Genomic DNA, 57671 nt, shown 5'->3' on the forward strand with positions numbered 1-57671 from the left:
GTTCGCCACCGAGCCCTCAGGCCCGAACCAAGTCTGGCAGCTGGACTTCAGCGAGTTCGAGACCACCACCGGAGGGACCTGGCGGCTGGCCGGGTGCCGGGACTACTGGTCCAAGTACGAGTACCCCTTCCACGTTTCGCCCACCGGGAACCAGCACGACGCGATCGACGCGATCGAGTTGGCCCTGGCCGACTACGAGGCCATGTTCGGTCACCCGCTGGTCGAGGCCTGCCCGGTCGATCCCGAGACCGGTGAGCTGTTGCCCGTGGTGACCATCGTGACGGACAACGGCGGGCCGTTCCGGTCCTTCCGCTTCGAGTCCTTCATCGCCGCCCACCCCGAGCTACACCACGTGCGCACCCGAGTGAAGACCCCGGGGCAGAACGGGTCCCGTGAACGCGGCTTCGGCACGCTGAAGTACGAACGGCTCTACCTGGACGAGATTGACGACGCGATCGTGCTCGCCGAGCGGGCCGAGGACTACCGGATCGAGTACAACGAGCTCCGGCCCCACGAGGCCATCTCATGGAACCGGCCCAAGGAGGTGCACCTGGGCCTGGCCGACCCCACCACCCCGACATTCAAAACCAAGGAAATCCTGCCAACTACTTGACGCGGGACAGCGTCGTCCGCGGCATCTGACGGTGGATGAGGAGGCGGTGTGGACGGATTCGTGGCGGGTGCGTTGGCAAGACGTGGAGTCAGTGTGGTTGAACCCGACGCATGGCCAGGCTCCGGACAAGAAGACGCAGGTCGGTTTCATGGTTGAGGACCACGCCTGGACGGATGAACTGCGGCGGGGGAATCGGTGGGACTCGGGGTATCCGTTCGGTCTCGGGGGTCTGTTGCCGAGGGACAACTTGGTCTTGACGCAGTTCGCCACGGATCCGCCGATCCAGTCGTTGTTCGGGCTGTTCGAACAGTTGCGCATGCAGGCCCGTGGTGAGAAGCCGGACGACGCGACCGCCCATGGGTGACGTGACAGGGTTCGAAGGCGTCTCGCCCACTTCCCATGCCGCGGCCTCTGCGGCCGCCGACGCCCGTCACATCTGCACCGATGAGCTCGCCGGCCGGGTCAGAGCGAGACGAGCAGCAGCGTCGCCGCGAACACCAGGCCGGAGGCGATGAGCACGATCGTGGTGTAGCCGAGGATGTCGCGCATCTTCAGCCCGGCGATCGCCAGCAGCGGGATGGCCCAGAACGGCTGGATCATGTTGGTCCACTGATCGCCGTAGGAGACGGCCATGATGGTGACGGCCGGGTCCACGCCCAGCTCGGCGCCGGCGGAGAGCATGATCGGGCCCTGCACGGCGAACTGGCCTCCACCGGAGGGGACGAAGAAGTTCACCAGGCCGGCAGCGAGGAACGCGAACAGGCCGAAGGTCACTGGATTGGAGACGGAGACCAGGGCGTCGGACAGCACGGTGATCAGCCCGGTGGCGGTCATCATGCCGAGGATGCCGGCGTACAGGGGGAACTGCAGCAGGATCTCGCCCACGTTCGAGGCGGCCTTCGCCGTCAGTGCGATCAGCTCGTGGGCCGAGCGGGTCAGCAGCAGGATCAGGGCGAGGAAGGACCAGTTCACGATGTCCAGGGTCAGGGTCCCGCCGAGCACGAAGTGGCGGACCAGGTACACGGTCAGGGCCAGGCCCACCAGCAGGGTGGGGACGCGGGAGGCGTCCAGGCGGTCGGCCGGCGTCTCCAGAGGGGCCGCCTCCACCTCCTGTTTCTCAGCCTTCTGCGCGGGAAGCTCGATGATCCTCGTCTCGCCGCGCGGGGCGATGAGGTAGAGGGTCAGGCCGACCACCAGGACCGTCGCGGCCGCGGCGAGCATGTTCCAGGTGGAGAACACGGTCTCGGTGATGGGGACGGTCTGCCCGCCGAGAGACTCGGTGAGGAAGGAGCCCTCGGTGGCCGCGGTGAGCGGGCCGGAGGCCGAGTAGCCCATGTGCCAGACCACGAACCCGGCGAAGCCGGAGGCCACGAGCATCGGGAAGTGCAGCTGCACGCCGCGGTCGCGGCCGCGGGCGGCGACCTCGCGGGCCATCAGCGCGCCGACCACCAGGCCGAGGCCCCAGGTGATCAGCGCGGCCGCGGCGGCCACCACGAACACGAACAGGTAGGACTGCAGCGGGGTGCGTGGGATGCCTGCGAGCCAGGACAGCAGGCGGCGGACCGGCCCGGTGTTGGCCAGGATGTGGCCGAGCAGCAGCACGAGGGCCATCTGCGTCATGAACTCGAGCAGTCCGGCCAGGCCCCCGCCCCAGCCGTCCAGGACCTCGAGGGGCCCGGCCGGGGTGAGTGTCAGGCAGAGGATCGCGACCAGGAAGGTGAGCACGATCGTGAACATCAGGGAGGAGGGGATGAACCGCTCCACCACGGTGTTGACCGGGCGCATGGCTCGGGAGAAGACGTTCCCCTCGGCGGGGGTCTGCGCGTCGGAGCGCGCGGGGGCGGACGTGGGCATAGAGGGCTCCCTCCGGTGCGGGCGGGCAGGGGCTTCCATCGAACCCCCTCGAGTGACTCAGGTCACTCTAATGGAGGGATCCCCGCTGCGACGGCCGCCCCCGAGGGCGGCGAGGCGGGTTGATGAACAGTGTTCAATGATCCTGCTACAGTGCTGGGCATCACATCGCCGTGACCGACGACCCCGAGGTGCCCCATGACTCCTGCCGTTCCGCAGACCCTCGCAGCCCAGCAGACCGCCGCCGGCCTCCTCGACCCGGAGACCCTCGTGGACCGCATCGAGGCGGGCCACGTGCTCACCGCTGAAGAGGCCGTCGCCGTGCTGGACGCCCCGGACGCGGAGACGTTCCGCATCGTCGCGGCAGCCTCGCGCCTGCGCGAGAAGCACTTCGGCCGCACGGTCAAGGTCAACTATTTGGTCAGCCTCAAGACCGGTCTCTGCCCGGAGAACTGCACCTACTGCTCCCAGCGGCTCGGCACCGAGGCCGAGATCCTGCGCTACACGTGGCTCAAGCCGGAGGAGGCCGTCCGCCAGGCGGGCCTGGGCATCGCCGGCGGCGCCTCGCGCGTGTGCATGGTGGCCTCCGGCACCGGTCCCACGGACCGCGACGTCGACCGCGTGGCCGGCATGGTCGGCGACCTCAAGGCCCAGCACCCGGACGTCGAGGTGTGCGCGTGCCTCGGCTTCCTCAAGGACGGCCAGGCCGAGAAGCTCAGGGACGCCGGCGTCGACGCCTACAACCACAACCTCAACACGGCCGAGTCCCACTACGAGTCCATCTGCACCTCGCACACCTACGAGCAGCGCGTGGACACCGTGCAGCGTGCCGGCGCCGCCGGCCTGTCCTCCTGCAGCGGCCTGATCGCGGGCATGGGGGAGACGCACGAGCAGCTCGTCGAGGCCGTCCTCGCGCTCCGCGACCTGGACTCCGACTCCATCCCCGTCAACTTCCTCATGCCCTTCGACGGCACCCCGTTGCAGGGCCACCAGCAGCTCACGCCCCTCGAGTGCCTCCGGATCCTCGCCATGGTCCGCATGGCGTGCCCGGACAAGGAGCTGCGCATCGCCGGCGGCCGCGAGATGCACCTGCGCTCCCTGCAGCCGGTCGGCCTGCAGGTGGCCAACTCGATCTTCCTCGGCGACTACCTCACCTCTGAGGGCCAGGACGCCGAGGCAGATCTGCAGATGATCGCCGACGCCGGCTTCACGGTGCTCGGCGCCGAGGAGCGTGCACAGCAGGCCGCGACCGACGACGGCGGCCCGGCCGGCGGCTGCTGCGGCGGCACGGACGACGCCGGCCCGTGCGGCTCCGGTGCGGCCGTCGCCTCGGCGGCCAGGGCCGCGGAGGACGCTCGACCCGACACGGGCTCCGAGGGCGCCGTGAAGCCCGAGCTGCGCCGTCGGGGCGCGGGCACGGCCGAGCCCGCCAACGCCTGAACGCACCGTGACCGCTCCCGCTGAAGCCGGCCTCCTCGACCGCGACGCCGCCCACCTCTGGCACCCCTACGGGGCCGCCGGCGCCCACCAGCTCTACGCCGTGCACGGCGCCCGGGGCGTCCGCCTCGACCTCGAGGGGCCGGGCGGGGAGCGTCACCGCGCCATCGACGCGATGGCGTCCTGGTGGTCCGTGGTGCACGGGCACGGGCACCCTGTGCTCGTCGAGGCACTGACCCGGCAGGCCGCGGCCTTCCCGCACGTCATGTTCGGCGGGCTCACGCACGCGCCCGCCGTCGACCTGGCGGAACGGCTCGTCGCGCACACCCCCGCCGCGCTCGAGCACGTGTTCCTCGCCGACTCCGGCTCGGTCTCGGTGGAGGTCGCGCTCAAGCTCGCCCTCCAGTACCAGGCGACGCGCGGCCGTCCCAGCCGCCGCCGATTCCTCACGGTCCGCGGCGGCTACCACGGGGACACCGCCGCGCCCATGGGCGTGTGCGATCCCGTGGACGGCATGCACGCGGCCTTCACCTCGCTCGTGGCTCGGCATCTGTTCCTGCCCCGTCCGCCGGCGGCACGCTGGATGCCCGAGGGCGTCGCCGCGGCACCCACGGCGCCCGACGCCGTTCCGGCCGGCCACTGGGAGGCCGACGACGCCGCCTTCGCCGCGTGGGAGGACGAGGCCCGCGCCTTCACCGCCGCGCACGCGGACGAGATCGCCGGCGTGATCCTCGAACCCGTGCTCCAGGGGGCGGGGGGCATGCGCGTCTACGACCCGCGCTGCCTCGCCGTGCTGCGCGAGCTGTGCGACGAGCACGGGCTCCTGCTCATCGCCGATGAGATCGCCACCGGCTTCGGCCGCACCGGCCGCTGGCTCGCGTGCGAATGGGCCGGCGTCGTTCCGGACGTGCTGTGCCTCGGCAAGGCGCTCACCGGCGGCACCATGACGGGCGCGGCCATGCTGTGCACCGCCGAAGTGGCCGAGACGGTCTCCCGACGGGAACGGGGCATGCCCGGGGCGCTCCTCCATGGGCCCACGTTCATGGGCAACCCGCTGATGTGCGCGGTCGCCTCCGCATCCCTCGACCTGCTCACCGACCCGCGTGACGGCTGGGCCGCCCAGGTGCCCCGCGTCGAGGCCGGACTGCGCGCCGGGCTGTCGCCGGCCGCCGATCTTTCCGCCGTCACCGACGTGCGGGTCCTGGGCGCGGTCGGCGTCGTGGAGCTGGACCGGACCGTGGACGTCGAGCCCGTCACTCGGGCCGCCGTCGCCCGCGGTGCGTGGGTACGCCCCTTCCGGCGGCTGGTGTACGTGATGCCGCCCTACGTGAGCACCGACGACGACGTCGCCACGATCTGCGCGGCCGTCACCGGGGCCATCGGGGAGGTCTGCGCATGAGCACCGCCGAGGCCGTCGCGGCCACGAGCACGCCCGCCGACCCGTGGTCCTCGTGGCTGCGCTCCCGGGCCGACGTCCGCGCGCGCCGCGGCCTGGAGCGCCGCGCCGACCCGCCGGAGCCGGGCACGCCGTCGTCGGACGTCGTGGACCTGGCCGCCAACGATTACCTGGGCCTGGCCGCCCACCCGGACGTGCGGGCCGCCGCCGCGCGCGTCTCCACCGAGGGGCCGGTCGGGGCGCGGGCCTCCCGCGTGGTGACGGGGACACATCCGGCGCACGCCGACCTCGAGTCCGCCGCCGCCGCGCTGGCCGGCGCGGATGCCGCCCTCGCCTTCTCCTCCGGCTACACCGCGAACCTCGGCGTCCTCGGTGCCCTGGCCGGGCCGGGCACCGCCTTCCTCCTGGACGAGCACGCCCACGCGAGCCTGCGCGACGGCGCCGCCCTCGCCGCCACCGCCCGCTCAGGGGCCTTCACCTCCTTGCCGGGCGCGTCGGTCACCACGGTGGAGCACAACAGCGTGCCCGCCTTCCGGGCCGCCCTCGACCGGCTGCGCGCCGAAGGGCGGGCGCGACGGATCGTGCTGGTGGTCGAGTCCCTGTACTCCGTGCTCGGGGACGAGGCCGACCTGCCCGCGTTGGCCGCCCTGGCCGCCGAACACGGCGCCCTGCTCGTGGTGGACGAGGCCCACTCGCTCGGCGTGGTGCCCGGCGGCAGCCGCGCGGGCGCCCTGGGACTGTGGGCGGGGCAGGCGCCCGTCGTGGTCACTGCCACCTGCTCGAAGGCCCTCGGCGGCCAGGGCGGTCTGGCCCTGTTCGGCGGACCCGACGCGCCGTCCTGGCGCGACCACGTGCTGAACACCGCCCGGACCTTCGTCTTCGACACGGCCCTGGCCCCCGTGCTCGCCGCCTCCGCGGCGGCCGCCTGCCGGATCGCCGCCACGGGAGAGCCCGCGGCGCGGCTCGCGCGGGTCCGGGAGACGGCTGTGGACGTCCTCACCCGCCGGCCCGATCTGGCCGGGCACGTGGAGGTCGGGGCGGGGGCCGTCCACTCGATCCGCATGCCCGGACCGGCGCAGGCCGTCGCCGCGGCCGCGGAACTGCGCGCGCACGGTGTCCTTGTGGGATGCTTCCGCCCGCCCAGCGTGCCCGACGGCGTCGCCCGCCTCCGCGTGAGCGTGACCGCCGCCGTCCCCGAGCCCCGGCTGCGGGCGGCGCTGGAGGCGGTGGCGAGCGTGGCCGCCCGGGCGTGGGGTGCGTCCACGGGCTGTCCGTTCTCCCACGGTGACCCGCGGCCGGAGGCCGTGCGCGGCGACCACCTGCGGATCTCCGATCCCGCCGACCTGCGGCGCGTGCTCACCGACCCCGGGACGTTCGCCTCGGACAACGCCCTCACGGCGGTCGTCCCGCTGAGCGGCCCGGCCCGCCGCATCCTCGCCGCTGCCCGCTTCCGGCTGCCGCCCGTGCTCGCCTCCGCCGGCGGGGAGGAGCACCGGGCGGTGCGTCGCGTCGTGGCACCGTTCTTCTCCCCGGCGAAGGTGCGCGAAGCCCGCGGCCGGATCCTCGCGACCACCCGGACGGCCCTCACGGCCGCCCTCGCAGACACCGGCCGCGCAGGCGGGGCCGTGGACCTGGCGACCACCGTGGCGGCAGCGGTCCCGGCGCGCGTGATGTCCGCCCTGACCGGCGTGCCCAACCCGCCCGAGGCGCAGCTGCACCGCTGGAGCGCCGACTCCCTCGAACTGTTCTGGGGCTGGCCGGACGAGGACCGCCAGCTGCGGCTCGCCCGCTCCGCCGCCGACTTCCACCGGTGGCTGCGCGGGGCCGTCGTCGAGGCGCGCGGGGACGACGCACAGCCCGGCAACCTGTTCGCGGCGCTGCACGAGGCCGGCGTCGACGACGAGCGGATCGTCTCCCTCGGCTACTTCCTGGTGATCGCAGGGCAGGAGACCACCCGGCTGCTCATCTCCACCGCGCTCACCCGCGCCCTGGCCGACCCCGCCCGCTGGGCCGCGCTCGGCGCCGGGGCGGACGGGGGCGCCGGAGCCGATGCAGCGGAGGCGGCCGCGGCCGAGCTCGTGGCCGAGTGCCTCCGGGCGAGCTCCTCGGTGCCCACCTGGCGGCGCCTCGCCACGGCGGACGTCCGCGTCGGCGAGCACGAGATCCGCGCCGGGGACGAGCTCCTGCTGCACCTCAGCGGCGAACAGCACGATGACGCCCGGCTCGCCTTCGGCTTCGGCCTTCATCGCTGCCTCGGGGCCGGGCTCGCGGAGCTCGAGACCGCCCTCGTGGTCCGCGAGGTCGCCCGCCTGCTGCCGGGCGCCCGGCTCACCGGGCCTCCGGCGACGTGGCTGCGCCTGCTCTCCTTCCAGGCACCGCAGCACGTGCTCGTGACGCCCGGACCGTGGCACGGCGGCGAGGTCACCCGAATCGAGCAGAGTGGAGTGGACGCATGCGCATCGAGGTCGTGACCGGCACGGACACGGACGTCGGCAAGACGTGGGGCACCGCCGCGCTCGCGGCCCGTGCCCTGGCGGCTGGGCTCCGCGTGCACGTGGACAAGCCGGTGCAGACGGGCGTCGCTTCGGGAGAGGCGGGTGACGCCGAGGCCGTCCGAGACCTGGTGGCCGCGGCCGCCGCATCCGGCGCGCTCGACGCCGCCGCTCCGGCCCGCCTGACCGTGTCCGAGGGGGCGCGGGTCGGCCCCGCGATGGCCCCCGTGGACGCCGTCGCCCACGCGGGGGAGGGGACGCCCCCTCTGCCGTCTCTGGGTGAGCAGCTGGGCCGTTGGCGGCGCCTCGCCGCGGGCGTCGACCACCTGCTCATCGAGGGCGCCGGTGGGATCACCGTGGCGTGGACCGAGGCCGACGAGGGGCCTGTGGACGCCGTGCGCGCGCTGCGGGCGGCCGGGCTCGAGGCGGGGTTGACGGTCGTGGCGCGCCCCGGGCTGGGCACGCAGAATCACGCGCGCCTCACGGTGGAGCACGCCGCCGTCCGTGGCGTGGCGCCGGAGCGGATCCTCGTCAGCGGCGTGGCCGCGGACCCAGACCCCGTCGAGCGGGTCAACCTCGTGTTCCTGGCCCGCCTGGCCGGCGCCCACGGGGCGGTGCTGGAGACGGTGCCGCGGGGCACCCCGCCGCGCGTCGTGCCGGAACGCTGACGGCCATCAGGGCGAGGCCGCACACGAGGCCGACGTCCATCGCGGTGCTCTTGCCGAGCAGGTCCATGAGCACCGGGGTCGTGGCGCCGGAGTCCGGGTGGTCGCCACCGTCGGGGAAGATGATCGCGGCCCGCGCCCACGGCAGCATGGCCCAGGGGCGCCACGTGCCCACGCTAGGGCCCTTCCGGGTGCGGCGGGATGGCGAAGCCGGCGGCCACGAGGAACACGAACAGGTAGGACTGGATCGGCATGCGCGGGATGCCTGCGAGCCAGGACAGCAGGCAGAGGATCGCGACCAGGAAGGTCAGGACGATCGTGAACATCAGGGAGGAGGGGATGAACCTCTCCACCACGGTGTTGACCGGGCGCATGGCTCGGGAGAAGACGTTCCCCTCGGCGGGGGCTTCCATCGAACCCCCCTCGAGTGACTCAGGTCACTCGCATGGAGGGATCCCCGCTGCGGCGGAGGCAGGTGGCGATCGCCGCGATGCCGCAGGCGGCGCTGCCGAGCAGCAGCGGCGGGCTGAGCCAGAGGGCGAGCACCTCGTCCGAGGTGCCCAGTGCGTCGGCCAGGAGGCTGGTGGCGAAGAAAAAACCGTCCCCGCCGGGGGCGTCCGTGTAGTCCGGGTGGACGAGGATCGCGAGCACGCCGAGCACCCAGCATGCCGTCAGCAGAAGCCGCAGCCGCCTGCCGAGGACGACGCCCGGCGTGGGCTCGTGCTCCGGGTTCGCCCGCGGGAGCCTCCAGAGCGCGGCCGCCACGGCCGCGCCGCAGAGGGCATGCGGCAGGCCGAGGACCGCCAGGTAGAGCCCGCTGATCCAGCCGAAGCCCACGAAGACCGCGCGCAGCAGCACCACCGCCAGCGGCAGCAGGACGAAGGCGACGGTGATCGGCAGCAGCAGGTTCGTGCGGTCGTGGCCCACGGAGGGCTGGCCGTGAGCGCCGCCGGCGGTGCTCACCGGCGCTCTTCCGGTCGGTCGTGGGGGAAGGCCGCGGTGGCGCGGGCCGGCACCGCGGCGGGCATCGGGGCGGCGTCGGCTGCGGGTGCCCGCAGACGCCGTACCAGGCAGAGGAGGACCGCCGCGGCGCCGCACAGCAGGGAGACGGCGGCCAGGGTCAGGCCGACGGCCATCGTGATCTCGGCGGCGAGGTCGTATCCCCAGAGCTGCTCGGCGACGGGCAGGGCGACTGCGGACTCCGGGGCGTCGCCGGCGTCCGGGAGGATCGCCGGTCCGGCGACGCCGGCGGCCCAGCAGACGCAGAGAAGGACGGTCAGTGGGGCACCGAGCCGGATGCCGGAGCGACGCTCGTGCACCGTGTTCACGCGGGGGAGCATCAGTAGGGACAGCCCGACGGCCAGCCCGCCGAACGCCTGCAGGGCCACGCCGAGCATGATGTAGAGGAGCATCATCCACCCGGCCAGACCGTTCATCGCGCGCAGCGTCACCACGATCACCGGGATCGCCAGGAAGGCCAGGGTCACGGCCCAGACGACCGGCACCCGCCACAGGCCGACGGACGGACCCCGCAGAGGCGGAGCGGGGTAGGCCCGTTCCCGCGCGTACGGATCGTGGGCGGCGGGATCGTCGGAGCGGGGGTCGTGGACGGCGGCCCCCGGGGCACGCCGGCCCTGGAAGTGCGGGTCATCGGGGTCCGGGTGCGCCCCCGTCTGCGGCAGGCTCATGGTGTCCAGCATAGAGAGCGGGCCGGGTCCGTCATACCCCGAAGTGTGTCATGCGTCACGCTGGTAGACTCCCCGTGCAAGGGCTCCCTGCACATTGCACGGAGCATTTTCCATGTTCGGGCCCGTGATGCGGCAGCGTCCGGGCCCTGTAGGAGAGATGACATGCCAGCGATCGCTATCGTCGGCGCCCAGTGGGGCGACGAGGGCAAGGGCAAGGCCACCGACCTGCTGGGGGGCCGCGTGGACTACGTGGTCAAGCCCAACGGCGGCAACAACGCCGGTCACACCGTGGTGGTGAACGGCGAGAAGTTCGAGCTGAAGCTGTTGCCGGCCGGCATCCTGTCCCCGAACGCCGTCCCGGTGATCGGCAACGGCGTGGTCATCAACCTCGAGGCGCTGTTCCAGGAGATCGACGGCCTCGAGGCCCGCGGCCACTCCTGCGCGAACCTGAAGATCTCGGCCAACGCCCACCTGGTGGCCCCGTACCACCAGACCATGGACAAGGTCACCGAGCGCTTCCTCGGCAAGCGCGCCATCGGCACCACGGGCCGGGGCATCGGCCCCACCTACATGGACAAGGTCGCCCGCCTCGGCATCCGCGTGCAGGACGTCTTCGACGAGTCGATCCTGCGGCAGAAGATCGAGGGCGCCCTGCGGCAGAAGAACGAGCTGCTGGTGAAGCTCTACAACCGCCGTGCCGTCACGGTGGACGAGATCGTGGAGTACTTCCTGTCCTACGCGGACCGCCTGAAGCCGATGGTCGTGGACTCCGTGAACCTGCTCAACGACGCCCTGGACGAGGGCAAGGTCGTGCTGATGGAGGGCGGCCAGGCCACCTACCTGGACGTGGACCACGGCACCTATCCGTTCGTGACCTCCTCCAACCCGACCGCCGGCGGGGCGTCCGTGGGCGCGGGCATCGGTCCGACCCGCTTCTCCCGGACCATCGGCATCGTGAAGGCCTACACCACCCGCGTGGGCTCCGGGCCGTTCCCCACCGAGCTCTTCGACGAGATGGGCGAGCAGCTGCGCACCACCGGCGGCGAGTTCGGCGTGAACACCGGCCGCCCGCGCCGCACCGGCTGGTATGACGCCGTCATGGCGCACTACGCCGCCCGCATCAACGGCTTCACCGACTACTTCCTCACCAAGCTGGACGTGCTCACCGGCATCGAGAAGATCCCGGTGTGCGTGGCCTACGACGTGGACGGCGTCCGCCACGACCGCATGCCCATGACCCAGACCGAGTTCCACCACGCAAAGCCGATCTTCGAGTACTTCGACGGCTGGACCGAGGACATCTCCGGCGCCCGCACGCTGGAGGACCTGCCGGAGAACGCGCAGAAGTACGTGCAGGCCCTGGAGGAGATGTCCGGCTGCCGGATCTCCGCGATCGGCGTCGGCCCGGGCCGCGACCAGGTGGTCCAGGTCCACGACCTGATCGAGGACTGACGAGCCTGCCGTGGGCAGGGCGCCTCCGCCGACCGGGCGGGGGCGCCTTGCTGTTGCACGCTCCTGCGCTGCAGGCGCCGGCGCTCCTTCCCGACGACGGTCCCTCGCCTCCGCCTGGGTCCCTCGGCTCCGCCGGGGGCACTTGCCCCGCGGCCTGCCGACGCGGTCGCCGCCGGTCCGGGGGCATGCTGTGCCCGGGGCCGCCACCGTGGGGGCGCGGCCGTGTCCGCACTGTGGAACGGGCCTTGGTGTGCTGTGCGCCACAAGGGTTAGCCTCGATTAACCGAACCGGTCGGCCGCATTCCCTCCGGGCGTCCTGCGCCCGGGGGCGTGTGCGAGCCGCCCGAGCCCTCGCTACGTAAGGAGCTCCATGGCCGAGGCCTACATCATCGACGCCGTCCGCACCCCGGTGGGCAAGCGCGGCAAGGGGTTCGCCCAGGTCCACCCGCTGGACCTCGCCGCCGTCCCGCTGCGCACTCTCCTGGAGCGCCACGGGGACAGGATCGGCGACTCCGCGAACGTGGACGAGGTGATCCTCGGCTGCATCGACCAGATCGGCCCGCAGGCCATGGACATCGCCCGCAACGCCTGGCTCGCCGCCGGCGGTTCCGAGGACGTGCCCGGATCCACCATCGAACGCCAGTGCGGCTCCGGCCAGCAGGCCGTGCACTACGCGGCCCAGGCCGTCATGTCCGGCACCTCGGACCTGGTGATCGCCGGCGGTGTGCAGTCCATGTCCGCCGTCCCGCTGGCCACGTCCAACGTGATCGCCAAGGACCTCGGCTTCCCGGACCCGTACACCGGCTCCGGGGCCTGGGCGGCCCGCTACGGGGACGAACAGATCTCCCAGTTCCGCGGCGCGGAGATGATGGTGGAGAAGTGGAACATCACCCGTGAGCAGGCCGAGGACCTGGCCGTCCAGTCCCACGAGCGCGCGCTCGCCGCCCAGGCGGCCGGCCGCTTCGACCGCGAGATCGTCCCCTGCTTCGGCGTCACCGCGGACGAGGGCCCGCGCACCCCGGACCGGGAGAAGATGGCCTCCCTGCAGCCCATCTCCGAGGGTGGGATCCTCACCGCGGCCAGCGCCTCCCAGATGTCCGACGGCGCCGCCGCCCTGCTCATCGCCTCCGAGGCCGCCGTGGAGAAGTACGGGCTCACCCCGCGCGCCCGCATCCACCACCTCTCCGCCCGCGGCACCGACCCGGTGATGATGCTCTCCGCCCCCATCCCGGCCACCGCCTACGCCCTGGACAAGGCGGGCATGACCATCGAGGACATGGACGTCGTCGAGATCAACGAGGCCTTCGCCTCCGTGGTCCTCGCCTGGCTCGCCGAGACCGGCGCCGACCCGGCCAAGGTCAACCCCAACGGCGGCGCCATGGCCCTCGGCCACCCCATCGGCGCCACCGGCGCCCGCCTGATGACCTCCCTGCTGCACGAGCTCGAGCGCACCGGCGGCCGCTACGGCCTGCAGACCATGTGCGAGGGCGGCGGCCAGGCCAACGTCACCATCATCGAAAACCTCAACGCCGGCACCCCGGCCGCCTGACACCTGCCCGACGACGGAAGGACGCCTCCATGACCATCGCCCACGATGTCACCTCGTTGGTGCCGGCCTCCGCGTACCAGTTCGGCCTGACCCACCTGCTGGACCGCAGCGCGGCCGCCTACCGCCGCAACACCGCCACCCGCTTCGGCGAGCGGTCCCTCACCTACGCCGAGCTCGCCGCCGCCGTGGACCGCACCGCCCGGGGCCTGCAGCGCCTCGGTCTGAAGCCCGGCGACCGCGTCGGCGCGTTCAGCATGAACTCGGACCTCTACCTGATCCTGTTCCTGGCCGCCGCCCGCGCCGGGCTCATCCACGTGCCCGTGAACTCGGGCCTGAAGGGCGGCGAGCTCGCCCACATCCTCAACGACTCCGGCGCCACCGTCCTCGTCGTGGACAAGGCCCTGGCATCCCTGGTGGACGAGGTGCGGGCGAGCGGCAAGGTGGAGTCCCTGGCCGTCGTCGTGCCCTTCCAGAAGGGGGAGCAGGCGGAGGAGAACGCCGCCGGCATCACCAGCCTGGAGGAGCTCGCGCTCGACGAGACCCCGGCCGGTGCCGCCGAGGGGGCCGAGCCGTTCCCGCAGGTGCACTCCGAGGACCCGGTGCAGCTGCTCTACACCTCCGGCACCACCTCCGCCCCGAAGGGCGCCGTGATGACCCATCGCGCGCTGGTGGCGGAGTACGACTCCACCCTGATCGCGCTTGACTTCACCGAGGAGGACCGCCCGCTGATCGCGATGCCGCTGTACCACTCGGCGGCCATGCACGTCTTCGCCATGCCGTACCTGTCCCTCGGCGCGACGCTGCGGATCATCGAGAAGCCGGACATCGGTCAGATGCTGCAGTTGGTGCAGGACGAGCACATCGGCTCCCTGTTCCTCGCTTCCACCGTGTGGGTGCCGCTGGCCAACCGCGAGGACCTCGGCGACTACGACCTGACCTCCCTCACCAAGGCCCAGTACGGCGCCTCGATCATGCCGGTCACCGTGCTGCAGCGCCTGCGCGAAGCGTTCCCCAAGCTCGGCTTCTACAACTGCTTCGGCCAGTCCGAGATGGCCCCGCTGTGCACCGTGCTGCGCCCCGAGGAGCACCACGCCCGCCCGGCCTCCTGCGGCCGCCCCGCCCAGCACGTGCAGGTCCGCGTGGTCGACCCCACCGGGGAGCCCGTGCAGGTCGGCGAGCCCGGCGAGATCCAGTACCGTTCGCCGCAGCTCTTCTCCGGCTACTGGAACAACCCGGAGGCCACCGAGGCCGCGTTCATGGACGGCTGGTTCCGCTCCGGCGACCAGGTCACCCAGGACGAGGCCGGCTACATCCAGGTGGTGGATCGCATCAAGGACGTCATCAACACCGGCGGCGTCCTCGTGGCCCCGCGCGAGGTGGAGGACTGCGTCTACGAGGTGGACGGCGTGGCCGAGGTCGCCGTGATCGGTGTCCCGGACGAGCGCTGGATCGAGGCCATCACCGCCGTGGTGGTGCTCAAGGACGGCGCCCAGGTCACCGAAGAGCAGGTGATCGCCCACGTCAAGGAGAACCTCGCCGGCTTCAAGGTGCCCAAGTCCGTGGAGTTCGTGGACGAGCTGCCGCGCAACCAGTCCGGAAAGCTGCTCAAGCGCGTGCTGCGCAAGGAGAGGAGCGAGGCGTGAGCCTGACCCCGGAACTCGACATCGACGTCCGCACCCCGCTGGACACCGACTTCCTCGGCGCCTTCGCCGACGCCACGGAGGCCGACCGCGCCGCTGCCGCGAAGGCCCGTGAGACCGTCACGCCCATGCTGGACGAACTCGCCGAGGCCTGGCACAACGCCGAGTACCCGGTGCACCTGGTGCAGCAGGTGGCCGCGGCCGGCCTCATCACCGACGGCGTGGCCGTGGCGGGCATGGACACCCTGTCCCCGCTGGCGGCCGGCCTGGTGACCATGGAGCTGTCCCGCCTGGACGGCTCGCTCGCCGCGGCCTGCGCCGTGCAGGGTGGCCTGGCCCTGCGCTCCGTGGTGGAGCTCGGCTCCGAGGAGCAGAAGGCGGCGTACGCCCAGAGGCTGGCCCGCGGGGAGCTCCTCGGTGCCTTCGCCCTGACCGAGCCGGAGCACGGCTCCGACTCCGTGGCGCTGGAGACCACCGCCCGGAAGGTCGCCGGCGGCTGGGTGATCGACGGCCAGAAGAAGTGGATCGGCAACGGCGCCGCCGGCGGGATCACCCTCGTCTGGGCCCGGGACGAGGAGGGTCAGGTCCGCGGGTTCATCGTCCCGCAGGAGACCGAGGGATACTCGGCCGAGCCGATCGTGCGCAAGGGCGTGCTGCGTGCCCTCCACCAGTCCCTCATCACCCTGGACTCGGTGAAGGTCGGCGATGAGGCCCTGCTGCCGGGCGCGAACTCCTTCGCGGACACCGCCCGTGTCCTCGAGGCCACCCGCGTGAACATCGGCTGGTCCGCCCTCGGGCACGCCACCGCCCTGTTCGAGGGCGCCCTGCAGTACACGCAGGCCCGCGTGCAGTTCGGCAAGCCGCTGGCCGCCCAGCAGACCGTGCAGGAGCGGCTGTCCCAGATGCTCGAGGCCATCACCTCCATGCAGCTGCAGGCCGCCGCCGTGGCCCGGCTCCAGGCGGCCGGGCAGCTGCGCGGTGAGCACGCCTCGATGCTGAAGTACCACAACACCCGCGCCGCACGCCGGGTCGCCGGCATCGCCCGGGACCTCATGGGCGGCAACGGCCTGCTGCTGGAGCACGGCATGATCCAGCACTTCGCGGACCTCGAGGCGCTGCACACCTACGAGGGCACCGAGACGGTGCAGTCCCTCATCATGGGCCGTCGCCTCACCGGCCACTCCGCCTACGGCTGGGCGAGCGCCAAGGCCTGATCCGACGGTGGGGCGGACGTTACGCTGGCCACATGAGGATCAGCGTCGGACAGTTCCGCCCCACCGGAGTCATCGAGGAGAACCTCGAGGTGCTCCGCCGGCTCACCGCCCAGGCCGCCGAGGAGGGCGCCGGGCTCGTCGTGTTCCCCGAGGAGTCGATGCTCACGCAGCGCCATCTCGTCACGGACACCTTCGAGGAGGCCGTGGACACCGAATGGGGCGAGTTCGTCGCCGCGCTCAGGGACATGGCGCGCGAGCACGGGATCGCGATCATCGCCGGCGGATACGAGCCCTCCGGGACCCCGCGCCCCTACAACACCCTCGTGGCGGTGGACGGCTCCGGTGCCGAGCTCGGCACCTACCGGAAGCTCCACCTCTACGACGCGTTCAAGCACAAGGAGTCGGACACCATCACCCCGGGCGACCGGGACCTGCTGTCCGTCCGCATCGGTGAGCTGACCTTCGGCCTGCTCACCTGCTACGACCTGCGTTTCCCGGAGCTGTCCCGCAAGCTCGCCGTGGACGGCGCGGACGTGCTCGTGGTCCCGGCCGCCTGGTTCAAGGGCGACCACAAGGTGGACCACTGGCAGACCCTGCTCAAGGCCCGGGCCGTGGAGAACACCGTCTGGGTGGTCGCCGCGGACACCTGCTCGGACTCGACGATCGGGCACTCGGCGATCGTGGACCCGCTGGCCCTGCCGGTGGCGGCGCTGGAGGACGAGCGCGAGGCCCTCGTGACCGCCGAGGTCACCCGTGACCGCATCGAGGACGTCCGCTCCTTCCTGCCGGTCCTTCAGAACCGGCGCACCGACGTCCTCTGACCTGCGGGCGACCGGCGGCATCACGGGCCGGACGCCATGATTCCCGGCCCGGCACCCGGTGGCACTAAACTGGGGCACAGAACTCTGGGCGCCTGCGGGCGCCCGGCGCGCAGAGGGCCCCGGAGGCGGGGCGGATGGGAGACCAGCAATGAACACGAACACCACCGTCGCCACCCGTGGCGGCGCACGCCCGGTGCCGGCCGAGCCGATCGTCCCGCCGAGCCTGCCGGTCAACGCCTGGGGTATCACCAACCGCATCGTGATCGTCGCGGCGATCGTGCTGATGGTCGCCGAGTTCGTCCAGCTCTTCACCACCCGGCCCGACGGCCTCGTGGTGCTCGGCGAGGGCGGTGTGGGCTTCGTGCCGCTCATGCTCTCCCTGTTCTTCGCCCTGATCGGCGGTTCCCTCGCCGGCGTCGTCGCCTCGTGGGTCGTCAACGTCATGGGCGGCTACGGCCGCAACGCCGGCCGCTACGCGATCGGCGGCCTGGTCGGCGGCATCGTCTCGGTGCTGCTGCTGATCATGATCTTCTCGAACACCGCCGCCGAGAACTCCGGCTGGGTCCTGCTGATCGGCATGCCGGTCGCCGGCCTGATCGGCGGCCTCTGGGCAGGCATCAGCTCCGCCCGTCGCCACTGAGCGATAAGCGGGTCGTCACTCGCCCCTGCGCGCCGCCTCACTCGCACCGCGCGCTCGCACCGCACGACGGCGCCGTTCCCCCGACGGAAGGGAGCGGCGCCGTCGTCGTCTGTGGGGCCTGACTCGACGGGCATGACGAAGGGCCCCGGTCCGGCTTTCGCCGGTCCGGGGCCCTTCGCTGTCATCACTCGCACCTTCGATGAGGTGCTTTCAGCATAGGGATCCTTCGTGGAGGTACCAGGGGAGAACTCTGGGAATTGTCTGAAACCGGGTCACCGTGCGGTGACGGCCCGCTGTGCGCCGTCCTCGCCACGCGCCTGGGTTCCGGCCCTGTGCGCCGCGTGTCCCGACGACGGCACCGACGTCCGGACTGGGCGGCGCCTCCTCGAGGGCCCGCCTCACCGCCCGGAGAGGGCGTCCGCGATCTGCGCGGTCGCCTCGACGAGGGCCTGCCGGCAGCTCTCGGCGAGCTCGTCGGTGCACCGGTAGGTCGGCACGAGCGTGGACAGTGCGCCCACGGGGGAGCCCTGGACCGTGATCGGAGCGGACAGGGCGGTGACGTCCCGTTCCACGGTGTCCTTGATCATCGCGACGGAGTCGGCCTCGACCTCGCCGCGGAGCACGGCGCCCACGGCGGTGCCGTCGAGGGGGACGGTGCGGCCGACCCAGTTGGTGTGGCGCACGGAGTGGGTGCCCTCCACGATCGCGATGTAGACGGCGGTGTCGGCTGGGCCTGCGATCGCCAGGTACACGGACTCGCCGGTCTTCTCGGCGAGCGCCCGCATGGGCTCGCCGGAGAGCTCCACGAGCGGCTCGCGGGTGAAGGCGCGTGCACCGAGGCGGATCAGCTGTGCGCCGGGGCGGTAGCGGCCGTCGTCGTCACGGGTGACGAGGCCGGCGCCCTCAAGGCTGCGCAGCAGACGCAGGGCCGTGGAGGGGGCGAGGTCGGTCTGCCGCGCCGCGTCGGACAGGGTCAGAGCAGAGCGCTCGGTCACGGCGGCCAGCAGGTCCAGGGCGCGGTCCACGGTGCGCGTCGAGGCGGAGGGCATGGAGAAAGCCTATACAAGGGGTTGCGCGCGCCACACCGGGAGGGTTTCAATGGATGGAAGGCATGCGCCATCAGATGAAAAGGCGAGGCTGACGCGCCCACCCGACCGGCCGCCGTCGGGAAGGACACCGGACCCCTTGAAGGAGAGGACCCCATGACCCAGGGATTCACCCAGCACGACCCGTCCCGCGAGATCCGCGCTCCGCGCGGCACGGAGATCTCCGCCAAGTCCTGGCAGACCGAGGCCCCGCTGCGGATGCTCATGAACAACCTGGACCCCGAGGTCGCCGAGCGTCCCGAGGACCTCGTCGTCTACGGCGGCACCGGCCGCGCGGCCCGCTCCTGGGAGGCCTTCGACGCGATCGTCGAGACACTGAAGGACCTCGAGGAGGACGAGACCCTCCTGGTGCAGTCCGGCAAGCCGGTCGGCGTGCTCCGCACCAACACGTGGGCCCCGCGCGTGCTGATCGCCAACTCCAACCTGGTGGGCGACTGGGCGGACTGGGCCACCTTCCGCAAGCTCGAGGCCGAAGGCCTGATGATGTACGGCCAGATGACTGCCGGCTCCTGGATCTACATCGCCACCCAGGGCATCCTGCAGGGCACCTACGAGACCTTCGCCGCCATCGGCCGCAAGAAGTACGACGGCACCCTCGCCGGCACCCTGACCCTCACCGGCGGCTGCGGCGGCATGGGCGGCGCCCAGCCCCTGGCCGTCACCCTCAACGGCGGCGTCTGCCTGATCGTGGACGTCTCCGCCGAGCGCCTGCGCCGCCGCCAGTCCAAGCGCTACCTGCACGAGGTGGAGACCGACCTGGACAAGGCGATCGCCCGCGTCAACGAGGCGAAGAAGAACAAGGAGGCCGTCTCCGTGGGCCTGGTGGGCAACGCCGCCGAGGTGTTCCCGGAGCTGCTCAAGCGCCACCAGGCGGGCGAGCTCGAGATCGACATCGTCACGGACCAGACCTCCGCCCACGACCCGCTGTCCTACCTCCCGGTGGAGTACACCGTGGAGCAGTGGCACGAGGAGGCCGCCGCGGACGAGGCCGGCTTCACCAAGAAGTCCCAGGAGTCCATGGCCCGCCACGTCGAGGCCATGGTCGGCTTCCAGGACGCCGGCGCCGAGGTCTTCGACTACGGCAACTCCATCCGCGACGAGGCCCGCAAGGCCGGCTACGACCGTGCCTTCGAGTTCCCGGGCTTCGTCCCGGCCTACATCCGCCCGCTGTTCTGCGAGGGCCTCGGCCCGTTCCGCTGGGTGGCCCTCTCCGGCGACCCGGAGGACATCCGCGTCACCGACGAGGCCCTGAAGGAGCTGTTCCCGGAGAACGAGCACCTGCACCGCTGGCTGGACGGCGCCGCCGAGTTCGTGGAGTTCGAGGGCCTGCCGGCCCGCATCTGCTGGCTCGGCTACAACGAGCGCCACAAGGCCGGCCTGCTGTTCAACCAGCTGGTGGCCGAGGGCAAGGTCAAGGCGCCGATCGCCATCGGCCGCGACCACCTGGACTCCGGCTCCGTGGCCTCCCCGTACCGCGAGACCGAGGCCATGCTGGACGGCTCCGACGCGATCGCCGACTGGCCGCTGCTCAACGCCCTGACCGCCACCTCCTCCGGTGCCACCTGGGTGTCCATCCACCACGGCGGCGGCGTCGGCATCGGCCGGTCCATCCACGCCGGTCAGGTCGGCCTGGCGGACGGCACCGAGCTGGCCGCAGCCAAGCTCGAGGCGCTGCTCACCAACGACCCTGCCATGGGCGTCATCCGCCACGTGGACGCCGGCTACTCCCGCGCCGCCGAGGTGGCGGCCGAGCGCGGTGTGCGTGTGCCCATGGAGGCGAAGATCCGCGACTGACGCACCCGTGCGGCCGTCGTCGTCCCCCGCACGGGCACGACGACGGCCCCCACCGTGGCGGAGGCGGCCCGCCTCCGCCACGGTGCAACCCAGGAGAGGAGCAGCACGATGTCCGTGACGAACCCGGGGGACCGCGAGTTCCACAGCGACACGACCGCGATGGCGGCGATCGGCCGGGACGATCCCCGTCCGTCCGGCCGCTGGCGCATGATCGTCTACTCGGCGATCGGCATCGTGATGTTCTTCGTGCCGATCACCCTGAACGGCACCACGACCATCCCGCTGGACCACCTGGTCAACGGCGTCCGCACCCTGCTGGGGGAGGCGGACCGCTTCGTGGCCCTGGCGATCATCGCCGCCGGCGCCGTCTACCCGTTCGTCACCGGTACGTGGCGGCAGTCGGCGCTGAAGGCCGCGTTCGCGTTCCTGGCAGTGCTCGGACTGGTCACCGCGTCCATGGTGGTCTTCGGGTTCGGCCCGGAGTTCGTGCTGAACGAGGACATCGGACCGTTCCTCATGGACTCGCTGGTGGTGCAGGTCGGACTGATCGTGCCGATCGGCGGCATCTTCCTGGCCCTGATCATCGGCTACGGCCTCATGGAGTTCGTGGGCGTGTACCTGCGCCCGGCCATGCGTCCGGTGTTCCGGGTGCCCGGCCGCTCCGCGGTGGACGCCGTCGCCTCCTTCGTGGGCTCCTACGCGCTGGGCCTGCTGCTGACCAACCGCATGTACCGCGGGGGCCGCTACACGGCCAAGGAGGGCGCCATCATCGCGGTGGGCTTCTCCACGGTCTCGGCCACCTTCATGGTGATCGTCGCCCGCACGCTGGACCTGATGGGCGTGTGGCTCTGGTACTTCGTGGGCACCCTCGTGGTGACGTTCGCCGTGACCGCGCTGGTGGTGCGCCTGCCGCCGCTGAGCCGCATCCCGGACGAGGTCTACCCCGGAGCGGAGCCACGCCCGGAGCAGCCGGTGACCCATGACCGCTTCGCCGTGGCCCGCCGCGCCGCCGAGCAGACCCTGGCCGAGGCACCGTCACTGCCGAAGAACATCTGGATCAACTTCCGCGACGGCCTGGTGATGGTCATGCAGATCCTGCCGTCCATCATGTCCGTGGGCCTGATCGCGCTGGTGCTGGCCACCTACACTCCGGTGTTCACCTGGGTGGGCCTGGTGTTCTGGCCGTTCTTCTGGATCCTCGGCTTCTCCGATCCGTCGCTGATGGCCACCGCCGCGGCGACCTCGATCGCCGAGATGTTCATCCCGGCCACCCTGCTGGCCGGCAGCGACGACCTCGTGGCCCGCTTCGTGATCGGCGTCGTCTGCGTCTCCGCGATCATCTTCTTCTCCGCCGTGGTCCCTGCCATCCTGGCCACGGACCTGCCGATCAAGCTGTGGCACCTGGTGGTCATCTGGGCCGAGCGCGTGATCCTCACGATCCTGCTCGCCACCCCGCTGGCCCACCTGGTGGCGGCCGTGGCGGTCTGACCGCCGGCCACACCGACCGACGCACGCCCCTGCCCCCTCACCCGGAAGGACCCGCATGACCTCCCACCTGATCACCGACATCGGCGAGCTCACCTGCGTGGACGCCGAGTCCCGCGTGCTGCACGACGCCGCCGTGGTGGTGGAGGACGGCACGATCGCCTGGATCGGCGCCGCCGCCGACGCCCCGGAGGCGGACGGACGCACCTGCGCCGAGGGCCGGGCCGTGCTGCCCGGCTGGGTGGACCCCCACACTCACCTCGTCTTCGACGGGGACCGCTCCGCCGAGTTCGAGGCCCGCATGGCCGGTGAGTCCTACGCCGCCGGCGGCATCGGGGTGACCACCGAGGCCACCCGTGCCGCCTCGGACGAGCGCCTGGCCGAGCTGGTCCGCGGCCGGGTGGCCGACGCGGTGGCCGGAGGAACCACCTACCTGGAGACCAAGACCGGCTACGGGCTCACCGTGGAGGAGGAAGCGCGCCACGCGCGCCTGCTGGCCGGACTGCGCGCGGAGGGCCTCGTGGACGAGGTGACCTTCCTCGGTGCCCACCTCGTCCCCGCGGAGCGGCAGGCGGAGGACTACCTCGACGACGTCGTCGGTCCCATGCTCGAGGCCGTGCGGGAGCACGTCGACTGGGTGGACGTGTTCTGCGACCGCGGTGCCTTCGACGGCGACCAGACTCGGCGAGTGTTCGAGGCCGGCCGTGCCGCCGGGCTGGGACTGCGCCTGCACGGCAACCAGATCGAACACGGGCCCGGCGTCGCCGTGGCCGTGGAGTACGGTGCGGCCTCGGTGGACCACGTCAACCACCTCACAGACGAGGACGTCGCCGCCCTGGCCTCCACCTGGGCCGGCTGGGACGCGGCCGCCCGCGCCGGCGAGCCCGGCACCGTGGCCGGGTGCCTGCCCGCCTGCGACCTGTCCACGCGTGCCCCGCTGGCGCCGGGCCGAGACCTGCTGGACGCCGGTGTGCCGATCGCCCTGGCCTCCAACTGCAACCCGGGCACCAGCTACACCACCAGCCAGAACTTCAACGTGGGCACCGCCGTGCTGCAGATGCACCTCACCCTCGCCGAGGCCATCGAGGCGGCCACCTACGGCGGAGCGCTGGCGCTGCGGGCCCAGGATCGCGTCGGGAGCATCGAGGTGGGCAAGCGCGCCGACCTGCACATGCTGGACGCGCCCGCCGCCATCCACCTGGCCTACCGCCCCGGCATGCCCCTGACCCACGCGGTCTGGCGCGCGGGCCGTCGCGTGGCCTGACAGCCTCCACCGCGTACGATCACAGCCGGGGCCACCCACCCGTCCGGAGCCGGCCTCTCCCTCCGAAACCCCCTGACCCGAGGAGCGCACCGCCCATGACCACCACCACTGCCGCCAGCGTCACGCTCGGCACGTCCGGCGCCACCCTGGACGACGTCCTCGCCGTGGCCCGCCACGATGCCCGCGTGGTGCTCGCCGACGACGTGCTCGAGACCGTCGGCGCGGTGCGCCGCCACGTCGAAGCGCTGGCCGAGGCCGAGACCCCCACCTACGGCGTCTCCACCGGCTTCGGCGCGCTCGCGGACAAGCACATCCCGCTCGAGTCCCGCGCGCAGCTGCAGAAGTCCCTGATCCGCTCCCACGCCGCCGGCATGGGCCCGGTGGTGGAGCGCGAGGTCGTGCGCGCGCTGATGTTCCTGCGCGCCACCACGCTGGCCTCCGGCCGCACGGGTGTGCGGCCCGTGGTGGTGGAGACCTTCGTGGCCATGCTCAACGCGGGCATCACCCCCGCCGTGCGCGAGTTCGGCTCGCTGGGCTGCTCCGGCGACCTCGCCCCGCTCTCCCACGTGGCCCTGGCGCTGATGGGCGAGGGCGACGTCGTCGGGACGGACGGTGAGCTGCGTCCGGCCGGCGAGGCGCTCGCCGAGGCCGGGATCGAGCCGGTGGAGCTGCGGGAGAAGGAGGGCCTGGCCCTGGTCAACGGCACCGAGGGCATGCTCGGCATGCTGATCATGGCGCTGGCCGACCTCGAGGAGCTCGCCGACACCGTGGACCTCACCGCCGCGATGTCCGTGGAGGCGCTGCTCGGCACCGACCGCGTGTTCGTGCCGGAGCTGCACCTGCCGCTGCGCCCCCACCCGGGCCAGGCGAGGTCCGCGGACCGGATGCTGAAGATCCTGGCGGGTTCGCCGATCGTGGCCTCGCACCGCGAAGGCGACTCCCGCGTGCAGGACGCCTACTCGCTGCGCTGCGCCCCGCAGGTGGCCGGCGGCCTGCGCGACACCCTCGCGTACGTGCGCACCGTGGCCGAGCGCGAGCTCGCCGCGACCGTGGACAACCCGGTGGTGCTCGACGACGGCCGGGTGAGCTCGAACGGCAACTTCCACGGGGCGCCCGTGGCCTATGTGCTGGACTTCCTGGCCATCCCGGTGGCGGATGTGGCGAGCATGTCCGAGCGCCGCACCGACCGCATGCTGGACCCGGCCCGCTCGCACGGGCTGCCCGCGTTCCTGGTGGACGACCCGGGCGTGGACTCCGGCATGATGATCGCCCAGTACACGCAGGCCGGGCTCGTCTCGGATATGAAGCGCCTGGCCGTGCCGGCGTCCGTGGACTCCATCCCGTCCTCGGCGATGCAGGAGGACCACGTCTCCATGGGCTGGCACGCCGCCCGCAAGCTGCGCTCAGCCGTGGAGAACTTCCGCCGTGTGCTCGCCGTGGAGCTCGTGGCCGCCGCCCGCGCGATCGAGCTGCGCGCGCCGCTGCAGCCCTCCGTCGCCACCGGTGCGGCCGTCCGCGTGATCCGTGAGGCCGGCGTCCCCGGCCCGGGGCCGGACCAGTACATGGCCCCGCAGCTGGCCGCCGCCGAGCAGGCCCTGCGCGACGGGTCCGTGCTGGCCGCGGTGGCGGAGGCGCTCGCGGGTGCGTCCGTCGACGCCGAGCCGCAGGATCTGGGCGGGCAGTCCACGGGCGCCGAGGCCGAGGGGCACTGACGCCGCAGAAGCGGTCAGATGCCGCAGTGGGGCCAGACGCCACAGAGTGGTCACGGCACGCCGCGTGCGCCTGCACGAGACGGCGTGCCGTGACCACTGCGCGTGTGGGGCGCCGGCGGGCCCGCTCCGCCGCGCCGGGGTGGGCCGGGCCTGGCCTCAGGCCGGCTCAGGCCGCCAGGTCCACGTCCTTCGTCTCCTTCATGAGCAGGCCGGTCAGTCCGGTGACGCCGCCGACCACCATGAGGTAGATCGGGAACGCGCTGGTCCACCCCTGCGCCGTCAGCCACGTGATCAGGTACGGCGCCGTGCCGCCGAAGATCGCGGTGGCCAGCGAGAGCATGGTGGCCACGCCCTTGGCGCGCACCGCCGTCGGCAGCGCCTCGGACCAGACGGCGCCGTTGACGCCGAACAGCAGCGCCACGGCCAGCAGGGCGATGGTCTGCACGAGCAGGAACGAGGCGAAGCTGCCGTCCAGCATGCCGAACAGCGGGAACGGGAGCACCACGAAGAGCAGACCGAACGCGATGACCAGCGGACGACGTCCGACCCGATCGCCGAGCAGGCCCGCCCCGAGGATGGCGGCAAGGAAGATCAGCTGGGCCACGAGCGAGGCCGAGAGGGTGGTGGACTCGTCCATCTGGTGGGTCACCTGCGCGTGCGTGGGCAGGTAGATCAGCCACGTGTAGAACATCAGCGAACCTCCTGCAGAGACCAGGAAGATCGTCAGCAGGCCGCGCCACACCGAACCCGACTCCCGGCGCGGGGACTCGTCGGCGGCGGGCACCACCTGCTGGGCGGCCGTGAAGTGCTCCGACTCCGTCAGGCTCCGGCGCAGGTACAGCGCATAGAGGCCCAGGACGCCGCCGATGCCGAAGGCCACGCGCCAGCCCCAGGAGGCCACCTGGTCCTGGGAGAGCAGCGTGGTGACGGCCAGGCCCACGAGTGTCGCCAGGATGGTTCCCACCACCACGGACACCCACGACGTGGCCCCGAACAGTGCACGCCGACCCTGCGGCGCCCTTTCGACGAGGTAGGTGACGGACGTGCCCATCTCGCCGCCGTGTGCCAGGCCTTGGAGCAGGCGGGCGACGACGAGGATCACCGAGGCGAGGACGCCCGCCGTGCCGTAGGTGGGGGTGAAGGCGATGAGCAGGCTGCCCAGTGCGGTGATCATCATCGCCGCGAAGAGGCTGCGCTTGCGGCCCACCCGGTCCGCGTAGGCGCCGAACAGGTAGCCGCCGAGGGGTCGGGCGACGAAGCCCACGGCGAAGACGGCCAGGGTGGCGAGCAGCCCGGACGTGGGATTGTCCGCGTGGAAGATCTGCGCCGCGAAGACCGGCGCGAAGATCGTGTAGACGTTCCAGTCGTACCACTCCAGCGCGTTGCCGAAGTTCACGGCCAGCATGTCCTTCACGCTCCGGGGCCGGGGTCGAGGCACGGGAGCGGGGCGGGTCGCGCCGCCGGCGGCGGTGCTCATGCCCGCCCCTCGAGTCCGGCCTGGGCATCGCCGTCGGCGCCGGGCACACGCATCTCGAAGGTCTCTCGCACCACGGTGTAGTCGAAGTAGCCCAGGCGGGCGATCGGCTGGATGCGCGGGATGTCGAGTCGGCCGTCGGCGGTGATGACGTCGTCGTCGATGTGGATGGTGTCCACGTGGGCGAAGACCACGTCGATGGTGCCGACGTTCGAGTTCCCCTTGATGCGGTGCGTCGAGTGGTAGCGGCACTCGAAGCGCACAGGCGACTCGGCGACCATCGGAATGGGGTGGTTGTCCGCGTAGACCTTGGTGACGCCGTGCTCGGCGATGCGGTCCCACTCGCTCTCGCCCGGCTCCAGGGCCATGGCGGTGACGTTGACGGCCTCGCGCAGGTCGTAGGTGGCCATGTTCCACACGAACCAGCCGGTCTGCTCCGCGTTGAGGACGGTGTCCTTGCGGCGTCCGTCCGGGTACTGGTTCGCGGAGAACATCACCATGGGCGGGTCGAAGGTGAGGTTCTGCCACTGGCTGTAGGGAGCGATGTTCTCCATGCCGTCCGGGCTCACGGAGGACAGCCAGCCGATGGGGCGGGGGACGGTGGAGCTCTTGAACGGGGAGTAGGGCAGGGGGTTGGCCTCGTGCTGCGGGCGGTACTTCATGACGCCTCCATGTGATGCGGACTACAGGGTGTGCGCCACGTTACGCCGCATATCCGAGATATATCAAGAGCATCCGGGCAGACGACTGCCTAGGCTGGGCCCATGAGCAAGTCGGAGGAGGCCTACGCCCGCCTGACGCAGAAGATCGAGACCGGGGAGCTGCCGCCGGGTGCCGTCCTCACCGAGGCGGCCCTCATGGACGCCGCGGGAACGGGCCGCACGCCCCTGCGCGAGGCCGTGCAGCGGCTCGTCCGGGACCACTGGCTCTCTGCCGGCGGCGGGCGTGGACTGCAGGTGCCTGCGATCTCGGTGGACGATCAGCTGGAGAGGCTCGAGGTGCGGCGGTCACTCGAGGTGTTGGCCGTGGACCTGGCCTGCATCCGGGCGGGGGAGGAGCAGTTGGCGGACGTCGAGGCCCACGTGCACCATCTGCGTGCGGTGTCCGACCTGCCGGCGTACGTCGCCGCCGTGGGGCGTTCGCACGAGCTGTTGCGCACGATCGCGAACAACCGCTATCTGTCCGATTCCCTGGTCCCGCTCCAGGGTCTGTCCCGCCGGTTCTGGCTCGCCACCACGAAGGGTCTGTCCGGTGAGGTCGAGCGTGGCCGGGCGTTCTATGTCCCGGCGCTGGAGGCGGTGACCCGCAGGGACCCGGTGGGCGCCCGGGCCGGGGTGCTGGCGCTGCATGACTTCCTCGCGCGCTCGGCACTGGACTACGCGGCCCGACGCGCGGCCCACGGCCGGACCGAGCCGCCGTCCCCGTGGACCGAGGGGCGCTGAGGCGGCGGATCACCGCTCCGCCGCGCCGGGCCCGGCCTCAGGCCAGCAGTCCTCCGTCCGTCCGGTGCCGGCTGACGATCGTGTGGATCAGCCGGGCCGCGGCCTTGGCCGTGCGACCGTCCACGTCCAGGGAGGGGTTGAGCTCCACCACGTCGGCCAGGGCCAGCTTTCCGGAGCGGGCGGCCTCCAGCGCACACGCGTGGATCACCTCGTAGGGCACGCCGAAGCCGGCCGGGGCGCTGACGCCCGGGGCGACGGCGGCCGGCAGCACGTCCAGGTCGATCGTCAGGTAGAGCACGTCCACCGCGTCGATGAACGAGCGCACCCAGCGGCGCACGCCGGTGATGTCGGCGGTCTGGGCCTGCTCGTCGGTCACCCAGGAGACCCCGTGCTCGCGGGCGGTGTCGAACAGCGCGCGCGTGTTGTTGGCCTCGCTGATGCCCACCACCGCGTAGGAGAGCCGATGGTCCGAGCCTTCGGCATCACGCAACGCCTGCAGGAACGGGGTGCCGGACGTCGCGTGGGACTCCTCGCGCAGATCGAAGTGGGCGTCCAGGTTGAGGATGCCCACGCGGGTGCCCGCTCCCACGCGCTTCGATCCCGCCAGACCCTGGTAGGAGGCGTAGGCGGTCTCGTGACCGCCACCGAGGACCACGGTGAGGTCGTGCTCGTCCAGCAGTCCGGAGATCCTCTCGCCGAGGGCCCGCTGCCCGTCTTCGAGGTCGCCGGGGTGTTCCTCGTCGCCGAGGCGGACCACCACGTCGCCGTGGTCCGACAGGGCGCCGGTCTCCGGGCGGTAGGACAGCGGGGAGAGCGCAGCACGCAGCGCGTGGGGCCCCTCCGAGGCACCGATGCGTCCGCTGTTGCGGCGCACGCCCTCGTCCGAGGAGAACCCGACGAGCGCGGTCGACCGCCCACCCCCGGCGCCGGAGGGCGACGAGGAGGCGACGTCCGAGGCGGCGGCGGAGGAGCCGTCGTCGGGAAGGGACGCTGCAGACGAGGCGGCACGGACCACCTGGTGCCAGCGGAGGTGTTCGGCGGTCTCGCCGTCGGTGCGGCCGGACCACCCGGGGGCGGAGGAGGGGGACGGGGCGGAGAACTCGGAGGTCATGACCCCATCCCACGCCTGATCGCCCCCACAGGGCAAGCCGGGGCCGGCCCGGAGGTCACACGCGCCGAGCCAGAAGGACTGGCCCCTTCAACGCGTCGTGACGTGGCCGAACCCTCTGGCCCGGCGCAGGCCCAGGGCCTCACCGGTCGATCGTCTGCCGCTTCGAGCTGATCACCCCGGTCACGAACCCGGCCAGGTTGAGGCCGCCGTGGAAGCGGGCGTGCTCGATCTTCACGCAGCGGTCCATCACGATGTCCAGGCCGAGCTCCTCGGCCAGGTGCGCGGCGTCCTCGTTCCAGATGCCCAGCTGCAGCCAGACGGTCCTCGCACCGGCGGCGTGGGCCTCGCGGACGATCTCCGGGGCGTCGGAGGCCTTGCGGAACACCTCCACGAGGTCCGGCTGCACGGGCAGGTCCGCCAGGGAGGCGTAGACCTCGTGGCCCAGGATCGTCTTCCCGGCCTCGGCCAGCACCGGGTTCACGAAGTACACGTCGAACGTCGTGGAGCTCAACAGGTAGGTGGCCACGAAGTACGAGGCGCGCGCGGGCTTGTCCGAGGCGCCCACGATCGCGATGCTGCGCGTACGGCGCAGGATCGCCAGCCGTTCCGGGGCCGTGGGGCCGGTCCAAGTGCGTTCGGGGATGACGGTGCTCATCTCAGGCCTCCTTCTTCAGTGCCGTTGCCGGCGGTCTTCTCCGGCTTCCCGACGACGGCCGCGTCCGTTCCCGGAGCCGGCTCGCCGTCGCGTGTGGTGCCGGTGGCGGCGGTGAGCGCCTGGTCCAGGTCCCAGAGGATGTCCTCGACGTCCTCGATGCCCACCGAGAGGCGGATGAGGTCCTCGGGGACGCCGCCGGCGATCAGCTGCTCGGCGGTGAGCTGCTGGTGGGTGGTGGAGGCCGGGTGCAGCACGAGGGTCTTGGCGTCGCCGATGTTGGCCAGGTGGCTGGCCAGCTGCAGGTTCGCGATGAACTCCGCGCCGGCCTCGCGCCCGCCGCGGTGCTCGCCGCCGGCCACGCCGAAGCTGAACACCGAGCCGACGCCACGGGGCAGCAGCGTCCGGGCCCGTTCGTGGTGCGGGTGCGAGGGAAGACCGGCGTAGCGGACCCAGCTCACACGCGGGTCCTCGTCCAGCCAGGCGGCCACCTGCTGCGCGTTGGCCAGGTGGGCGTCCATGCGCTGGGCCAGGGTCTCCACACCGATCAGCAGCTGGAACGCCGACTGCGGGGCCAAGGACGGACCGAAGTCCCGCAGCTGCTCCGAGCGCAGCTTGGTGAGGAAGCCGTACTCACCGAAGTTCCCCCACCAGGAGACGTTCCCGTAGGAGGGCACCGGATCGGTCATCTGCGGGAACTTCCCGTTGTCCCACGGGAAGGCGCCGGACTCCACGACCACGCCGCCGAGGGTGGTGCCGTGGCCGCCCAGGAACTTGGTGGCCGAGTGGATGACGATGTCCGCTCCGTGCTCGATCGGCCGGATCAGGTACGGGGGAGTGAGGGTCGCGTCCACCACGAGCGGGATGCCGTGCCGGTGCGCGACCTCCGCCAGGCCCGGCAGGTCCACGATGTCCCCGGAGGGGTTGGCGACGATCTCGGTGTAGACGGCCTTGGTGTTCTCCTGGACCGCGGCCTCGAAGTCCGGGGCCTCGGAGGAGTCCACGAAGGTGGTCTCCACACCGAAGCGGCGCAGCGAGACGTCCAGCTGGGTGACGGTGCCGCCGTAGAGCTTGGAGGAGGCCACGATGTGGTCCCCGGCGCCGCAGAGGGCGGCGAAGGTGATGAACTCCGCGGCCATGCCGGAGGCGGTGGCCACCGCGCCGATGCCGCCCTCGAGCGTCGCGATGCGCTCCTCGAACGCCGCGACGGTCGGGTTGCCGATGCGCGAGTAGATGTTGCCGTACTTCTGCAGCGCGAACAGGTTCGCCGCGTCGTCCGCGGACTCGAACACGAAGGAGCTGCTCTGGTGGATCGGCACCGCACGGGAGCCGTGCACGGCGTCGGGGACGGCGCCGGCGTGCAGCGCCTTCGTGCGGAACCCGAACTCGTGCGGGGCGGGGCGGGGGTCTGCCACGGGGGTCCTTCCGGTCGTCGGCCACAGGCACGGGCGACGGACGCGCGGCGGGGAGGCGGCCGTCGTCGTGGTGTCCATGGTGCGCCCGGCCCAGGGGGCGGGGCAGGCCGGAAGGTCGTGCGAGGTCACGCAGGGGCGGCCGGGCCCCGCAGCCTGCGCGGCTGCGGGGCCCGGGAGGGGGTCCTGGACAGGCGGACGCCCCGGTGCCGACCGCGCGAGGGGGAGCGCATGGTGGTCGACGCCGAGGCGTCCGCTTTTCAGTTGTCCATCATCACTCGCACCTTGATGAGGCGTCTACGACGCTAGGCGGTCACCCTTGAGGCTCTCGCAAACGAGCCTGGTCATTGCCTGGCAGTCCGGATGTCGAGTGATCTGCGTCTCAATTGTTGGAACCGCTCAGCCGGGCCAGGCAGTGATCCAGAGGACCGCCGGCAGGCCGACGGCGAACACCAGGACGAAGCCCCGGTAGAGGCGCCGACCGCCCGGAGAGCCGATGTTCACGGTGGTCCCCACTCCGTAGCCCTCGCGCTTGTTCACCACGATGTTCGGCTCATCCGGGTCGTTCATCATGCCGGTGGCGGTCCAGCGTTCCTCCTCCGCCCGCTCCTGGGCAGACGCATGGTGCCCCAGCTCGGTGGCGACGTCCTCGGACCAGCGGCGCCAGTGCCGCATGGACAGGGACAGGGCCGCGAACACGCCCACCATGACCACGGTGGAGACCAGGGGCATCAGCCACCAGGGCAGCCCGGCGGTGCGTCCGAGCAGGACGTGCACGGTGGTCGGGGCCGTGGCGAGCAGTATCAGCAGGCTGATCCAGCCCAGCGCGGAGACCATGCCGAAGTGCAGGCCGTGGCCGCGTACGCGCGCCCAGCCGGAGCGGTCCTGCGGGGTGGTGGACAGGGACGGGGCGAGGGCTGCGACGGCGGCCAGGGCGGCGGCGCTGCCCAGGCCGATGAGCGCTCCCTGGGCCACAGCGCCGAAGGACGTGCCCGCCCAGGCGTCCGGGGACCCGCTCGGGCCCCAGTGCGTCGGGATCTGCTCCGGCAGGCCCGGCAGGGCGAGGAGCACCCACGCGACGAGGGCGAGGCCCAGGGCGGCGGTGACGACGAACGGCAGCCACGCCTTCGGCCTGGCCCTGCGGACGAGGCGACGCTCCTGCCTCTGGAGGCGGCCGTCGTCGGGGGAGCCGGGGGCGTGCGGCGGCTGGTGGGGCATCGGCGAAAGTCTCCCCTCGGGGCCGCGACGCTGCGGCCGGATCTCATCGGGGCCTGGTCTCAACGGGCTGGTGGCCTACGAGTCTATCGAGTGGGTCCGTGAGGGCTGCGGAAGTTCCGCGCCTGCAGAGGTGCGGGGCCCGCAGAGGTGCCGCGCCTGCAGGGCGCGGTGCCTGCGCGCGGCCCGGCCCCGGACGTGCAGAGCCCCGGGCTCGGTCGCGTGAGGGGGACGCGTTGATGATCGAGGCCCGGGGCTTCTGCTGTTCAGTTGTGATTCATCACTCGCACCTTGATGAGGCGTGTTCCACGCTAGGGGGCGGCCCTGACCGGAGGCGCAGACGCCGCTGGGCGTTCTCTGGCCGTTGCGTTGCGCTTCGATCACATCGTGACGTGCGCCACGATCGGCTCGTGGCCACTGGGCTGTGCGGAGTGTCAGGCCGCGTCAGTGGGCGTCTGCGGCCTCGTTCGAGGAGCGCTTCACGAACCAGACGGCCACCACGTTGAGGCTGAACACGCAGGCGCCCGCCAGCAGGGCCAGGTGCACACCGTCCATGGTGGCGGCGACCTGGTCCGAGCCGCGGGCGGCGGACCCGGCCGTGCCCACGGTCAGCAGGGTGATGAACAGAGCGGTGCCGGCGGCCGCCGCCACCTGCTGGAGGGTGGACAGCAGCGCCGAACCGTGCGCGTAGAGGCGGCGTGGCAGAGAGGACAGGGCGGTGGTCATCAGCGGGGAGAACATCATGGACAGGCCCACGCTCATGACGATGTGCAGGGTGATCACGAACGCCGCCGTGGACTGCGGGGAGAGGAACGTGTAGCCCCAGAGCGCACCGGCGGCCAGCAGCGAGCCCGGGATGAGCAGGGGACGGGGCCCCACCCGGTCGTAGAGGTTGCCGACCACGTAGCCGAGGACGGCCATCGCGGCACCGCCGGGCAGCAGGGCCAGGCCGGATTCCTGAGTGGTCCAGCCGAGGACCTGCTGGAAGTACATCGGCAGCAGGATGATGACGCCGAACAGGGACATCATCGTCACGAGCATGCAGCACAGGGCCGTGGCATAGGTGGGCCGGGCGAGCGTGCGCAGGTCCAGCAGGGCGTCGTCCCCGAGGCGCACCTGCCGGTAGGCGAAGAACGCGAGGAACACGGCGCCGGCGGCGAGCGGGATCCATGGGGCGACCGGCGCGTGACCGCCGGCGGCCTCGCCGATGCTGGACAGGCCGAAGATCAGGCCGCCGAAGCCGAGCGCGCACAGCACGCCGGAGAAGCCGTCCAGGCGGATCTTCTCCGGCTCCGTGACGTTGCGGACCCACAGGGCGCCGGCCACCAGGGCGGCCAGGGCGATGGGGAACACGGCGCCGAACATCCAGCGCCACGTCAGGTGCTCCAGGATCACGCCGCCCACGGTGGGCCCGGCGGCCGGTGCGACTGCGATGACGATCGAGATGATGCCCATGACCCGGCCGCGACGGGAGACGGGGACCACGTTCAGCACGGTGGTCATCAGCAGCGGCATCATGATGGCCGTGCCGACGGCCTGGACGACGCGCCCGGCCAGCAGGACCGAGAACAGCGGGGCCAGGCCGGCCACCACGGTGCCGATCGTGAACGTGCTCATCGCGAAGACGAACACCTGCCGCACCGTGAACCGGTTCATCACCCACCCGGTGAACGGGATCACCACCGCCATGGTCAGCATGAAACCGGTGGACAGCCACTGTGCGGTGGCGGCGGAGACCGAGAACTCGGCCATCAGCCGCGGCAGTGCCACGGACATGATGGTCTCGTTGAGGATCACCACGAAGGCCGCGGACACGAGCAGGCCGATGAGGCGGCCGGTGCCGGGGGCGAGGGTGACGGGGACGGGGCCGGTGGGCAGGGAGTGGGCAGAGGACTGCGCGTCGGTGCCCGGCTGCGCCTGGCCGGCGGTCATGCGGCGACCCGCTGCTGAGGCAGGGCGGCCTGGAGGGTCTCGCCGGGGGCGCCGCCGGCATTCCAGGCGCGCACGAGTCCGGTCCGAGCGGTCATGGTCTGTTTCCCTTCCCGGTGGTTCACAGTGGGCGGTTGAAAGCCTCCGAGGATCTTAGTGGGGCACCGCCGCCTGGTGTCCGTTCGGCCGCACAGTGGATAAGGTGAGACAGACGTTTCGTATTCCCCGCCGATCCCCTGGAGGCAGCTTTCCGTGAAGAACGACGACGGCGCCCGCAACTCCGCCTCGACCGCCGCCCCCGCCGGGGGCGGCCGTCCGCCGCGACCGCAGACGGTGCTGGAGGTGGTCCGCACCGAGCAACTGACCCCCCACATGGTGCGCGTGGTGCTCGGCGGCGACGGGTTCGCCGCGTTCCACGAGCGCTGGGCCGCGAAGAGGGCGACCGACCAGTACATCAAGCTGCTGTTCGCCGATCCCGCGCTCAGGTTGGAACCGCCCTATGACATGGACGTGCTGCGGGAGCGGCTGGCCCCCGAGCAGATGCCCGTGCGCCGGACCTACACCGTCCGCGCGGTGGATGCACGGGCGCAGACGGTGGCCGTGGACTTCGTGGTGCACGGGGACGAGGGCCTGGCCGGCCCGTGGGCTGCGCAGGCGAAGCCGGGGGAGAAGGTCGCGTTCTTCGGGCCCGGCGGCGCCTACCGGCCGGACGAGGACGCGGACTGGCATGTGCTCGCCGGCGACGAGGCGGCACTGCCGGCTCTGGCCGCCGCGTGCGAGGACATGGCCGCACGGCTGCCGCAGGCGCGGGGCGTGGCACTGATCGAGGTGTCCGGAGAGCAGGACGAGCAGGAGTTCGCCGCGCCGGAGGGAGTCCAGGTCCGCTGGCTGCACCGCGGCGGGGACTTCAGCCCGCAGACCGCGCTCTGGGTGGACGCGCTCGAGGAGCTCGAGTTCGGGCCGGGCCGCGTGCAGGCGTTCGTCCACGGTGAGCGCGAGCAGGTGAAGCGGGCCCGGAGGCACCTGACCGACGTGCGTGGGCTGGACCGCAGGCAACTGTCCGTCTCCGCATACTGGGCCCACGGCCGTGCGGAGGAGGCGTTCCAGGCGGAGAAGCGCGAGCCGATCGGCAAGATCTTCGACGACGACTGACCCGCTGCCCCGTTCTCCCGTCCCCATCCCTGGTCTCACGCCCCCATCCCTGGCGTTTCTCCGCTCCGCCCACCCCTGGCGTTTCTCCCCTCCGCCCACCCCTGGCGTTTTCGCTCGTGAAACGGGAAGGGGGCGCCTCCCACTTCACTAGCGAAGACGCTGCGGGGAGGGGTGGGGGCGTCTGGCCGGGGAAGGGTGGAGGCGTCCGGCCACGGTGCCGGTCCACGTTCGTCAGGGGTGGACGCGGGTGGAATCCGTTGTGATTTTATGGGGGAGCATAGAGTTCGGAGGCGGGCGTCCGGCCTTCCTCCACGATCATTGACGAGGGGACCGACCATGAAGAACCGTGTGTCCATCGCCGCCGGCATGTTCGCCGCCGGTAGCCTGCTGCTCACCGCCTGCGGCTCCGCGCCCACCCTGGATGAGGCCTGGCCGGAGGTTCGCAAGAACTTCGAGGAGGCCGAGAGCCTGCGTATCAACATGGAGGCTACCGGTGAGGAGGACGACAGCACGGGCACCGTCGACCTGGCCGGCGCCACGGACGACTCCCACATGAAGGGCACCATGAACATCCCCATGGGCGGAGACCCCGTGAACATGGAGGTCATGAGGCTGGACGGGGATGCGTACCTGAAGGTGAAGTCCGACGGCGAGGACAATGCCTTCACCGAGATGCTCGGCGACAAGTGGCTCAAGATGTCCGCCTCGGAGGCCGAGGGCATGGGCGAGTTCGCGATGTCCTCCTTGGTGGACCAGATGGTGGAGGACATGCCGAAGAGCGATCACTTCGACGGCCACGACATCGAGGCCGAAGAGGTCGAGATCGACGGTGAGAAGTACGACAAGTACGTGATCCCTGAGGATCTCCTTGAGAGCGAGGACGCCGGGGACGTCTACTACGTGGACCGTGATGACAACACGCTGTTCCGGGTGGAGGGCACGAAGACCGAGGACGGCGGCCAGGAAGCCGTCGTGACGTTCACCGACTGGAACGAGGTGGAGGCTCCGGAGGCGCCGGCAGAGGACGAGGTCGTCGACCAGTCCGATCTCATGAACCCCTGACACCCACCCGTGAGGGGAGGCCGGACGTTTCCGGCGCCTGTCTCCGGCGCCCCGCCGGACTCCCCACTCGTTTTCGCTCGCGAAACGGGAGGCGACGCCTCCCGTTTCGCGAGCGAAAACGTCTGGGGCGGGGGCGGGAGTCGTCAGAACCTCACCGGCGGGCGGCGACCGCCTTCTCTATCTCCGCCACGCACGGCTCGTTCTGCAGGCTCGTGGTGTCCCCGAGGGCGTCACCGGTGAACAGCTGCGTGAGCAGTCTCCGCATGATCTTGCCGGACCGGGTCTTCGGCACGTCCGGCACGAACACCACGTGCGCCGGCTTCGCCACCGGGCCGATCACCCGCGCCACGTGCCGCCGCAGCTGCTCGGCCTGCTCTGCGGTCTCCTCCGGGCGGCCGGCCACGGCGAACCGCTCGTGCGCCACCACGAAGGCCACCGCCGCATGCCCGGTCTTCGGATCCGGGACCGGGCACACCCCGGCCTCGATCACCTCCGGGTGTGCCACCAGCGCCGACTCGATCTCGATGGTGGACAGTCGGTGCCCGGAGACGTTGATGACGTCGTCGATGCGCCCGAGGATCCACACGTCCGAGTCATCGTCCCGCTTGGCGCCGTCCCCGGCGAGGAACCAGCCCTGCCGCGCGTAGTCGGCCCAGTAGGAGTCGTAGAACCGCTGCGGGTTCCCCCATACGGTGCGGGCCATGGACGGGGAGGTCCGGGTGACCACGATCTTCCCCTGCAGGTGGGCGCCGACTGAGGTGCCGTCGTCGTCCACCACGTCCACGTCCACACCCGGCAGCGGGCGGGATCCGCAGCCGGGCTTGAAGACGGTGTCGGTCGGGCGCGGGGAGAGCACGGTGGAGCCGGTCTCGGACTGCCACCAGGTGTCCACCATCGGCACGCCCACGGCGCCGTCGCGGGGCACCGGCGCCCTACCCGCCGCGGCGGCCTGACCGTCCAGCCGGTCCAGCGCGTCCCGGCCGATCTGCGTGCGCGCCCACACCCAGGCCTCCGGGTTCACCGCCTCGCCGACGGTGCCGATCAGGCGGATCGAGGACAGGTCGTACTCCGCGGGCACGCCGTCCGGGTGCCAGCCCATCAGCGATCGGATCAGTGTGGGAGCCGTGTAGTAGCTGGTCACCCCGTAGCGCTGGATGACCTCGAAGTGCCGGCCCGGGTGCGGGGCGTTCGGCACGCCCTCGTAGATGACCTGGGTGACGCCGTTGCTCAGCGGCCCGTAGATCTCATAGGTGTGGGCGGTGACCCAGGCCAGGTCCGCGGTGCACCAGTGGACGTCGTCGTCGCGCCGTGCCGGGTCCGGGTGGGAGAACAGGAAGTCGTGCGTCCACGAGGCCGCGGCGAGGTACCCGCCGGAGGTGTGCACGAGCCCCTTCGGCTGCCCCGTGGTGCCGGAGGTGTACATGATGAACAGCGGGTGCTCCGCGTCGAAGGCGCGCCGGGTGTGGACGTCCGGCTGGCGGTCCACGACGTCGTGCCACCACAGGTCCCGGCCCTCGGTCCACGGGATGTCCCGGTGGCCGGTGCGGTCCAGGACGAGGACGTGCTCGATCGCGTTGTCCCCGGACACGGCCTCGTCCGCGTTGGCCTTCACCGGCACGGCCGTGCCCCGGCGGAACTGGCCGTCCGTGGTGACCAGCAGCTTCGCCCCGGTGTCCTCGACGCGGAACCGCAGCGCCTCCGCCGAGAACCCGCCGAACACGAGCGAGTGCACGGCGCCGATCCGCGCGCACGCCAGCGTGATGACGATCGTCTCCACGAGCACGGGCAGGTACACGACGACGCGGTCGCCCGCCTCGATGCCCAGCTCCTCGAGGGCGTTCGCGGCCTGGGCGACCTCGCGCTGCAGCTGCGCGTAGGTCACCGCCCGGCGGTCCCCGGGCTCGCCCTCGAAGTACAGCGCCACCTTCTCCCCACGCCCGGCCTCCACGTGCCGGTCCACGCAGTTGTACGCCACGTTGAGCCGCCCGTCCGCGTACCAGCGGATCTGCGGGGCGGCCCCGGCGGCCGCGTCCGTGGGGACCGTGTCCGTCACCTGGGTGAAGTCCGTGTCCCAGGTCAGCCGGCGGCCCACCGCCTCCCAGAGGGCGAGTCGGTCGGATTCGGCGACGACGGCGCCGTCGCCCCGACCTCCATGGGCCCGTCCCGCGGGCCGTCCCGGGTGGACGTCCGGGTCCGCTGCGTCCACCAGGGACTGCGGCAGCGGACCGGGCAGCGTGGCCAGGGCGGCGGCGGGGACGCCGTCGTTCGGGCCGCGGACGGGATCCGGCGCGGGGAGGGCCGTCTCGGCGACGGCCGCGGCGGTGCCGGCTGCGGACACGGGCATGGGGTGTCTCCTTCCATCGGTCCTGGCGGGAGCACCCGCAGCCCGCGGGGAGGCGGCGGACCCGGGTTGCTGCGGCGTCGAAGAGCCAGGTCTCTGGTGCCGCTCCGGATGGTGTGCGCATCCACGGTAGGCCCGCGGTGTGCCGCAGACGCGGTGCCGGTCCGGCTGGTGGGCGTGGACGCGTTGCGCCAGGTCATCTGGGCGGCGCCGACGGGCGACGCCCGTCCGGCGAGGGTGTCCATGACGGACGTGAGGCGGCTGCCTTCCGTGGCCGGGCGGGGCCGTGCTGTGCTGTGGCCGACCCATCCAGAGCGGCCGAGAGATCCGGATCGACGACGCCGCAGCAACCCCCTCATCCCTGCCCGGCAGGGTCGGGACGGTGCTACCGCCGGGACCGATGGAAAGGAGCCCGCGCATGTCCGCGCCCCTCACCGCACCCCACGACCCGACCGTGAACGCGGTCCCCACCCGTCCGCCGCTGGCCGTCACCCCGGACGTCCCGGACACCGACGACCTCGCTCGACTGCGGCAGCGGTTCGCCCCGATCTTCGAGCGCATCGCCGCCGGCGCCGCCGAGCGGGACGTGAACCGCGCCCTGCCGTACGAGCAGATCCGCGAGCTCAACGCCGCCGGCTTCGCCACCCTGCGCGTTCCCCGGTCCCACGGGGGACCGGAGGTGAGCGTGCGCACGCTGACCGCCCTGCTGGTGGAGCTGGCGGCCGCCGACTCGAACGTGGCCCACCAGTACCGCTCCCACTACGGGTTCCTGGAGTCCCTGCGCCACAAATCGTCCGCCCAGCAGGAGCGCTGGTACCGGTTGATCCTCGAGGGAGCCACCGTGGGCAACGCATCCACGGAGACCTCGGGCAACGCACTGGGCACCCTCAACACCCGGCTCGAGCCCCGTCCGGGCGGCGGCGCGGTCCTCACCGGGCGCAAGGGCTACGCCACCGCGTCCCTGTTCTCCACCCACACCCGGGTCTCCGCGGCCATCACGGACGACGACGGCAGGACGACGCCGGGCCGCTGCTTCGCCGTGGTGCCCGTCGATCACGAGGGCGTCGAGCTCTACGACGACTGGGACGGCTTCGGGCAGCGCCTCACCGCCACCGGCACCGCCGTGTTCACGTCCGTCCCCGTGGACGGCGCCGACCTCTTCGACCGTCAGGCCGGCACGGCCGAGGCCGTGATCGAGGCCGCCTACTTCCAGCAGTTCCTGCTGGCGGTCCTGGCCGGCATCGCCACCGGCGCCCGGGACACCGCCGCCGAGCTGGTGCGCGCCCGCACCCGCACCTTCAACACCGGCTCCGGCGCGCTCTACCGCGACGACCCGCTGATCCAGGAGGCCGTCGGACGGATCGCCGCCACCGCCTTCTCCGCGACCGCCGCCGTGCTGCACGCCGCCGACGCCCTGGACCCGGCCATCGCCGCGGTCGACGCCGCCGCCGAGGGCGAGGACCTGGCCCTGGAGGTCTACGCGGCCGAGCTGGCCGTGGAACAGGCCCAGGTGACCGTCCCCGAGGCCGCGATCCGTGCCGCCTCCGAGCTGTTCCACGCCGGCGGCGCCTCCAACACCCGCTCCGGCAAGGCCCTCGACCGGTTCTGGCGCAACGCCCAGACCGTGGCCACCCACAACCCCATCCCGTTCCGTGCCCGCTCTGTGGGCGACTGGTTCGTCAACGGCACCCTGCCCGAGGGGCTGAACGCCATCGGCGACGCCGCCGGCGCGCCGAAGCACTCCGAGCAGGGCGGCGCCCCGTCGGCGTCCGGGGCCGAGGCCGGCCCGGCGGTGGGCACTGCGCCGAAGGGAGGGGCACGATGAGCACCGCCTCGTTCCGCCTCTGCGCCTTCGAGATGATGACACCGGTGCATCAGTCTCCGGGGCTGTGGCGCCACCCGGACTCCCGCATCGCGGAGTTCGACAGGCTCTCCTACTGGGCCGACCTCGCCCGCACGGCGGAGGACGGCGGCTTCTCCGCGATCTTCCTCGCGGACATCCTCGGCCTCTACGACGTCTACGGCGCAGGCGTGGAGGCCACCGTCCGCGGCGGCGTGCAGTGGCCGCTGCTGGACCCGTTCACCGCGGTCTCCGCCATGGCCGCGGCGACGGACCGAGTGGGCTTCGGCGTCACCGCCTCGGTCACCTACGAGCAGCCCTATCTGCTGGCCCGCACCCTGGCCTCGCTGGACCACTTCACGCACGGCCGGATCGGCTGGAACATCGTCACCAGCTACCAGGACTCCGCCGCGCGGAACCTCGGCCTCCAGGAGCAGATCCCACACGACGAGCGCTACGACCGCGCCGACGAGTACCTGGACGCGATCTACCGCCAGTTCGAGGGATCCGTGGAGCCCGGCGCGATCCTCGCTGACGCGGACGCCGGCGTCTTCGCCGACCCCGCCAGGGTCCACCCGGTCGGGGCCGACGGCCCCCACGTGAAGCTCCCCGGCGTCACCCTTGCCCACCCCGGCCCGCAGGGCACCCCGTTCCTGTTCCAGGCCGGCGGCTCCCCGCGCGGACGGCGCTTCGCCCAGGAGCACGCCGAGGCCGTCTTCTACATCGGCCCCACCACGTCGCATGTGCGCCGGTTCGTGGAGCAGACCCGCGCCGAGCTCGCCGAGGCCGGACGGCCCGCGGACGCCATCCAGGTGTTCGCCATGGTCACGGTGGTGGTGGACGAGACGGACGAGCAAGCCCGGCAGCGGCTTGAGGACTACCGCCGGTACGTGGACGTCGAGGGGGCGCTCGCGCTCTTCGGCGGCTGGACGGGCGTGGACCTGTCCGGCCTGGACCCGGACGCCCCGCTGGAGCATGTGGAGAACGAGACCTCGCGGACGGCCCTGGCGGCCTTCACCACCCAGTCCCCGGACCGTGAGTGGACGGTGCGGCAGGTCGCGGAGTTCGTGAGCATCGGTGGCCGCGGCCCGGTGATCGTGGGCTCGCCGCAGACCGTGGCGGACGAGCTGCAGCGCTGGCAGGCCGAGACCGGGGTGGACGGGTTCAACGTCTGCGCCGCGGTCCGCCCGGCCGACCTCGAACGGTTCGCCGACCTGGTCACCCCGGAGCTGCGCCGCCGTGGTGTGCTCGCCGAGCCCGCTGCCGGCCGCACCCTGCGGGAGAACCTCACCGGTGCCGGCCCCCGGCTTCCCGAGGATCAACGCGGGGCAGGGTTCCGCCATGGCACCGACACCACCGTCAAGGAGGTCTCTTCATGATCACCCTGCGCGACGTCACCACCGTCTTCAGCACCCCCACCGGTCCGTACACCGCCGTGGACGGGGCGCACCTCGAGATTCCGGCCGGCAGCATCCAGGGGATCATCGGATTCTCGGGGGCGGGCAAGTCCACGCTGCTGCGCAACATCAACCTCCTCGAGAGGCCCACGTCCGGGCAGGTGGTCGTCGGCGGCACCGATCTGACCGAGCTCTCCGTGGAGGAGCTGCGCCGGGCCCGGCACGGCATCGGGATGGTGTTCCAGAACTTCAACCTGGTCAACAACCTGACCGCCGCCAAGAACGTCGAGCTGTCCCTGAAGTTCGCGGGCGTCGCCGGGACCGAGCGTCGTCGTCGTGCCCTGGAGGCACTGGCGATCGTGGACTTGGCGGACAAGGCCGATTCCTACCCGGCGGCCCTCTCCGGCGGGCAGAAGCAGCGGGTGGCGATCGCCCGGGCGCTGGCCACCGAGCCGGCCGTGCTGCTGTGTGACGAACCGACCTCCGCCGTCGATCCCCGCACCACCACCTCCGTGCTGCAGTACCTCGCGGACATCAACCGGGACCTGGGCATCACTACCGTGATCGTCACGCATGAGATGAACGTGGTGCGGGCCCTGGCCGACCATGTGGCCGTCATGGAGGCCGGGCGAATCGTGGAGCGGTTCGCGCTCGCCGAGCTGGAGGCCGGCACGTTCACTCCGGCGACGGCGATCGGCGCCCACCTCGTGGCCGACGAGATCGTCCTGGACCGTCGTCGGACCCCTGTCGGTGCCGGGGTCACACCCGGTGAGGAGGCCCACCATGGCTGAGTTCCTCGACCGCCTCGTGGAGGTCGGCCCCGAGCTGGCGACCTCGCTCTGGCAGACCGTGCTGATGCTGCTGATCGCCATCCCGATCGCGGTTGGGCTCGGCACCCCGCTGGGGATCTGGCTGCACACCCACGGTCCGCGCGGCCTGCAGCACACGCCCCGGATCCACCGGATCGTCGACGCGATCGTGAACGTGGTCCGTTCCTTCCCGTTCCTGATCCTGCTGATCGCGATCATCCCGTTCACCCGGTTCGTGGTCGGCACCACGATCGGCACGGCCGCGGTGATCGTGCCGCTGACCATCAACGCGATCCCGTACTTCGCGCGCTTCGTGGAGCAGAATCTCGGCCAGCTCGACCCCGGCGTGGTCGAGGCGGCTCGGGCCATGGGAGCCACACGCGGTCAGATCATCCGCGACGTCCTCCTCGTGGACGCGAAGCCCGCGATCGTCGGCTCCGCCACGATCATGACCGTCTCCTTCATCTCCTACTCGGCCATGGCCGGGCTGGTGGGCGGCGGCGGGATCGGCGACTTCGCCATCCGCTACGGCTACTACCGCTACGAGCTGCCCCTGATGGTGGTGGCGATCGTGCTGATGATCGCCCTGGTGGCCGTGGTGCAGACCGGCGGTGCCCGCTGGGCCCGTGCCCTGGACAAGCGGAGGTGAGGGGCATGGCGCATCACAGCACGACGCCGGTCACCCGCCGCGGTCTGCTCAGGACCGGTGCGCTGGTGGTCGGCGGGATCGGCGCCGGTGGAGTCCTGAGCGGCTGCGGTGCCGTCGAGATGGTCTCCGGGACGACGGGCACCGTGCCGCCCCGGGACCCGGCGGACCGCACGCTGCGGATCATCGTGACCGAGTCCGAGCCCTACCAGGAGCCCACAAAGATCGCCCAGAAGCTGCTCGCGGCACAGGGGTGGGAGCTCAAGCCGACCTACGTCACGGACATCATCCAGCCGAACCAGGCCGTGGACGAGGGTGCTTTCGACGTGAACTTCTTCCAGCATGTGGCCTACCTGAAGCAGTTCAACAAGGACTACGACACGTCCGTGGTCCCGCTGTTCTACGTGTACGCACTGCCGGGCGGGCTCTACTCGGACAGGCACGCGAGCATCGAGGACATCCCCGAGGGGGCGACTGTGGCACTGCCTGTGGACCCGTCGAACAACGGCCGGGCGATCCTGCTGCTGCGGGAGGCCGGGCTGATCACCCTTCGGCGGGAGCCGGAGTCCGTCATCGAGGTCTCGCAGTCGTTGATCGCACAGAACCCTCGGAACCTGCGGCTCGTTGAGCTCGACCAGCAGGCGTTGCTCAACACGCGCCAGGACGTGGACCTCGGGTTCCTCTCGCTGCGCAACGCCGCTGTGTTGGGGCTGACGCGCGAGGACGCGCTCGTCTTCGAGGACGGCGAATCGGAGCGGCCGTTCCGGATCCTCGTGGGGGCGAGGCCCGAGTTCGCGGGGACCGAGGCGGCGCGGATGCTGCGCGAGGCCTACCAGTCGGCGGAGGTGCGGCAGTGGTTCGCGGGCTACCAGGGCGGGACCCTGCCCCTGCCGTGGGACGCCGACGCCGAGAAGGACTACGCGCAGGTGTGAGCCCGGTGGGCGTCCCAAGGACCGCGACCTGCCCGAGCGGTCCGGACGCCCGCGCCGAACGCCCGCCCCGAGACCCTGGACCCCAGCGCCTTCGGACCCAGCGCCTTCGGACCCAGCGCCTTCGATCCGAAGCGGAGACCGCGCCGCGTACTCTCCTTCGGATCGAGGGCGCTGTCTTCTCGGGGACCCGCGAATCCGGGGTGCTCGATCCGTTCCGGAGCACGCCAGAAGCGCTCCGGAACGGATCGAGGGGAGGGGCTTTCGGTGCGCACCGTGAGACGCACGGTGCGCACCCCGCCCGAGCGGCCGTCGTCGTGTCAGCATGGATGCCATGAGCAGCACCTACACCGACCTCGCCGACCGCTTCGCCGACCTCTTCGCCGCGGTGGGGAAGGGCGACCGGGCGCGTGAGGCCGGCCGGCACCTGCCGTTCGCGGTGCAGCAGCAGCTGCGGGAGGCTGGGCTCGGGATGGTCTCCGTCGCCGCGGAGGCCGGCGGCGAGGGGGCAGGGCACGAGGACGTGCTGCGCCTGCTCATGGACCTGGCCGCCCAGGACGTGAACACCGCCCATCTGTGGCGCTCGCACCTGGTGTTCGTGGCCGCCGTGGACGACCAGCCTGCGAGGACCCGACGCCGCTGGCTCAGGCACCTGGCCTCCGGAGAGTGGGGCGGCTCCGCGCTCGCCGAGCGCTCCGGCGCCGCCCCGGGGAAGGCCGCCACCACCGCCACGAAGGACGAGGGCGGCACCTGGGTGGTCACGGGTGAGAAGTACTACGCCACGGGCACCGCCTTCGCCACGTGGACCATCGTCACGGTCGGCATGGAGGGTGCGGACCTGGTGTCCCGCCGCAACTCCAAGCGCGCCGGCGGCGTGGTCCGGGAGCCCGAGCGTGCCGTGGCCGTGGTCCGCGTCCGCCAGCCACGGGTGCGCATCAAGGACGACTGGGACGGCTTCGGCCAGCGCATGACCGCCACCGGCTCGGTGCTGCTGGACGGCGCCGCCGCCGAGGACCTGCTGGAGATCCCGCGCCCCCACGGCCCGGTCCCGGTGCTGGAGGAGGCATCCCTGCTGGCGCTGCAGGTGGGCGTCGCCCGGGCCGCGCTCGCCGAGGGCGTGGACCTGCTGCGCCGGCGCCGTCGCACCTTCAACACCGGCACCGCCGAGCGCCCGCAGCAGGACCCGCAGCTGCTGGAGATCGTCGGGCGCATGGCCGGGCAGGTCTCGGCCGCCGAGGAGATGGTCCGCGTGGTGGGCCGGGCCATGGACGTCGCCGCCGGCCTGGAGGCGGGCGGGAACCACGACGACGGCAGCCTCGCCTCCGCCTGGGACGACGCCATGATCGCCGCCTACCGTGCCCAGGCGGTGGTGCCGCAGTTCGTGCTCGATGTCTGCACGCACATCTTCGACACCCTCGGAGCGTCGTCGACGTCCACTGTCCTGCAGCTGGACCGCCACTGGCGCAATGCCCGCACCATCGCCACCCATGACCCGGCCTCCTTCAAGGTCCGGATCGCCGGAGACCACCTGGTCAACGGCACCGTGCCGATCGCCTACACCTCCGCCGGGGACGTGCCGGACGAACGCTGAGGCGGGCGGGTCAGCAGGAAGAAGGCCGCCGCCGCGATCAGTGCCAGCGCCGGCCAGAGCACCAGGGGAGCGGCCAGGCCGGCGAGCTCGCCCAGCAGCCCTCCGCCGAGGGCGGCCACGGGCACGCACCCCATGGTCACCATGCGCCGTGCAGCGGAGGTGCGGCCGAGGGATGCCGGGGGCACCGTCTGTGCCGCAAAGGCGGCCCCGGCCACGTTGGTCACCGTCAGGGTGAGGGCCCACAGGGCGGCGAAGAGAGCCATGAGCACGCTCCCGGCCTCCGGACGCAGATACGCGGCCAGCGGCAGTGTGGCCACCCCGGCCTGGACCAGCGCCCCGAACGCGAACAGCCTCCGCGGTGCCACTGCCTCGGTGATCCGTGAGGCCACGGCGCTCGCCGCCAGCGCCGAGACGGCGGCCACCGTGCCCAGCAGGCCGAAGAACGCCGGCCCGAGGTCCAGGTGCCGCAGCACCAGCAGCGGCTCCACCGTGTCCCCGATCGCCAGGCCGATGTTGCCGGCGGTGACGAGCAGAGTGGTCGCCAGCAGCAGGCGGTTCCCGGCGATGATCCGGAATCCGTGCAGCAGGCCGGGCCTCGGTGCTTCTGGTGTGCAGCCCTCGCGCAGACCCTGGCCGTCGGTGTCTGGTCCGTCACCGGTCTCGACGTCGGCGTCTGCATCTGTGGCGACCACGTCGTCCGCCCCGCCGTCCGCGTCCTGGCGGCCGACACTGCTGACTCTGCGCACCAGCGCACGGACCCCGACCAGGGCGAGGACGAAGAGCCCGACAGCCACGCCCCACGGCACCCCCGGAGCGGACAGGGCGAGCAGGAGACCTGCGCCGCCCGGTGCCACGATCCCGGCGACAGCGTCTGCGGCCGCCATCCGCGAGACGAGGGCGGACACCTGATCCCGGCCGGTCACCTGCGGGACCACCGCAGTCTGCGCATTCTCGCTCGCCACCGTGCAGACGCCCAGCAGCGTGGCCAGCACCAGCACCGCCGCTGTGGACAGCACCCCGCTCACGTAGAGGCCGAGCATGGTCCCGGCCAGCACGGTCTTCGTCGCCAGTGAGGCGACGAGCATGCGGGCCGGTCCCCAGGCGTCGGTGGCGGCGCCGATCGGCACGGCGAGCAGCACGAAGGACAGTGAGCTGAGGGCGTTCAGCAGGCCGAGTTCGGCTGCGCCGAAGCCGAGCGAGGTGACCACGACGACCGCCAGCACAGTGTCCAGCAGCTGCACGCCGGCGGCATCGAGGCCGTTGGAGGCCAGAAGTCTGCGGCGAGTTCCGAGGTCGGCGGCGGCACGCCCGCCAGAGTGATGAGCAGGGGCAGGATGCGGCCCCGGCAGGGGAGGGGTGTTCATGGAAGAGCTCTCTATGGGATCCGGACACGGTCAAGACCCCTCGCACGGGGCGAGGGGGTGCGATCGCGTCGGATCAGGCGTGGAGCTTCATCACATGGAACATGGCCGTCACCCTACCGGACTGCGCTTCCGGCTCGCCGCCGTCGTCGAGCCAGAGACTTCGGTCCCTTCGCGGCATGCCGAAGTGACCACTTCCTCTGGTTCGGCCCGCCGCCGTCGCCGAGCCAGAGACTTCGGTCCCTTCGCGGCATGCCGAAGTGACCACTTCCTCTGGTTCGGCGCGATGGCCCCCCCTGGTTCGGCCCGACGCCGTCGCCGAGCCAGAAACATCGGTCCCTTCGCGGCATGCCGAAGTGACCACTTCCTCTGGTTCGGCGCGATGGCCCCCTGGTTCGGCCCGACGGCGACGTCACGAACCCGGTGCCGGACATGCGCGAGGCGACGGCGCCGCCGTCGTGAAGCCTCTGCGGCGGCCGACTACCGCCGCTCACCGGCGGAGGCGTTGCATGGTCCCAGCCGCCCGGACTCGCGCACCCCGCCGAGGCCGGTTCCCGCACCAGAAGCGCTGAAGGAGCACCCCATGAGCACTGCCGAGAAGGCCGGAGCCGCAGCATCCGCCGGTCCGGACACGAACCGCGAGATCCTCTTCAACGCGTTCGACATGAACTGCGTGGCCCACCAGTCGCCCGGGCTGTGGCGGCACCCGGAGGACCGCGCCCGGGACTACAACACCCTCGGCTACTGGACGCACCTGGCGCAGACGCTGGAGAAGGGCCTGTTCGACGGGCTGTTCATCGCCGACGTCCTCGGCCCGTACTCCGTGTACGGCGGCACCTCCGAGGCCGCCGTCAGGACCGGGGCGCAGACCCCCGTGAACGATCCGTTCCTGCTCGTCTCCGCGATGGCCGCGGTCACCGAGCACCTCGGCTTCGGCGTCACCGCCGGCACCGCCTATGAGCACCCCTACCCGTTCGCACGCCGCCTCGCCACGCTCGACCACCTCACGGGCGGCCGTGTGGGCTGGAACGTGGTCACCGGCTACCTGCCCTCCGCCGCCCAGAACATGGGCCAGGACGACCAGATGGAGCACGACGAACGGTACGACCACGCGGATGAGTACCTCGACGTCGTGTACAAGCTGCTCGAGAAGTCCTGGGAGGAGGACGCCGTCGTCTATGACAAGGCCTCCGGTGTGTTCGCGGACCCGGCCAAGGTCCACGACATCGCCCACGAGGGCACGTGGTTCAAGGTCCCCGGCCACGCCGTCACCGAGCCGTCCGTGCAGCGCACCCCCGTGATCTACCAGGCCGGCGCCTCCACACGCGGCCGCGCCTTCGCCGGCAAGCACGCCGAGGCCGTGTTCATCAACTCCCCCACGAAGGAGCTGGCGGCGGCCACTGTGAAGAAGATCCGCCAGGCGGTGGCGGAGGCCGGCCGCGACCCGTACGACGTGAAGATCTTCGCGATGCAGACCGTGGTCACCGGCGCCACCGACGAGGACGCGCGGGCCAAGTACGACGACCTGGCACAGTACGTGGACCCGCTGGGCGGCCTCGTGCTGATGTCCGGCTGGATGGGCATCGACCTGTCCCGGTACGAGCTGGACGAGCCGATCGGAGACGTGGAGTCGAACGCCATCCAGTCCACCGTGGAGACCTTCCAGAAGGCCTCCGGCACGGACGAGGAGTGGACGGTGCGCAAGCTCGCCGAGTGGGTGGGCATCGGCGGCTTCGGTCCCGTGATCGTGGGCGGCGGTGAGTCCGCGGCCCGTCAGCTCGCCGACTGGGCCGATGAGACGGACGTGGACGGCTTCAACCTCGCCTACCACATCACCCCCGGCACCTTCGAGGACATCGTGGAGTTCGTGGTGCCTCAGCTGCAGAGACTCGGCCGCTACAAGACCGCGTACACGGACGGCACGCTGCGCCACAAGCTCTTCGGCGCCGGAGACCGGGTGAAGCCGACCCACCGGGCCGCGCAGGTCACCCTGGGCTGATCCGGGCCTTCTTCCCGACGACGGCCCCTCGCCCCCGACGGACCCTCGCCCCCGGCGGGCGCCCCGCCTTCGGCCGCTGCGCCCGCCTCCGGCTGCAGCGCCCCGCCGACGGTCCCCCGCCTCCGGCCGCAGCGCCCGCCGGGTACCGTGGAAGGGCAGATCCCTGCACCCCGACGGAAGGATCCCCGCGTGATCTCCTCGACGCCCCGCACCGCCGCCGACCGTTCCGCCGCAGGTGCGCTGTCCCGCCTCGGCCTGGGCGCCCTGGCCGTCACGGCCGCCCTGACGCTCTCCGCCTGCGGCGGCCCGGACTCCGCCGGTGAGGCATGGGACGGCGCCCGGGAGCAGCTCGCGGAGGCCGAGTCCTTCCGGCTCACGGCGGAGCTTCCCGAGGAGGCGCTGCAGGGCGGTGCGGCCTCCGGCACCCTCGAGGCCTCCGGGAGCACCGGGGAGCCGAACGGCCAGCTGACCATGCGCATGAAGGCCGACCAGGGGGACTTCTCCATGGAGGTGCGCGAGGTCGGAGAGAAGGGCTACATCCGCATGGACGTGGACGGCGAAGACCTGGACCAGAACGCCAAGGCGATGATGGGCCTGGGGGACAAGTGGATCGCCCAGGACGTCCCGGAAGACCAGAGGGGCATGATCGGCTCTCTGCGTGAGTCGATGCTGGCCAAGCTCCCTGACGCCGGCGCCCTCGAGGGCGTTGACGCGGAGGCGCAGGAGGTCGACCGCGACGGTGAGAAGGCCTACCGCTATGAGATCCCCCAGGACATCGCCGAGTCCGCTGCCCAGGAGGCGGAGACCGAGGGGGAGGACTCCGACGGTCTGGACCAGGGTGCGGCCGCCCTGAACGAGCTCGACATGTCCCTGGTGCACGCCTTCGTGGTGGACGGGGACGGCGAGCTCCTCGCCCTGGAGCTCCGGGGTGAAGAGGGTGAGGACGGTGAGAAGGCCCCTGCCACCGAGATGACGTTCTCCGGCTGGGATTCGGTGGAGGAGGTCGAGGCCCCCGCGGAAGACGAGGTCCGCGAGGCGCCTGGCATCGACGGTCAGGGCTGACCGCCCGGACTCGACGGCCAGGGCTGACCGCCCGGCTGGTGTGCATGCGCACAAAGGCCCCCGACCGGGAACGATCGGGGGTCTTCGCATCGCGCCTCAGGCGCAGACGGCTCAGTTCTGAGCGCCGGCCGGGCCTTCGGAGGACATCGGGGTGGACGGGTCGGAGACCACGTCGGCGTCGGCCTTGACGGCGCTGTCGCCGTTGCCGGAGACCTTGGCCTTCGCGTCGTCCACCTTGTGCTGGACGGTGGAGGTCAGGTTCTGGACCTTCTCGTTGGACTTGGCCTCCTCCCACTTCTGGGTGGCCTGGCCCTGGACCTGCGAGACCTTCTCCTGGGTCTTCGGGTCGTTCCAGAACTTCTGGGCGTTGTTGGTCATCTTGTTCAGGTTCTGGCGGCCCTCACGGGAACCGAGGAAGTAGCCGAGGGCGGCACCGACGCCAAGGGTGATCAGACGCATGTCCATTCTCCTTCTGTAGGAACGGGGGCGGTGGGCTGCGGAGCCGAGGCGGCCCCCCTCGTCAGGCCCATCCGCCGTTTGAGTCCCACTTTTGCCGTACCGAGGCCGCCAGGTCAACGTCTGGGCGCGGATTCAGCCCAGGGCGTGTGGTGTCAGGCCTGCGAAGCCGCAGATGGGACGGGGTGGAGCGTGGGCCTCACCACTCTTGCGTGGTGGACGCGGTGGACCAGCTCGATCAGGGCGCATCCGGCCACGGCGATCGTCACCGCGGCGGCCAGCAGGTCCGGGGCCGGCACCTCGATCAGGTGGTACCAGCGGGACGCCGGCACGGCCAGCACCAGGGCGAGCAGGGCGTACATGGCCAGCACGAGGACCGCCGTGCGCTTCGTGAACGGTCGCGTCATCACCGTGAGCACCCACAGGCCCATGAGCGTCAGCGTGATCATGGCGGCCGCCTGCTGCTGGGCGGGCGAGGCCGGGACGGCGGCGAACAGGCGGATGTAGGCGCCGAGGGCGAGCAGGCCGAGCAGGATCACCGTGCCGGACGGGACCGCGAACAGCAGGGCCCGCTTCAGGAATCCGGGCACGTAGCGGCGCGGGTTGGACAGCAGTGCCAGGAAGAACGTCGGCAGGCCGATCATCAGGAAGTCCACCGTGGAGGCCTGACGCGGCAGCAGCGGGAACTGCCAGAACAGCAGGGAGAAGACCACCCCGAAGAAGGCGGCGTAGGTGGTCTTGGTCAGATAGATGTGCGCCAGGCGCTCCATGTTCGCGATGACCTGGCGGCCCTCTTTGAGCACGGAGGGCAGGCGCGCGAACCTCCCGTCCAGCAGCACGAGGCGGGAGACCGCCTTCGTGGCGGGCGCCGCGTTGCCCATGGCGATGCCGAGGTCCGCGGACTTCAGCGCCAGGGCGTCGTTCACGCCGTCGCCGGTCATGGCCACCACGTGGCCGCGTGCCTGCAGGGCCTTCACCATGGACTGCTTCTGCTCCGGGCTCACCCGGCCGAACACCTCGTGGGCGTCCATGACGTCGGCGAGCTCGTCCGCATCCTCCGGCAGCCGACGGGCGTCCACGGCCTCCCCGGCCAGCTCCATGCCGACCTCGCGGGCGACGGCCGCCACCGTGCGGGGGCTGTCTCCGGAGATCACCTTGATCTGCACGCCCTGCTCCCGGAAGTAGTCCAGGGTCTCCGCGGCGTCCTCGCGCACGTCCTCGGCGAAGGTCAGGATTGCGACCGGGCGGATGCCCGAGGGCAGGCGGTCGCCGTCCAGCGGGCGGTCCGTGCGGCACAGCAGGATCGTGCGCAGCCCCGCGTCCGCGGTGATCGTGCAGCGGGCGGTCAGCTCCTCCGCACCCTGCACACCGATCGTCTCCACATCCACCAGCGCCTCCGGGGCACCCATCAGCCAGGTGCCCGCCAGGCCGGGGACCTGCTCTTCGGCGGCCGCGTCGAAGGCGAGCGCGGACCAGCGGCGGGCGCTCGAGAACGCCACCGCCTGCGCCGGGCGCACGTCCGGGACCTCGGCGAACGGCTCCCGCAGGGCGGCGGCCGTCGGATTGGCGTCCGGGTCCGCGCCGGCCACGGCCAGCACGGCCCGGGCAGCGGGGGAGAGGGTGGAGGCCCCGGCCGGCTCGGCAGCCGTGAGCAGCTCTCCGGCGGAGGCGACGTCCCCGTCCCGGGCGCGGCCCGAGGCGGAGGCACGGGCGCCGTCGTCGTCAAGGGCGGACGGAACCGCAGGATCCGTGTCCCAGGGGTGGGCGCCGTGGAAGACGATGCCGCCCTCGGTGAGCGTGCCGGTCTTGTCCACGCAGACCACGTCCACGCGGGCGAGGATCTCCACCGCCGGCTGCTCCTGGATCAGCACCTGCTCACGAGCCAGCTTCAGCGCGGCCACGGCGAAGGAGATGGTGGTCATCAGCGCCAGGCCCTGCGGGATCATGCTGGTCACCGCGGCCACGGACGCCACCAGGGCCGGCTCCAGGGCCGCCTCGCGCGGGTTCGCCAGGGCGTAGGACCAGCCCCCGAAGGCCTGCACCTGGCCGTGGACGATGACCGCCACGATCGGGATCAGGGCGAACGTGATCCAGGAGGCCACCTTCTCCAGGGCTCCGCGCAGCTCGGAGGAGATCTTGGTGAAGCGGCGGGCCTGTGCCGCGAGCCTGGAGGCGTGCGAGTCCGCGCCGACCGCGGTGGCCCGCACCAGGCCGGCGCCGGCGATCACCGCGGACCCGGAGAGCACGGTGTCCCCCGGGCGCTTCGGCACCGCGTCCGACTCGCCGGTGAGCAGGGACTCGTCCAGGTCCAGACCCTCCGCGGTGAGGACCTCGGCGTCCACCGGCACCTGGTCGCCGCGGCGCAGCGCCACCAGGTCGTCCAGGACCACATCCGCCAGGGCGACGGTCTTCCGGGAGCCGTCCCGGACCACCGTGACGCCGTCCTGGTGCAGCAGCGCGATCTTCTCCAGCTTCCGCTTGGCCGAGTACTCCTGGACCACACCGATGACCACGTTGGCCACGGCGGCCAGGCAGAACAGCAGGTCCAGCCATCGGCCGAGCACGATCACCACAGCGGCGGCCAGGCCGATCGTGAGGTTGAACAGGGTCAGGACGTGGACACGGAGGATCATGGCCAGCGAGCGAGACGTGTCGTCTGGCTGGGCGTTGGTCTTGCCGGCGGCCACACGCTCGGCGACCTGCGCCGAGGTCAGGCCGGTCAGGTCCCCGGCGGGTACGCCGGTGGGCATGCCGGAGGACCGGGAGGGGCCGGAGGCGTGGAGGCCGGTGGCCGACGTCGTCCCGTCCTCGGCTGTCATCCCGGTGCGTCCCTCCTGTGGTCCTGGCGGGCGGATCCCCGCCCGGCCCGCGGGGCAGAAGGCGGGCCGGTGACCCACTCTAATCGGGGGCTGTGGGCCGCCGTATCCGACTCAGGGAGGAGATCCGGCGGCGGTGGTGCGCCCGGCCCGCACCGCAGGCGCTCAGCGGGCGTCGTCCAGCAGGAGGAGGCCGCCGAACAGCAGCAGGACGCCGCCGGTGACACGGTCGATCCAGTCGGTCGCACGCGTGCCCGTCAACAGCCGGCGGAAGGCGTGCGCAGCGGCGATGAGCACGGCGAAGAACACCAGTGTCAGCGCCGCGTGCACGCCGGCCAGCGAGAGCCCCATGAGCCAGGCGGGCACGCCCTGCGCCATGAACTGCGGGATCAGCGCCAGATAGAAGACGCCCACCTTCGGATTCAGCAGGTTCGTGGTGAACCCGCGCAGGAAACCGCGGGAAAGCCTTTCCGCAGGTGCGGCAGCGGGGGCCGGGCCGGGGCCCGCGGGGACCGTCTCCAGCATGTCCGTCACGGGGTCGGGCTCCTGCCCGCCTCGCCTGAGCGTTGCGCGGATCATGGAGACGCCGAGCCAGATCAGGTAGGCGGCACCGACCGCCTTGAGAGCCGTGTAGGCCAGGTCCGAGGCCGCGAGCAGTGCGGCGATGCCCACCGCCGCGGCCAGCCCCCAGATCAGGGCGCCGGCACAGACGCCCAGACCCGTGACGAGCGCGTGGGAGTGTCCCCTCGTCAGCGCTGAGCGCAGCACCAGGGCCATGTCCAACCCCGGCGTGACCGTCAGCAGCAGGGCGACGCCGGTGAACGCCAGCAGCGCCTGGCCGTACTCCATGCCGGTCCTCCTTCCGGAACGGGGTCTGCGTGCGCCGTGAGGCCGATTCGCGTGGGCCTGCGAGCAGGATAGGGCCGGTGCAGGCGGCCCGCGGCGCGGCGCCCGGACACGGTCCACCGGACGGACGACGACGGCCGCCCACCTCGGTCCCGCAGGTGCGGAACCCGTGGTGAGCGGCCGTCGTCGGGACGCCGGCGTCAGCCGGCCCGCACGGCGGCCCGGTGCGCCGGCGGTGCGGCTCAGCCGAAGTGCTTCGGCAAGGTGGCCTCCCAGGCCTCGCGCAGCTCGGCGATCGGCAGGGTGAACTGGTCCTGCACCTCGAGGGCCCCGGACTCCGCGTCCACCACGCCGATGCGCAGCGCCGGGTAGTTCCGGGCCGTGGTCATGTCCGTGAAGCGGACCTCCTCGGTGCGCGGCACCGAGACCACCGCGCGGCCCTGCGACTCGGAGAACAGGGCGGTGAAGGCGTCCACGCCGTCGCGCTCCATGACCTCGTCCAGCACCACGCGGGCGCCCACGCCGAAGCGCAGCACCATCTCGGACAGGGTGGCCGCGAGGCCGCCGCCGGAGACGTCGTGCGCGGCGTCGATCATGCCGTCGCGGGAGGCGTTGATCAGCAGGTCGCCGAGCAGCTTCTCCTGCGCCAGGTCCAGCGCGGGCGGCCGGCCGCCCAGGTGGCCGCGCAGGCGGGCGAACTCGGAGCCGTCCAGCTCGTCCGCGGTGGCGCCGAGCAGGTAGATCGCCTGGCCGTCCGCGTCCCGGCCGAAGCCGGACGGGGTGCGCCGGGAGACGTCGTCGAACTGGCCCAGCACGCCCACGGTGGGGGTCGGGTGGATGGCCACGCCGCCGGTCTGGTTGTACAGGGACACGTTGCCGCCGGTCACCGGGATGCCGAGCTCCTGGCAGGCGTCCGCCAGACCGCGCACGGCCTCCGCGAACTGCCACATGACCTCCGGGTCCTCCGGGGAGCCGAAGTTCAGGCAGTCGGTCACCGCCAGCGGGACGGCGCCCGCGGTGGTGACGTTGCGGTAGGACTCCGCCAGGGACAGCTGCGCGCCGGCGTACGGGTCCAGGTACGCGAAGCGGTCGTTGCAGTCCGTGGAGACGGCCACGCCCATGCCGGTCTCCTCGTCCACGCGGATCACGCCCGCGTCGTCCGGGGCGGACAGGGCGGTGTTGCCGCGCACGTAGCGGTCGTACTGGTCCGTGATCCAGGAGGTGTCCGCCAGGTTCGGGGACGCCATGAGCTCCAGGACGGCGGCGCGGAGGGCGTCGCCGTCGGACGGGAGGTCTGAGCCGGCGGCCGAGGAGCGGAAGGTGTCCGCCTGGAGGGCGTCCTGGCCCGCGGGGCGGTGGTACGGGCGCTCGTACACCGGGCCGTCATGGGCCACGGTGCGCGGGTCCACGTCCACGATGACCTCGCCGTCCCAGGTGATGACCAGGCGGCCGTCACCGGTGACCTCGCCCAGCCACGAGTACTCCACGTCCCACTTGGCCATGACCTTCTCGAACGCCTCGGCGTTCTGAGGGGTCACCACGGCCATCATGCGCTCCTGCGACTCGGACATGAGGATCTCGCCCGGGGTCAGCGTGGAGTCGCGCAGCAGCACGTCCGTCAGCTCCACGCGCATGCCTCCCTCGCCGTTGGAGGCGAGCTCGGAGGTGGCGCAGGAGATGCCGGCGGCGCCGATGTCCTGGATGCCCTCGACGAGGGAGCCGCGGAACAGCTCGAGGCAGCACTCGATGAGCACCTTCTCGGAGAAGGGGTCGCCGACCTGCACCGAGGGGCGCTTGGCGGGCTTGCCGTCGCCGTCGAAGGACTCGGAGGCCAGCACGGAGGCGCCGCCGATGCCGTCCCCGCCGGTGCGGGCGCCGAACAGGACCACCTTGTTGCCCACGCCGGAGGCGTTGGCCAGGCGCAGGTCCTCGTGCTTGAGCACGCCCACGGCGAGGGCGTTGACGAGCGGGTTGCCCTGGTAGATCGGGTCGAAGCGGGTCTCGCCGCCGATGTTCGGCAGGCCCAGGGAGTTGCCGTAGCCGCCGATGCCGGCCACCACGCCGTGGAACACGCGGGCGGTGTCCGGGTGGTCGATCGCGCCGAAGCGCAGCGGGTCCATCACTGCCACCGGGCGGGCGCCCATGGAGATGATGTCGCGCACGATGCCGCCGATGCCCGTGGCCGCGCCCTGGTAGGGCTCCACGTAGGAGGGCGAATTGTGGGACTCGACCTTGAACGTCACGGCCCAGCCGTCACCGAGGTCGGTCACGCCGGCGTTCTCGCCGATGCCCACCATCAGGTTCTTCTTCATCTCGTCGGTGAGCTTCTCGCCGAACTGGCGCAGGTGCACCTTCGAGGACTTGTACGAGCAGTGCTCGGACCACATGACGGAGTACATGGCCAGCTCGGCGGCGGTGGGGCGGCGGCCGAGGATCGTCTTGATCTCGGCGTACTCGTTCTCCTTCAGGCCCAGCTCGGCCCAGGGCTGCTCGGCCTCGGGGGTGGCGGCGGCGTGCTCGACGGTGTCGATGTTGAACTGCTGGCTCATGCGGCACCTCCGGAGGCGAGGGTGGACAGGACGGACGTGAAGAACGGCAGGCCGTCGAGGCCGGTGCGCAGGCCGTCCTCGGTGTCCGGGCCGAAGCCGGGCTCCACGGCGTGCTCCGGGTGCGGCATGAGGCCCACCACGTTGCCGGTGGCGTTGGTGATGCCCGCGATGTCACGGCGGGAGCCGTTCGGGTTCACGTCCAGGTAGCGGAAGACCACGCGCCCCTCGCCTTCGAGCATGTCGAGCGTGGGCTCATCCGCCACGTACTGGCCATCCTGGTTCTTCAGCGGGATGGTGATCCGCTGGCCCGGGGCGAAGTCGCGGGTCCAGGCGGTCTCGTTGTTCTCGACGGCGAGGGCCTGGTCGCGGCAGATGAAGTGCAGGTGGTCGTTCTTGATCATCGAGCCCGGCAGCAGATGGGACTCGGTGAGGATCTGGAAGCCGTTGCAGATGCCGAGGACCGGCAGGCCCCTGGTGGAGCCGTCCTCGCCGCCGGCGGCCGCGGCGATGGCGTCCATCATGGGGGCGAAGCGGGCGATGGCACCGGCGCGAAGGTAGTCGCCGTAGGAGAAGCCGCCGGGGATCACCACGGCGTCCAGGTCCTTGAGCGAGCCGGCGGCGTCCTCGTCCGCATGCCAGAGGGACACGGGGGTGGCGCCGGAGAGGCGGACGGCGCGGGCGGCGTCGACGTCGTCGAGCGTGCCCGGGAAGGTCACGACGCCGATCGTGGCGCCGTTGAGCTCTGTGCCGGGGGTGGAGTA

Annotated in this window: 46 protein-coding genes and 1 riboswitch (2 of these 47 only partly in view); of the genes, 27 read left to right on the forward strand and 19 right to left on the reverse strand. The window is 71.9% G+C overall.

Annotation, left to right across the window (positions count from 1 at the left end; translation table 11 throughout):
- Both CEQ11_RS02635 and CEQ11_RS02640 read left to right on the forward strand, forming a co-directional pair.
- On the forward strand, positions 1-613 hold the 3' portion of the coding sequence (locus CEQ11_RS02635) for an IS3 family transposase (protein ID WP_227718698.1). The gene continues 317 nt to the left of window position 1, outside the view; only the last 613 of its 930 coding nucleotides appear in the window; its start codon lies off the left edge, out of view; the stop codon is at positions 611-613.
- Between the two features lie 31 nt (positions 614-644).
- Entirely contained in the window at positions 645-977 is a 333-nt protein-coding gene (locus tag CEQ11_RS02640; RefSeq protein ID WP_127913445.1) for a hypothetical protein, read from the forward strand.
- 98 nt (positions 978-1075) lie between these two features.
- On the opposite strand, the gene CEQ11_RS02645 is transcribed toward CEQ11_RS02640, so the two are convergent.
- Positions 1076-2467, reverse strand: coding sequence for a short-chain fatty acid transporter (locus CEQ11_RS02645; protein WP_369804907.1), 1392 nt, complete (start codon positions 2465-2467; stop codon positions 1076-1078).
- Positions 2468-2662: 195 nt separating this feature from the next.
- Here CEQ11_RS02645 and bioB point away from each other — a divergent pair, with 195 nt between their 5' ends.
- The 4 genes from bioB to bioD are packed head-to-tail and all read left to right on the forward strand — an operon-like array spanning position 2663 to position 8457.
- Entirely contained in the window at positions 2663-3904 is a 1242-nt protein-coding gene (gene bioB / locus CEQ11_RS02650; RefSeq protein ID WP_070637110.1) for a biotin synthase BioB, read from the forward strand.
- A 7-nt stretch (positions 3905-3911) separates the two neighbouring features.
- Positions 3912-5300, forward strand: a complete 1389-nt coding sequence (bioA, locus tag CEQ11_RS02655) for an adenosylmethionine--8-amino-7-oxononanoate transaminase (protein ID WP_088477669.1) — start codon at positions 3912-3914, stop codon at positions 5298-5300.
- Positions 5297-7768, forward strand: coding sequence for an aminotransferase class I/II-fold pyridoxal phosphate-dependent enzyme (locus CEQ11_RS13030; protein ID WP_227718699.1), 2472 nt, complete (start codon positions 5297-5299; stop codon positions 7766-7768). The genes bioA and CEQ11_RS13030 overlap by 4 nt, the downstream gene beginning before the upstream one ends.
- Positions 7750-8457, forward strand: a complete 708-nt coding sequence (bioD, locus tag CEQ11_RS02670) for an ATP-dependent dethiobiotin synthetase BioD (protein WP_088477670.1) — start codon at positions 7750-7752, stop codon at positions 8455-8457. Before CEQ11_RS13030 ends, bioD begins: the two co-directional genes overlap by 19 nt.
- A 173-nt stretch (positions 8458-8630) precedes the next feature.
- Here bioD and CEQ11_RS02680 read toward each other — a convergent pair whose 3' ends face one another.
- Genes CEQ11_RS02680 through CEQ11_RS02690 form a run of 3 tightly spaced genes read right to left on the reverse strand, consistent with a single transcriptional unit; the run spans position 8631 to position 10142 of the window.
- Positions 8631-8867, reverse strand: coding sequence for a hypothetical protein (locus tag CEQ11_RS02680; protein WP_070637118.1), 237 nt, complete (start codon positions 8865-8867; stop codon positions 8631-8633).
- Between the two features lie 19 nt (positions 8868-8886).
- A complete protein-coding gene (locus tag CEQ11_RS02685; RefSeq protein WP_088477671.1) occupies positions 8887-9417 on the reverse strand; it encodes a hypothetical protein in 531 nt (176 codons plus the stop codon).
- Positions 9414-10142 (reverse strand): hypothetical protein, encoded by a 729-nt coding sequence (locus CEQ11_RS02690; RefSeq protein WP_127913446.1) that lies wholly within the window; start codon positions 10140-10142, stop codon positions 9414-9416. The genes CEQ11_RS02685 and CEQ11_RS02690 overlap by 4 nt, the downstream gene beginning before the upstream one ends.
- Positions 10143-10304: 162 nt before the next feature.
- Between CEQ11_RS02690 and CEQ11_RS02695 the strand changes: the two genes are divergently transcribed.
- The 6 genes from CEQ11_RS02695 to CEQ11_RS02720 all read left to right on the forward strand — a co-directional run bounded on the left by CEQ11_RS02695 (position 10305) and on the right by CEQ11_RS02720 (position 17458).
- Positions 10305-11594 (forward strand): adenylosuccinate synthase, encoded by a 1290-nt coding sequence (locus tag CEQ11_RS02695; protein ID WP_067191789.1) that lies wholly within the window; start codon positions 10305-10307, stop codon positions 11592-11594.
- A 370-nt stretch (positions 11595-11964) separates the two neighbouring features.
- Positions 11965-13143 carry an acetyl-CoA C-acetyltransferase gene (locus CEQ11_RS02700; protein WP_088477673.1) on the forward strand — a complete coding sequence of 393 codons (1179 nt, stop codon included), beginning with the start codon at positions 11965-11967 and terminating at the stop codon, positions 13141-13143.
- Between the two features lie 29 nt (positions 13144-13172).
- Positions 13173-14786 (forward strand): fatty acyl-CoA synthetase, encoded by a 1614-nt coding sequence (locus CEQ11_RS02705; RefSeq protein ID WP_088477674.1) that lies wholly within the window; start codon positions 13173-13175, stop codon positions 14784-14786.
- Positions 14783-15997: an acyl-CoA dehydrogenase family protein gene (locus CEQ11_RS02710; RefSeq protein WP_088477675.1), complete on the forward strand. Its 1215-nt coding sequence runs from the start codon at positions 14783-14785 to the stop codon at positions 15995-15997. The genes CEQ11_RS02705 and CEQ11_RS02710 overlap by 4 nt, the downstream gene beginning before the upstream one ends.
- Positions 15998-16029: 32 nt before the next feature.
- Positions 16030-16818, forward strand: coding sequence for a carbon-nitrogen hydrolase family protein (locus CEQ11_RS02715; RefSeq protein ID WP_087133580.1), 789 nt, complete (start codon positions 16030-16032; stop codon positions 16816-16818).
- 148 nt (positions 16819-16966) lie between these two features.
- Positions 16967-17458: a hypothetical protein gene (locus CEQ11_RS02720; protein WP_067192159.1), complete on the forward strand. Its 492-nt coding sequence runs from the start codon at positions 16967-16969 to the stop codon at positions 17456-17458.
- Between the two features lie 398 nt (positions 17459-17856).
- Here CEQ11_RS02720 and CEQ11_RS02725 read toward each other — a convergent pair whose 3' ends face one another.
- Positions 17857-18507, reverse strand: coding sequence for an IclR family transcriptional regulator (locus CEQ11_RS02725; RefSeq protein WP_088477676.1), 651 nt, complete (start codon positions 18505-18507; stop codon positions 17857-17859).
- Positions 18508-18660: 153 nt separating this feature from the next.
- Between CEQ11_RS02725 and CEQ11_RS02730 the strand changes: the two genes are divergently transcribed.
- The 4 genes from CEQ11_RS02730 to hutH all read left to right on the forward strand — a co-directional run bounded on the left by CEQ11_RS02730 (position 18661) and on the right by hutH (position 24819).
- Complete coding sequence (locus tag CEQ11_RS02730; protein ID WP_088477677.1) at positions 18661-20358, forward strand: urocanate hydratase; 1698 nt, start codon at positions 18661-18663, stop codon at positions 20356-20358.
- A 108-nt stretch (positions 20359-20466) separates the two neighbouring features.
- On the forward strand, positions 20467-21846 hold the full coding sequence (locus tag CEQ11_RS02735; RefSeq protein WP_088477678.1) for a YjiH family protein: 1380 nt from the start codon (positions 20467-20469) through the stop codon (positions 21844-21846).
- A 55-nt stretch (positions 21847-21901) separates the two neighbouring features.
- A complete protein-coding gene (gene hutI, locus CEQ11_RS02740) occupies positions 21902-23107 on the forward strand; it encodes an imidazolonepropionase (protein ID WP_088477679.1) in 1206 nt (401 codons plus the stop codon).
- Positions 23108-23202: 95 nt separating this feature from the next.
- A complete protein-coding gene (gene hutH, locus CEQ11_RS02745) occupies positions 23203-24819 on the forward strand; it encodes a histidine ammonia-lyase (RefSeq protein WP_088477680.1) in 1617 nt (538 codons plus the stop codon).
- A 166-nt stretch (positions 24820-24985) separates the two neighbouring features.
- Here hutH and CEQ11_RS02750 read toward each other — a convergent pair whose 3' ends face one another.
- Positions 24986-26296, reverse strand: a complete 1311-nt coding sequence (locus tag CEQ11_RS02750; RefSeq protein ID WP_088477681.1) for an MFS transporter — start codon at positions 26294-26296, stop codon at positions 24986-24988.
- Positions 26293-26955, reverse strand: coding sequence for a flavin reductase family protein (locus tag CEQ11_RS02755; protein WP_070637140.1), 663 nt, complete (start codon positions 26953-26955; stop codon positions 26293-26295). Before CEQ11_RS02755 ends, CEQ11_RS02750 begins: the two co-directional genes overlap by 4 nt.
- Positions 26956-27057: 102 nt before the next feature.
- Here CEQ11_RS02755 and CEQ11_RS02760 point away from each other — a divergent pair, with 102 nt between their 5' ends.
- Positions 27058-27735, forward strand: coding sequence for a GntR family transcriptional regulator (locus tag CEQ11_RS02760; RefSeq protein WP_070637142.1), 678 nt, complete (start codon positions 27058-27060; stop codon positions 27733-27735).
- A gap of 37 nt (positions 27736-27772) precedes the next feature.
- On the opposite strand, the gene hutG is transcribed toward CEQ11_RS02760, so the two are convergent.
- The 5 genes from hutG to CEQ11_RS02785 all read right to left on the reverse strand — a co-directional run bounded on the left by hutG (position 27773) and on the right by CEQ11_RS02785 (position 34057).
- Entirely contained in the window at positions 27773-28846 is a 1074-nt protein-coding gene (gene hutG, locus CEQ11_RS02765) for a formimidoylglutamase (RefSeq protein WP_088477682.1), read from the reverse strand.
- Between the two features lie 139 nt (positions 28847-28985).
- The gene (locus CEQ11_RS02770; protein ID WP_067189237.1) at positions 28986-29501 is read right to left on the reverse strand and encodes a CoA-binding protein; all 516 of its coding nucleotides are present in this window, start codon (positions 29499-29501) and stop codon (positions 28986-28988) included.
- Positions 29498-30913: an O-acetylhomoserine aminocarboxypropyltransferase/cysteine synthase family protein gene (locus CEQ11_RS02775; protein WP_227718700.1), complete on the reverse strand. Its 1416-nt coding sequence runs from the start codon at positions 30911-30913 to the stop codon at positions 29498-29500. Before CEQ11_RS02775 ends, CEQ11_RS02770 begins: the two co-directional genes overlap by 4 nt.
- 396 nt (positions 30914-31309) lie before the next feature.
- Positions 31310-32128, reverse strand: a complete 819-nt coding sequence (locus CEQ11_RS02780) for a DUF1648 domain-containing protein (protein WP_088477683.1) — start codon at positions 32126-32128, stop codon at positions 31310-31312.
- 441 nt (positions 32129-32569) lie between these two features.
- The gene (locus CEQ11_RS02785; RefSeq protein ID WP_067189241.1) at positions 32570-34057 is read right to left on the reverse strand and encodes an MDR family MFS transporter; all 1488 of its coding nucleotides are present in this window, start codon (positions 34055-34057) and stop codon (positions 32570-32572) included.
- 249 nt (positions 34058-34306) lie between these two features.
- On the opposite strand from CEQ11_RS02785, the gene CEQ11_RS02790 reads away from it, so the two are divergent.
- Positions 34307-35206, forward strand: a complete 900-nt coding sequence (locus tag CEQ11_RS02790; protein ID WP_082739588.1) for a siderophore-interacting protein — start codon at positions 34307-34309, stop codon at positions 35204-35206.
- Between the two features lie 336 nt (positions 35207-35542).
- Entirely contained in the window at positions 35543-36268 is a 726-nt protein-coding gene (locus CEQ11_RS02795) for a hypothetical protein (RefSeq protein ID WP_067189243.1), read from the forward strand.
- Positions 36269-36419: 151 nt separating this feature from the next.
- On the opposite strand, the gene CEQ11_RS02800 is transcribed toward CEQ11_RS02795, so the two are convergent.
- Complete coding sequence (locus tag CEQ11_RS02800; RefSeq protein WP_087133681.1) at positions 36420-38612, reverse strand: AMP-binding protein; 2193 nt, start codon at positions 38610-38612, stop codon at positions 36420-36422.
- A gap of 299 nt (positions 38613-38911) precedes the next feature.
- Positions 38912-39016, forward strand: a riboswitch (SAM riboswitch).
- Between the two features lie 11 nt (positions 39017-39027).
- On the opposite strand from CEQ11_RS02800, the gene CEQ11_RS02805 reads away from it, so the two are divergent.
- From CEQ11_RS02805 to CEQ11_RS02830, 6 genes are all read left to right on the forward strand, one after another.
- On the forward strand, positions 39028-40434 hold the full coding sequence (locus tag CEQ11_RS02805; protein ID WP_088477684.1) for an acyl-CoA dehydrogenase family protein: 1407 nt from the start codon (positions 39028-39030) through the stop codon (positions 40432-40434).
- On the forward strand, positions 40431-41828 hold the full coding sequence (locus CEQ11_RS02810; RefSeq protein ID WP_088477685.1) for an LLM class flavin-dependent oxidoreductase: 1398 nt from the start codon (positions 40431-40433) through the stop codon (positions 41826-41828). Before CEQ11_RS02805 ends, CEQ11_RS02810 begins: the two co-directional genes overlap by 4 nt.
- Positions 41825-42637, forward strand: a complete 813-nt coding sequence (locus tag CEQ11_RS02815; RefSeq protein WP_067189247.1) for a methionine ABC transporter ATP-binding protein — start codon at positions 41825-41827, stop codon at positions 42635-42637. The genes CEQ11_RS02810 and CEQ11_RS02815 overlap by 4 nt, the downstream gene beginning before the upstream one ends.
- Positions 42630-43304: a methionine ABC transporter permease gene (locus tag CEQ11_RS02820; protein ID WP_067189249.1), complete on the forward strand. Its 675-nt coding sequence runs from the start codon at positions 42630-42632 to the stop codon at positions 43302-43304. The genes CEQ11_RS02815 and CEQ11_RS02820 overlap by 8 nt, the downstream gene beginning before the upstream one ends.
- 5 nt (positions 43305-43309) lie before the next feature.
- Positions 43310-44233: a MetQ/NlpA family ABC transporter substrate-binding protein gene (locus tag CEQ11_RS02825; protein ID WP_088477686.1), complete on the forward strand. Its 924-nt coding sequence runs from the start codon at positions 43310-43312 to the stop codon at positions 44231-44233.
- A 331-nt stretch (positions 44234-44564) separates the two neighbouring features.
- Entirely contained in the window at positions 44565-45821 is a 1257-nt protein-coding gene (locus CEQ11_RS02830; RefSeq protein ID WP_067189253.1) for an acyl-CoA dehydrogenase family protein, read from the forward strand.
- Here the strand turns inward: CEQ11_RS02830 and CEQ11_RS02835 are convergent.
- On the reverse strand, positions 45785-47185 hold the full coding sequence (locus tag CEQ11_RS02835) for an MFS transporter (protein WP_088477687.1): 1401 nt from the start codon (positions 47183-47185) through the stop codon (positions 45785-45787). The two genes, CEQ11_RS02830 and CEQ11_RS02835, sit on opposite strands and share 37 nt — an antisense overlap.
- Positions 47186-47765: 580 nt before the next feature.
- Between CEQ11_RS02835 and CEQ11_RS02840 the strand changes: the two genes are divergently transcribed.
- Both CEQ11_RS02840 and CEQ11_RS02845 read left to right on the forward strand, forming a co-directional pair.
- Positions 47766-49181: an LLM class flavin-dependent oxidoreductase gene (locus CEQ11_RS02840; RefSeq protein WP_088477688.1), complete on the forward strand. Its 1416-nt coding sequence runs from the start codon at positions 47766-47768 to the stop codon at positions 49179-49181.
- Between the two features lie 189 nt (positions 49182-49370).
- Positions 49371-50243 (forward strand): hypothetical protein, encoded by an 873-nt coding sequence (locus CEQ11_RS02845; protein WP_067189259.1) that lies wholly within the window; start codon positions 49371-49373, stop codon positions 50241-50243.
- A 111-nt stretch (positions 50244-50354) separates the two neighbouring features.
- Here CEQ11_RS02845 and CEQ11_RS02850 read toward each other — a convergent pair whose 3' ends face one another.
- From CEQ11_RS02850 to purQ, 5 genes are all read right to left on the reverse strand, one after another.
- The gene (locus CEQ11_RS02850; RefSeq protein WP_067189309.1) at positions 50355-50702 is read right to left on the reverse strand and encodes a YtxH domain-containing protein; all 348 of its coding nucleotides are present in this window, start codon (positions 50700-50702) and stop codon (positions 50355-50357) included.
- Between the two features lie 152 nt (positions 50703-50854).
- Positions 50855-53518 carry an HAD-IC family P-type ATPase gene (locus tag CEQ11_RS02855; protein ID WP_082739594.1) on the reverse strand — a complete coding sequence of 888 codons (2664 nt, stop codon included), beginning with the start codon at positions 53516-53518 and terminating at the stop codon, positions 50855-50857.
- Between the two features lie 162 nt (positions 53519-53680).
- Complete coding sequence (locus tag CEQ11_RS02860) at positions 53681-54364, reverse strand: LysE family translocator (RefSeq protein ID WP_067189261.1); 684 nt, start codon at positions 54362-54364, stop codon at positions 53681-53683.
- Positions 54365-54603: 239 nt separating this feature from the next.
- Positions 54604-56910, reverse strand: a complete 2307-nt coding sequence (purL, locus tag CEQ11_RS02865; protein WP_088477689.1) for a phosphoribosylformylglycinamidine synthase subunit PurL — start codon at positions 56908-56910, stop codon at positions 54604-54606.
- Positions 56907-57671: the 3' portion of a phosphoribosylformylglycinamidine synthase subunit PurQ gene (gene purQ, locus CEQ11_RS02870; RefSeq protein WP_088477690.1), read on the reverse strand. It continues 30 nt past the right edge of the window; 765 of the gene's 795 nt are visible here — the last part of the coding sequence; its start codon lies off the right edge, out of view; the stop codon is at positions 56907-56909. Before purQ ends, purL begins: the two co-directional genes overlap by 4 nt.

The organism is Micrococcus sp. FDAARGOS_333, assembly GCF_002206575.2.
GTDB classification, from domain to species: domain Bacteria; phylum Actinomycetota; class Actinomycetes; order Actinomycetales; family Micrococcaceae; genus Micrococcus; species Micrococcus lylae.

What these genes read in the sequence shown, in the direction of transcription:
- CEQ11_RS02645 (WP_369804907.1), bottom strand. Translation starts at nt 2,467, where the DNA reads ATGCCCACGTCCGCCCCCGCGCGCTCCGACGCGCAGACCCCCGCCGAG.
- bioB (WP_070637110.1), top strand. Translation starts at nt 2,663, where the DNA reads ATGACTCCTGCCGTTCCGCAGACCCTCGCAGCCCAGCAGACCGCCGCC.
- CEQ11_RS13030 (WP_227718699.1), top strand. Translation starts at nt 5,297, where the DNA reads ATGAGCACCGCCGAGGCCGTCGCGGCCACGAGCACGCCCGCCGACCCG.
- bioD (WP_088477670.1), top strand. Translation starts at nt 7,750, where the DNA reads ATGCGCATCGAGGTCGTGACCGGCACGGACACGGACGTCGGCAAGACG.
- CEQ11_RS02680 (WP_070637118.1), bottom strand. Translation starts at nt 8,867, where the DNA reads ATGGAAGCCCCCGCCGAGGGGAACGTCTTCTCCCGAGCCATGCGCCCG.
- CEQ11_RS02690 (WP_127913446.1), bottom strand. Translation starts at nt 10,142, where the DNA reads ATGAGCCTGCCGCAGACGGGGGCGCACCCGGACCCCGATGACCCGCAC.
- CEQ11_RS02695 (WP_067191789.1), top strand. Translation starts at nt 10,305, where the DNA reads ATGCCAGCGATCGCTATCGTCGGCGCCCAGTGGGGCGACGAGGGCAAG.
- CEQ11_RS02700 (WP_088477673.1), top strand. Translation starts at nt 11,965, where the DNA reads ATGGCCGAGGCCTACATCATCGACGCCGTCCGCACCCCGGTGGGCAAG.
- CEQ11_RS02705 (WP_088477674.1), top strand. Translation starts at nt 13,173, where the DNA reads ATGACCATCGCCCACGATGTCACCTCGTTGGTGCCGGCCTCCGCGTAC.
- CEQ11_RS02715 (WP_087133580.1), top strand. Translation starts at nt 16,030, where the DNA reads ATGAGGATCAGCGTCGGACAGTTCCGCCCCACCGGAGTCATCGAGGAG.
- CEQ11_RS02720 (WP_067192159.1), top strand. Translation starts at nt 16,967, where the DNA reads ATGAACACGAACACCACCGTCGCCACCCGTGGCGGCGCACGCCCGGTG.
- CEQ11_RS02725 (WP_088477676.1), bottom strand. Translation starts at nt 18,507, where the DNA reads ATGCCCTCCGCCTCGACGCGCACCGTGGACCGCGCCCTGGACCTGCTG.
- CEQ11_RS02730 (WP_088477677.1), top strand. Translation starts at nt 18,661, where the DNA reads ATGACCCAGGGATTCACCCAGCACGACCCGTCCCGCGAGATCCGCGCT.
- CEQ11_RS02735 (WP_088477678.1), top strand. Translation starts at nt 20,467, where the DNA reads ATGTCCGTGACGAACCCGGGGGACCGCGAGTTCCACAGCGACACGACC.
- hutI (WP_088477679.1), top strand. Translation starts at nt 21,902, where the DNA reads ATGACCTCCCACCTGATCACCGACATCGGCGAGCTCACCTGCGTGGAC.
- hutH (WP_088477680.1), top strand. Translation starts at nt 23,203, where the DNA reads ATGACCACCACCACTGCCGCCAGCGTCACGCTCGGCACGTCCGGCGCC.
- CEQ11_RS02750 (WP_088477681.1), bottom strand. Translation starts at nt 26,296, where the DNA reads ATGAGCACCGCCGCCGGCGGCGCGACCCGCCCCGCTCCCGTGCCTCGA.
- CEQ11_RS02755 (WP_070637140.1), bottom strand. Translation starts at nt 26,955, where the DNA reads ATGAAGTACCGCCCGCAGCACGAGGCCAACCCCCTGCCCTACTCCCCG.
- CEQ11_RS02760 (WP_070637142.1), top strand. Translation starts at nt 27,058, where the DNA reads ATGAGCAAGTCGGAGGAGGCCTACGCCCGCCTGACGCAGAAGATCGAG.
- hutG (WP_088477682.1), bottom strand. Translation starts at nt 28,846, where the DNA reads ATGACCTCCGAGTTCTCCGCCCCGTCCCCCTCCTCCGCCCCCGGGTGG.
- CEQ11_RS02770 (WP_067189237.1), bottom strand. Translation starts at nt 29,501, where the DNA reads ATGAGCACCGTCATCCCCGAACGCACTTGGACCGGCCCCACGGCCCCG.
- CEQ11_RS02780 (WP_088477683.1), bottom strand. Translation starts at nt 32,128, where the DNA reads ATGCCCCACCAGCCGCCGCACGCCCCCGGCTCCCCCGACGACGGCCGC.
- CEQ11_RS02785 (WP_067189241.1), bottom strand. Translation starts at nt 34,057, where the DNA reads ATGACCGCCGGCCAGGCGCAGCCGGGCACCGACGCGCAGTCCTCTGCC.
- CEQ11_RS02795 (WP_067189243.1), top strand. Translation starts at nt 35,543, where the DNA reads ATGAAGAACCGTGTGTCCATCGCCGCCGGCATGTTCGCCGCCGGTAGC.
- CEQ11_RS02800 (WP_087133681.1), bottom strand. Translation starts at nt 38,612, where the DNA reads ATGCCCGTGTCCGCAGCCGGCACCGCCGCGGCCGTCGCCGAGACGGCC.
- CEQ11_RS02805 (WP_088477684.1), top strand. Translation starts at nt 39,028, where the DNA reads ATGTCCGCGCCCCTCACCGCACCCCACGACCCGACCGTGAACGCGGTC.
- CEQ11_RS02810 (WP_088477685.1), top strand. Translation starts at nt 40,431, where the DNA reads ATGAGCACCGCCTCGTTCCGCCTCTGCGCCTTCGAGATGATGACACCG.
- CEQ11_RS02815 (WP_067189247.1), top strand. Translation starts at nt 41,825, where the DNA reads ATGATCACCCTGCGCGACGTCACCACCGTCTTCAGCACCCCCACCGGT.
- CEQ11_RS02820 (WP_067189249.1), top strand. Translation starts at nt 42,630, where the DNA reads ATGGCTGAGTTCCTCGACCGCCTCGTGGAGGTCGGCCCCGAGCTGGCG.
- CEQ11_RS02825 (WP_088477686.1), top strand. Translation starts at nt 43,310, where the DNA reads ATGGCGCATCACAGCACGACGCCGGTCACCCGCCGCGGTCTGCTCAGG.
- CEQ11_RS02830 (WP_067189253.1), top strand. Translation starts at nt 44,565, where the DNA reads ATGAGCAGCACCTACACCGACCTCGCCGACCGCTTCGCCGACCTCTTC.
- CEQ11_RS02835 (WP_088477687.1), bottom strand. Translation starts at nt 47,185, where the DNA reads ATGAACACCCCTCCCCTGCCGGGGCCGCATCCTGCCCCTGCTCATCAC.
- CEQ11_RS02840 (WP_088477688.1), top strand. Translation starts at nt 47,766, where the DNA reads ATGAGCACTGCCGAGAAGGCCGGAGCCGCAGCATCCGCCGGTCCGGAC.
- CEQ11_RS02850 (WP_067189309.1), bottom strand. Translation starts at nt 50,702, where the DNA reads ATGCGTCTGATCACCCTTGGCGTCGGTGCCGCCCTCGGCTACTTCCTC.
- CEQ11_RS02855 (WP_082739594.1), bottom strand. Translation starts at nt 53,518, where the DNA reads ATGACAGCCGAGGACGGGACGACGTCGGCCACCGGCCTCCACGCCTCC.
- CEQ11_RS02860 (WP_067189261.1), bottom strand. Translation starts at nt 54,364, where the DNA reads ATGGAGTACGGCCAGGCGCTGCTGGCGTTCACCGGCGTCGCCCTGCTG.
- purL (WP_088477689.1), bottom strand. Translation starts at nt 56,910, where the DNA reads ATGAGCCAGCAGTTCAACATCGACACCGTCGAGCACGCCGCCGCCACC.